We start from the raw sequence: 56,472 nt of genomic DNA, 5'->3' as shown, positions 1-56,472 counted from the left end.
GCATCTGAGCGCTCATCAAAACGAGCATTCCTCTAATCATTTTTCCCTGTGCTACTGACTTTCGCACCATTTGAATTCCTTTTGCTCCTACAGGAAGTGGATAATTTTTATAGGTTTGGTCAAGATTTTCGTAGATATGTTCAATCAGTTTCGGTTGGTGTTGTTTGTAAAAATCCTGCAATGTCATCCTTTTATTAAATAGTTCATAACGGTACTCATCACTCGTAAGGGATGAGGTTTAATTTTTTTCTCAAAAATCATCATAGGGTTTTGAATAATCTGTCTTGCAGTCCAATTATACATAGCAGAGGCCGTCTGTACAGGAATTCTATACCGACGGGGTATGTATGCATATCCGCTCTCAGCTTGTTTTTGCAGGCTTAGGTACCGTTCTGTCTCAAATCGAATAAGAGCTGAAAACTGTTCCGGATCAACGTGTTCATTCAGTTCTGTAATATGAAACTTTTGCAAATCTTCCTGCGGGATATAAACCCTTCCGAATACAAGATCTTCCCGGATGTCTCTTATAAAATTGATAAGCTGCATAGCCTTACCTTGAAGTTGTGCGGCTTGTAACGATTTCTCCGGCAGGTTGAGAATACGTGCCATTGCAAGACCGACAACTTCTGCCGAGCCGTACATATATTTTTCAAGATCCTGATATGTCTCGTATGTTTTCACGGTCAAGTCCTGCTCCATAGCAGAGAGAAAAGCAAGAATCCAGTCACTTTTAATCTGTTCTTTCCGTGCCAAATCAATAAACTCACTGATAATAACATCCGGAACTTTTCTGCCCTCCAAAGCATCCAGCGTCATTTGTTTGAATCGATGAAAACCTGCGGCATCCTGAGGAACTGCATCCACATAATCATCGGCTGTACGGACATACGCGTAGAGCGTAAAGACTTTTTTCTCGGACATCGGGAGGAAAAAAGATGCTTGAAAAGTAATATGTTGTGCTCCCTTGACGAAAAATCTCCTGCTTACTCGGCATTTGTGATGCGTTCAACTGCTAACTCAGCAGATATCAGTGCCATTGGGACACCGACACCGGGCACAGTATCCTGTCCGACATAATACAGATTTTTTACCTTCTTACTGAAATTATTCGGCCTGAAAAAAGCCGTTTGAAAGAAGTTCGGAGCAATTCCGAGGGCTGTTCCCTGATACGCATTGTAGAGAGATTTATAGTCGTTGATTGAGAGAGATTTTTTGACGATCAATCTATCCTGAATGGATTCATCCAACGTCTCTTCCAAGATATCGATTATTTTCGCTTCATATCGTCTGCGAATTTCCGGAGTGTCAGAAAGTCCCGGAGCAATCGGTACCAAAATAAACAGATTCTCATCACCAATCGGTGCAACAGACGGATCTGTTTTTGAAGGACAACAGATATACATCGAAGGTTCATCAGGCCACTCCGGCTTTTTGTACATATCAGCAAAATGTTTTTCCCAATCATAGGTGAAAAAGAGGGTATGGTGTTTCAGGTTTTTAATTTTTCCTTTTACACCTAAGTACAGAATAAAAGCAGAGGGGGCAATTGTCTTTTTCTCCCAATACTTTTTGGGGTAAGTCTGATATTTTTCATCAAGAAGCGCCATTTCCGTATGAGGCATATCTGCATTTGATAGAATAATATCCGCTACATATTCCTTCCCACCTGCTGTGACAGAGACTGCTTTTCCGGCTTTCACGTTGATCTTCTCAACAGGTGTACCGAGCTTTATCGTCACGTTTTGCTCATTACACACATCCTGAAGTGCCTGAACGATACTGTACATTCCACCCATCGGATAAAACACACCCACATTGAAGTCGATGTGAGACATTAACGTGTAAAGAGCTGGAGTATTGTCAGGGACACCGCCGATAAATACGGTCGTATAGAGCAAAATTTTCTTAAGTCTATCATCTGTGACGTACTTGGAAATATATGAATTCATTGTAGAGAACACCGGCATTTTGGCGGCAACACCGGCAAACTTCATATCAAACATATCAAACACGGAATCATAATTTTTATACACAAAATACTTCATCGCAATTTCATACAGTTCTTCACTCTTTTCAAGATATTGTTTTATTTTTCAACGGAACCGGGCTCGATCTTTTCGAATGCTTCAAAGTTTTTGTCTTTATCTGGAAGCATATCGAGGACATCATCTTTGCTAAAAAAGATGCGATAATGAGGATCAAGGTGAACCAGCTTGTAGAATGATGACGGAGTCTTGCCAAAATGTGCAAAATATCGATCAAACACCTCAGGCATCATATACCATGATGGTCCCATATCAAAAGTGAATCCTTTTTCTGAAAACTGCATAGCACGACCGCCAGGAGATTTATTTTTTTCAAGAACGGTGACGTCATATCCGGCTTTCGCAAGAAGCGCAGCACTCGACAAGCCACCAAAACCGGAACCGATAATAATTACTTTTTTGGGCATAACATTAAGAAAATGAATGTAATAACCCATTATAATATAGATATGATTCAGAAAGAGAGAATCAGAAAGCTCAATACCCAAACCACAAGCAGCGGCTCAGCGATCGCATACTGGATGAGTCGCGATCAGCGTGTGTCCGAGAACTGGGCATTGCTGTATGCGCAGGAACTATCAAAGAAAAACAATCTGCCTCTTGTTGTTTTCTTCGTACTTACTCCGAATTTTCCCGGAGCAACATTGAGACATTATGATTTTATGCTCAAAGGACTAAAAGAAATTGATACCTCTCTGAAGAAACTTTATATCCCGTTTATCCTTCAAATCGGTGATCCGATAGAAGAAATTCCTAAACTAACATTCAGATATGATGTAAAAGAATTAGTGACTGATTTTTCACCCCTCAGAATTGGAAGGGAGTGGAGAACAAGCATTGCTCGAAACACGACTATCCCTTTTTATGAAGTTGATGCACATAATATTGTCCCCGTTTGGGAAGCCTCTCCCAGACAGGAGTTTGCCGCACGTACCATACGTCCCAAAATTCAGAAAAAGTTGAAACAATTTCTCACTGCATTTCCGAATGTCGGAAAGAACATACCTCATTCGATATCGCTTCACAATACAGAATGGGAAGGCGTTACAAATAAGCTCTCGTGTAACAGAGAAGTAAAAGCTGTCACATGGCTCAACCCCGGGGAAAAGGCCGCAAAACATATGATGAAAGAATTTATCGAAACGCGTCTTCGTGGATACGGCGAAAAAAGCAATAACCCGAATCTAAATGCACAGTCAAATCTCTCCCCGTATCTTCATTTCGGCCAAATCTCAGCACAGTACATATCCCTGAATATACAACAATCAATTGCACCGAATGAGGACAAGGAAGCATTTTTAGAAGAACTGATAATCAGAAGAGAGCTCGCGGATAATTACTGCAACTATAATTCAGAATACGATTCTTACCGTGGCTTTCCGGATTGGTCGAAAAAAAGTTTGAACGAACATCTCAAGGACAGAAGAGAATACGTCTATACGTTAAAAGAATTTGAACAAGGCAAGACCCATGACGAGATATGGAATAAGGCACAGATAGAAATGGTCGATAAAGGGAAAATGCACGGCTATATGCGGATGTACTGGGCAAAAAAAATTCTAGAATGGACAAAGACCGCACAGGAGGCGATGGAAATAGCAGTATATTTGAATGACAAATACGAGCTTGACGGGAGAGATCCCAACGGCTATGTCGGCTGTGCCTGGTCGATCGGAGGTGTCCATGATCGCCCATGGTTTGAACGCTCTATTTACGGAAAAATCAGATATATGAATGCAAACGGTTTGAAAAGAAAGTTTGACGTCGATCAATATCTTTCGCAGGTCTGAATTATTTCTTGGTATCAAAAATAAACGTATCAAGAACTGTAAGTATTCCGTCTTCTTTAACATCAGGCGCGACATAATCTGCAGCATTTATTAGCTCAGGAACCGCATTCCCCATGGCTACTTTCACACCTGCGGCATCAAACATATGAATATCTGTGGCACCGTCACCGACCGCTATTGTTTCTGCGGGTTTAATACCGAGCTTTTCTTGAATATGGCGCATGCCGTTCCCTTTTGTCGCATCTTTATGAAACACCAGAATGCCTTTCCATTCATCAGGATTGGTCCAGTGTTTACCGATATAGAGTGCGTAATCGTGGGAGAGTTGATGTACGGCTTCTTCAAGAAGCTGCGCCTGCGTTTCGGATGAGCAGGTAAACGAAACACCTGTCACGGTGTTTTCGGGACCGATTGTCAGGATATCATCTTTCCAATATTCGTCGACCAGAAAACCCATTTCCAAATAGTAAGGTTCCGCCGCATTGAGTATTTCTTCGACTTCTTCATGGGGGAGAGAGAGGTCAAATTCCAGATTGCCCTGGGGATCAAGCACTTTTGCACCGTTTTCTACCACATGATACCCTTTAGGAAGATTTAAGGTGTCAAGAAACTCTTGAAATCTATTGATAGCACGAGCTGTGACAAATGTTATAGTCACTTTCTCTGATGCCTTTTGAAGCGCTTTATATACCTCGGGTGAGACTTCCATGCCGGCCTCCGTCACAATAGTATCATCGATATCAAGGGCAAGCATTTTGTATTTCATACCGTATTATAGCCGCTGAGAGAAGAAAGGACAAATTACTGAACCGGGATATAAACTTTGACACGACGTCCGTCATCGAGAGTGACCGTCCGAACCTCAAGTTTTGTACCTGCATCCACTTTGATATAGGAGGCCCCCTCCTGCAGCGACTCGGCAGCATGAACTCCGGGAGCAATAGCTTGAAACTCAGCATCGACCGGAGTACCGGGAATTGATTTTCTTTCAAGTTCCGCGATTTCCCGTTCGGCAGGGCTTGCTCCGATATTCTGAATAAATGCTATGGTGTCGGCCGGAATATCACGAAGCTCAGCGATAAATTGGGTGTTTACCTCGGGAGAATCTGCAATAAAAAACCGGGGAGAGATTGTCGTAGTCAGACCTAATGCAATCGCAATAGCGATAAACATAAATATTCTGTGTTTTAATTTGAGTTTGTTCATACGTTATTCAGCGCACATGAAGCCTTGATTATTGGGGAGCGCAAAGCATCCGTTAAATATTAACTCCTGATCGACGGTAATGACTTCAGGCTTGGTGCATTGGACACCGGAAGAACCGGTTGTACACTCCAGTAATTTAGTCTGAACTTGCGTCACACTTGAGTCATCAAACCCCGCGTATCCGACCCGACACTTTCCTGCAATACATTCATATCCGTTTGTCACACAGGCAGATCCTCCGAAAGCAGTACCGCAGCAGCTTGCTCCTGGCTGGCCGCATGCATCAGGGTTTGCGGTTTGGACAACTGTCGGGGTAGGAGAAAGAGCTGCATTCCTACTTAAGGTATTACAGTCATCACGGGTAATACATTTATTACCAGCAACGGCACAAATAGTGTAAGAAGCATTACCCTGATCGCATGGTGTTTTTGAAGGAGCATTTTTTGAAAGCTGGTTACAATCATCGCGGGTGATACATTTGTTGCCAGCTGCAGGACATACAGTATACGATGGATTGTTTTGTTCGCATGGTGTTTTTGTAGGTTGCGAGCTTCCCGCTCCTGTACAAATGCTGCTTTTATTTGCACTGATACCGGTACAACTCGTACAGCTGGTTTTATTTTGATACGAACCGTTCACACACTGAATCACCTCGGTTCGGCTAAAACAAGCCCAGCTGCCGTTCGGTATTTGGCCGTTGTTACAACTTCCTGTACCTCCCGGCATAATTGTCGGTGTGGCAGTCGGAGTATTATTATCTCCTGTTCCTCCCGAACATTCTCTGAAGTTTGTTCCGAGATTGGTATTTTTCCATTCATTGATTCTGCAGCAACGCGGATCGTTGGGATTTGCCCCGCACAAATTTTGGACGGCTGGATCATTTGCTGTGGCAGTTGGATCAAACGGTACTGTGTTGTCTCCAGTATCATTGCCTCCCCCCGTATCCGGGGCCGTGGTAGGGACGGAATTTCCACACGCTGAACACTCAGCATTGAACCAGTCATTGCACTGTGCCGTTTTGTCACTGCCGTTGTATCGCAAACAATCACTGATCCACACACTTTTATTGTCACAGTTCGCACCGCACGTTCCGGCAGCCTGTGATTGGACGGTATGTGATTCCCGATTACTGGCCGTCGTGAGGTACGTAACTGCAGTCAGGCCCATAATTACCAACACAAAGAAGGCACCGTAAATATTGTAGTTTAGATGAAGTTTCCTCATAGGGATATACATATAGTACAGAAACCTAAACACAAAAACAAGATATGTTGATCCCATATGAACAATTATCCTGTATACTAATGATGTTCCTTCAGGGTAGGGTGAGTCCGATTTCAATCAGACAATTCCCAATCGGTGGTACAGCCCACGAGCCGCGACCCGCCAGACGGCGGATCAACGCAGGATCCGGTGAGTTTATGACAACTCCGGAGCCGACGGTACAGTCCGGATGTCACGAAAGTGACAATCCCGATTACAATCGGGATGAAAGAAGGCAACTATTCATTCTCTATGCCATGGCTGGAGATTATGTAGTATCTTCTTTTGTGGAAAATCTCCTGATCGGACTTCATTATTAAATTTCATTGAACATTCTTATGTCTCAATCCCGAATCGCGCCCGTATTTATCATGATTGCCGCATCACTCTGGGCAATAGATGCGATATTCCGTACTCAGCTTACCTTTACTATCCCTCCTGCAAGCATTGTCATGATCGAACATGCGATTGGTTTCCTATTTTTGAGTCCATTCTTTTTCAAATATCTCAGTAAAATCAAATCGCTGAAGACGAAAGAATGGGGGATACTTCTCATGATGACCGTAGTCAGCAGCGTTGCAGGGACCATTCTTTTCACGGAGGCTCTTGCAAAAAGTTTTGCTGAATTTGACTTTGTAACTCCGATTCTGTTGCAAAAACTTCAGCCGATTTTTGTCATTGTGTTTTCCGCAATTTTTTTAAAAGAGAAAATTTCATCACGCTTTATTGCGCTTGCCGCGTGTGCATTGTTCGGAAGTTACCTGATCAGCTTCGGATTTGAACCCGTAAAACTGCAGTTTATCGGGAAAGAACTCGTTTTCCTTTTGGCAATAGGGGCAGCTGCTGCATGGGGGTCGGGGACAGTCCTCAGCAAACACTCCCTTAATAAACTGCCGTATCCTGCGGTATCTGCACTTCGGTTCCTGCTTGCCGTACCGGTAGCATACATCTTTTCGCTTTTCCTGGGAGAAACATACAATGTTATGAATCTCAATTACGATCAAATCTGGAGATTTATTGTCATCGCAGGGCTGACGGGTGGAGCATTTGCGGTGTATCTGTATTACAAGGGACTTCAGGCGACTGAAGCAAAAATTTCAACGATTGCCGAGCTGATGTTTCCGGTCGTAAGTATCCTGATTGCAGTAACTCCGCTTAACCCGTACGGCGCACCGCAGCAACTGAGTTTGGCAAATATAATCGGGATCATCATTTTGGTGACATCGATTATTCTCATTAGTTTTAAAAAGAAGATACCTACCGAGAAAGAATGATATAACCAACCGCATTATGTCTTTCCAATTTAACTGTACAACCACAGGAGGTTTTGACTTATCAAATGCGTAAAAAAAACGCCTGATCGTTGCTATTTCTTATAATGAACATTATAATGCAGCCAATATGAGTGAATATCTCGCACGACATGCAAATGATTTCGGAAAAACCACTGATCTGGAAGTATTTGACCATTGCCTTCCTTCTGAGTCTCCGGTTGAGTATGGCCAAATGGATCCTGAACAAATGACAGCGTTGTTGTGTGAAGAACTCGGATACCCGGTTGAGCTTCCTGACCTGCAGTTTGACCGCCTCAGCTGGAGAGTAGTACGCTGGCCGCTGAATGAAGTAGCGCTTATGTTCGGCACAGAACCGACAGATAGTGATGATCCTGATATTGCAAGAGCATTGGGTACCGTGATAGCCTGGCATGACGGCCTGCATATTGCCGGCCTCCAAAGACCACAGGGAGGACCTGCCAGGGTAATGGCAGGGAAATATGTCCGCGAGATTGATCTTGACGGAGACACCCATATGCCGCTTTTCCGGGGGGATATTGTCCTTACACAGGACGAGCTGGCACTCACTGATGAAGCATTAAAAAAAGCTGCTAAGAAGAGTTATACCTATCTGGCAGATGGAGACAATATTGTCGAAAGACGATTCGTGAATCCGGCGCCGAGTCATTTTGACGGACAAACGGAACGGCCGTTTGATACTGCAGGACTGATCACACCGGGAATGATCGCCGCTTCATGTGAGGAATCGGGGATTGACCCGAAAATCCGTCCGGTTACTTTTACGTACTATCACCAAGGTTGGCATATTCCCGGATTTGCAAAGTCATGGTCCAGAAGAAATCAGATTCTTGCCGCCACACCTCATGTTTCACCGCTTGAAGGTGATGCACACCGGATTGTCGTAAACGGTATTGCATACGAACTTCCTACTGGTCTTCCCGTCACGCGCTAATCAGGAATGAGCCGATTGGACCTTCCAGACAGAAGGCTGAAGTGACTCTTTTACTTTGCTATAGATCGACGATACAATGTTTCTGGTTTCGATGACACTCATCATAATGATCTTCAGAACGGCAATCAATGCCAACAGACCCAGAATCATGAGCCAAACCGTAGCAGCTATGTATGATACATCCAGCATGAGAGGCAATCCTTTAAAAAATCCGAAATATATCCCGTAAAATAGTGCAAAAAGCAGTAATACGTTGTTTCTCAGGTCTGATTTTATCAGAAGCTCAAAACCTGATTGTATTGAGTTTTTCAGTATATTATTTCTTCTCATGCTTTAAGAATAAGAGAAGGAGTACAAAGCAGTGTTATAGGCCGGTCAAATACTTGTAAGAAGAACTGCATAACCCGTTATTTTATTCCGATACGTTTCGCATATTCATTCCATGAAGTAAGTTCTTTTCCGAGAATGGCAAATAAGAGCTGTGCCGCATACCATCCTGATTCAATTCCTTCCAGGACATGTTTGTAAGTATATTTATCGAGTGACTGGTATCTGCTCCGGGGATGAGAGATCGGACTTCGATATTTTGAGTAAAATTGGAGATACTCTTCAATATGCTCCGTATCTTTAATCTGCAGCGATTCATAGGCCTTCCTCCATTTATTTTTAAAAGACAGCGATTTATAACGCTTATTCAGTTCATATTCTTCCAGTTTGACCTCTTCGAGAAGCGGGTGATTATAAACCTCTTCATTAATAATCGCTTCCATTGCTGTCTGAAAAAGAATCACTGCCTGAATGCTTTGTTCGATTTCGATCTGTTCATGGACTTCTTCTGAAGCTTTTTTTGCGAGAGCAAGATGTTCGCCGGCTTTGTAGGAAAGAAGCCTGGCAATATCGGTTTGTATTGGCATTTCTTGAAAATATTTTACCATGCGCTATTCATGCCCACAACAATGAAACGTATCATATAATTACACCATGCATAACGATCAGGAAAAAAAATATATTTTGATTGATGTGGTCCCGCCAACCGTGAGGAGAGAAGACGCAAAGCAGGATCTTGATGAAATGGTATCTTTGATCGGTACACTCGGAGGAGGAAAGATTGTGGAAATAATTCAAAGACGCGCAAATCCTCATCCGGGGACGTATATCGGATCAGGAAAGGCGGAAGAAGTGGCCGTACTGATTGCAAAATATAAAATTGATATAGTCATCATAAACGGCATCGCAACATCAACTCAACAATACAAACTACTACAGCGATACTGGAAAGTAAACCCGAATATTGAAGTCTGGGATCGTGTAGACCTCATCCTGCATATTTTTGCAAAACATGCACGTACCACTGAAGCAAAGCTGCAGATCCAGCTCGCACAAATGCACCATATGGGACCACGTATGTATGGATTGTCAGAAGAACTCGGCCGACAGGCAGGCGGCATCGGTACAAGAGGAGCCGGAGAAACCAATGTTGAGCTTATGAAACGACACTGGCGTGACGGCATCAAATCAACACGGGATAAACTGGCTGAGCTGGTCAATAATCGCGAAAGGCAACTGGAGCGTCGCAAACAGATAGGATTTAAAACAGTTTCTATCGTCGGTTACACAAATGCAGGAAAAACAACATTATTTAACAGACTTGCTAAAAAGGAAAAACTTGCAAAAGATGTACTGTTTGCAACGCTAGACAGCACTGTCGGCAAGCTGTATCTTCCGTTGCTCCGCCAGGAGATTATGGTGTCCGATACGATCGGTTTTATCCAAAATTTACCGCCTTCGCTTATAGATGCCTTCAAATCAACCCTTATGGAATCAGTTCATGCCGATCTGTTGATGCATGTGATTGATGCTTCTGATCCGAAAATGTATGAAAAAATCAGCGTAGTGAACAACATACTTGAGGAATTGGAGATCGGTGACAAAAAGCAGCTATACGTTTTCAATAAAACAGATAAGATTTCAAATCAGCACAAGCAGGAGATCATTTCCAATATTGAAGGCCAGGAGTATCATTTTCTTTCAGCCGTAACAGGAGAGGGGATTGAGGAACTAAAGGATAAAATCGGTGATATGGTAAGATATTAAGACAAATCGGAAGCATCAACTGTAATACAATCTTCATCGGGAGGCAAGAACGGGCAGCGATCCTTCATACTTTCACGGCACTGGACAGGAATTCCGAAACACCGGGCTTCAAAAAAACCGTATTCTGATGAGTATATTCCTTCTTCTGAAAATCCGATACATTCACATGATACTGCAGGAACAAGCCGCTCTTCTTCGTTACGATACCAGTTCTGATCTTTCGGATAGAAGAATACATAAAGTGCAATAATAATCAAGATATACGTTAACGCATACGATTTTTTCCGGTCATACAGTAGATAAAAAATCTTAACAAAAAAACTACAGACAGTGAGAAAAATAACAATGAATATTGCTACAAATAATAAACCGGATACAAAATTGAATCCGGAAACTGAAGCATAAAGAGAGATAAGTATTAATGCGACAACTCCGTTTGCATAATATAAAGGATTTGTCTTATCGTGGGTTTTATATCGTATTCCTCCTGAAAGGGCAAGCAGTGCTAAGGTTGTTACCGGAATCGCTCTAAAAACCATAAACTCGATGATGTCGTATATCGAAGGTATCATAAATCCCAGATTTCCGGTTTCCATATGTACAGTATGCCATACATCTTATCCCATCACATACGGCACTTTGTGCTTAAAACTGTTCTTCTCAACAACGCTCAAGACAGCGTCCGTATTCTCAAATCCTTGCTCACTGATCTCAACCGCTGACTTTCCTTCCTCAAAATGAAGATACAATATCTGATCGGCTTCTTCATAGGTAAACCCCAGTTCCTTTTCGTCAGTCTGACCTTCCCAAAGCCCGGCTGACGGCTCAGCATCAAGAATCGGTTGAGGAACTTGAAGATATGAAGCAAGCTGCCGTACCTGGGTTTTATACAAATGATTGATAAGTTCAAAATCAGAAGCTGCATCACCGAAACGGGTAAAATATCCCAGGTGATATTCCGAACGGTTTTCAGTACCGCAAACCAAAGCTGTATGTTTTTTTGCCAGATCAAACAGGTGTAGCATGCGAACCCTTGCCATAATATTGCCGGTTCGAACGGGATCATTTTCTGCCGAAACATTTTGCACAATCGCGTCAACGACGTTTTTAATAGAGTAGAGAAGTATGTTTTCCTTCGGCAGTTTCATAGGATCTACCACCGCATGGAATGCCTCAATCGACTTTTTAAAATAATACAGATGAACGACAAATATATTTCTTTTATCAAGAGCCTCATTCAAAAGATATAACGACGTCGCGGAATCAATGCCTCCAGAAACAGCTATGATAACATTTTCACGTTTTGTGTCCTTGAGCGTTGTTTGTATAAAGGCCTTCGCAAGTGCTACTTCGGAAGTGGTTTGGATTGAAGGAATACTATTCATTTATAAAGGTTATGAGTTGTAATATACGAAATGACTTCTTCAGGAACAAGATACTTGACCGACTGTTTTTTTTTGAGCCGGCTTCTCACCAGAGTAGAGGATACATTGGTTATAACGACGTCCTGTCCGGCGATGATCGTGATATGTGACATTCTGTTTGCTCCCATGACATCCTGAACCTTTTTTTCAAGATATTCATAGTCACGACCCCGCGGATAAATCACAAAATTATTTTCCTCAACAAGTGCCTCCCAATCATTCCATTTATGAAAGTCCGCCAGCAAGTCTGACCCCATACAAAAATAAAAAGTATCATCCGGATGCTCTTCGTGGAGATACTTCATCGTGTGATATGTCGAACTTACACCGCCGAGCTTAATTTCATAGTCAGAAGCAAGGATACCGTCATACGAGACAATTTCAGTCATTTTCAACCTGTGTTTGGCAGATGAAAGTTTTTTATCAAAGGCATGGGAAGCTACAGGCATCAGCCACATCTGATCAAACTTCATGCGTTCTTTGATTTGGCTTGCAGCAATCAGATGGCCGACATGCGGAGGATCAAATGTACCTCCCAGAATACCGATTTTCATATCGTTATTATTCTATCACGGAAAAAAAGAACTAATTTACAGAATATTCATCTATTTCCAACGGTAATCTTCACAATCTCTGCCTATTATCACCTCATGACCAGTATCGGAATTACTCCTGAGTATGAAAAAAAAGCCGAAAAGTTTTATCGGGTCTTCCTTGAAACATTATCAGGATTTAAAATTCCTTTTGTAATCGGGGGAACATATGCCGTCAAATACTATACAGATATTGACCGCCCGACCAAAGATATTGATATTTTCTGTAAAGCCGGTGATTATCCGCGCATTTTAAAAAAATTTCAGGATAAGGGATTCAAGGTATCAATTAAGGATGATCGCTGGCTGGCAAAGGTCTATCAGGGACATTATTTTGCCGATATTATCTTCGGCTCAATTCCCAGCATGTGGCCTATTACTGACGGATGGTTCAGCCGGGCACCGACAGGAAACGTGCTGGGGTTGTCTATCCGTATCACACCACCGGAAGAACTAATCGTAAGTAAAGCCTATCGCATGGGCAGAAGTCAGTTTGACGGAGCGGATGTCACGCATTTGATACTTCGGTGCGGGGATACTCTTGATTGGAAGCGCATTCTGACACACATGGAACCGTATTGGGAAGTACTGCTTATACAGCTTCTGCTTTTCAGGTTTACCTATCCTGCGGATCGCCACATAGTTCCCGAATGGATTATGAAAGAACTTCTATCCCGGGTAAAGCATCAGATGGCAATACCGCCTCCTGAAGATAAGGTCTGTCGCGGATCTATCCTTTCCCACAGACAATATGAAATCGCTTACACCGACTGGGGTTATAAAGATATTACTCAGTTTTTTGAACGTAAATCATGAAAATTGCTGCAACCGCAGATCTTCACGTCAGAGAAATACGCGGAGAATACCGGCCACTTTTCCAGGAAATTTCATCCAAAGCAGATGTACTCCTGTTGTGCGGTGACCTTACAGATCGCGGACTCGAAAGTGAACTTTCAATTCTGATTGAAGATCTTGAAGCCTGCACTATTCCGACCGTTGCCGTTTTCGGAAATCATGATGTAGAAAGCGGGCAGGGTAACAAGCTGAAAGAAGCTTTACAGCAAACACACGTGACCGTTCTAGACGGTGATTCCACAATCATACAGGATGTGGGCTTTGCCGGGATCAAGGGATTCTGCGGCGGTTTTGATAATTATATGCTCACTCCCTGGGGAGAAAAAATAATTAAGGATTTTGTCCAGGAGAGCCTGGACGAATCAATACTCCTCGAGAAAGCTCTTTCGAGACTTTCAACGGAAAAAAAAGTCGTACTCATGCACTATGCACCGATTTCAGCGACCGTCAAAGGAGAGCCGCCTGAAATCTTTCCGTATCTGGGCTGTTCACGTTTGGCAAGCCCGATAAACAGATACGGTGCAGCTGTAGTTTTCCATGGCCATGCCCATCACGGAAGTCCGAAAGGTATGCTAAATGAAAAAGTCCCGGTTTTTAATGTTTCCCAACAGGTTCTCCTTCAGAAAAAAAATGCGATGCCGTACTTTTTATATACAATTTGAACGGGATAGTATGCCATAAACTGTCTCAAACCGATCATACCTGATACAATATACACATATGCAAACAGTTCTTGATGCTATCAATAAAGCACTTGGAGAACAGAAGCCGCTTAAAAGTCTGCTGATCGCTTTTGCCGTTTTGGCTTTACTGAGTCTTACCTTTATTCAGATCCTGCCGTTTCTGATCTTTCTCCTCCTTGCAATCATTGTGTATCTGCAGATACCGAAGAAAAAATAGGTACCGGTGAAGCGGGTGACTGTATTGCGTGATCGGCACATACTTCATATACAACTTCGGTCTCGTAATCAGGAGACAACGTTGCGATTACCGCCAGTCCTAGGGAAGTCATGAGAATTCTCCAGTCATGTTCCTGTACGAATGATTTCACCTCATTAATATTCATATACTAAACTCAATTAACAATTAAGAAAGTATACGTATTGAATGTGAGGAACGTGTAAATTATCGAACTAAATACCTTAAACGTAAGCTGTTTGAAACAACTGATATCGAACTGAATGCCATTGCAATACTGGCAATAATCGGGGAGAGAAGCAACCCGAACGGTACAAAAAGAACTCCAGCCGCAACCGGTATTCCGACGACATTGTATCCGAACGCCCAAAACAGATTTTGTTTGATAATGCGCAAGGTCTTTTTTGAAACATCAATTGATTCGACTACTTTTTCAAGCGTGCCTTTTACAAGCACAATATCTCCAGTTGCGATCGCCACATCAGTACCGGTTCCCATCGCGATGCCGACATCAGCCTGCGCAAGAGCCGGAGCATCGTTTATACCGTCTCCCACCATGGCGACGAGCGAGCCGTTTTTTTGTAATTCCTTTATCTTTGCGGCTTTATCGCCCGGAAGCACTTCAGCAAGAACCTCATCTATACCCAGTTCTTTTGCCACAGCCTGAGCTGTCACGGTATTGTCGCCGGTTATCATGACCGTCCTCAAACCCATATCATGCAGACGCGCTACCGCAGCTTTTGCATCTTCTTTGATAGTATCGGCAATTCCGATAACACCGCTAACCGTGCCGTCGACTGAAAAAAACGAAACGGTCTGAGCTTTCGAGCGAAGCGACTCAGCCAGTTTTTTATCGTCAGCAGAAATAGTGACGGACTTTTCCTTCATAAGGCGTTCCGTTCCGACTAGTATTTTTTTGCCTTGTATCTGCGCTTCAATTCCTTTTCCGGATATGTCGTCAAAATGATCCACTTTCATCACGGAAACATTTTTTTTGTCTTCAAAATACCGGACGACTGCCTCTGCAAGAGGATGATGAGACTCTTTTTCAATAGAGTAGAGGAGTGAAGCATATGATTCATCAGTAAGTTCGAGCGTCTGAACTTCTGGAGCTCCCTTAGTCAGAGTTCCGGTTTTATCAAAAACAATGATTTCAAGCTTGTGTGCAATCTCAAGTGCCTGAGCATCCTTGACGAGGATTCCCTGTTGAGCTGCATGTCCCGTACCGACCATGACGGCTGTCGGTGTGGCAAGGCCCAGAGCACAGGGACAGGCAATGATAAGGACTGTTATGGCGATGTATGTTGCAAGCTGAAACGTGTTGGCATCTGCGATCAGTCCGAACTGTGGGGCAATGAAGTACCAGAATACCCATGCCAGTGCTGCTATTACCATGACAATCGGTACGAATACTGAAGCTACTTTGTCGGCAAGTTTTTGGATAGGAGCTTCGGTGGCCTGTGCTTCTTCGACCATCTGGATAATCTGTGAAAGAAGTGTTTCTGAGCCTACTTTTGTCGCTTTATATCTGAATGTTCCCGATTTGTTGATCGTGGCACCGATGACTTCATCATCGATCTTCTTTTCAACCGGGAGAGACTCACCGGTCACCATCGATTCATCTATTGATGAGGAGCCTTCAACAATCACGCCGTCTACCGGCAGTTTCTGTCCCGGTTTGACGATGATGATATCTCCGGTCATGACTTGCTCTACCGGGATTATCAGTTCCCGGCCGTCACGGATGACGGTTGCTTCTTTTGCCTGCAGGTGAAGTAGGGCTTTAATGGCATCAGCTGCCTGTCCTTTCGATCTCATCTCAAGCAGCCGGCCGAGCATGATAAAGAAAATAATAAATACCGCGGCTTCATAGTAGGCCTCCGTCCCTCCTTCAATTCCGGCGAATGCAGCAGGATAAAACGTCACTACCGTCGAATACAACCACGCAGCAAAAGTCCCGATTGCAATAAGAGTATCCATATTGGTAGCTTTTATTTTGGCCGCGCTTATCGCACTTTGGAAAATCTCACGCCCTCCGATAAAAAGAATTGGAGTTGCAAGAAAAAACTGTAACAGATTGAATAACGGAATTGATATTTCGGCATTTTCGAGAGAAATATCTCCGAAAACCATCATCGGATCGGGCAGCCCGAGATCCATTCCGAACAGCATCCAGAACATGATTCCTAAAAACGGAAGTGCTCCCAAACCGATCAGCACGACTCTTTTCTTCAGATTTTGATACATATCATGTCTCATCTGCTCATCAAGCGGCACCCCATGATCATGATGACCGCCCATATCATGTCCCTCGTGCATATTCATATGGTTTTTGTCTTCTTCTATCTTTTTCGCTTCGGGTGGAGAAGCAAGTACCGTTTTCCCTTCGGTATTGTCTACCAGTTGATAGGTTCCGGCGCTGGCAACTGCTTTTTTCAAATCCTCAATGCTTACTTTCGCTTCATCATATGAGACAGTCATTTTTTCTGCAGCATAGTTGACCTTCACATCAGTTACTCCGTCTACATCGCTCACTACATCTTCAATGAGGGCTTTACAGGATGCACAATGCATGCCGACTATCGGAAATATTTTTTTAATCATAAAAAGGGATGAATTAGTAACTTACTCTACACGTACCATGACGGGGGGAACCATGCCCATCGTACAACTGATTTTGTATGTTCCTTTTTCCGGGGTAAACTCAGCTTCGGATCTTGGTTTGTTTAAATAGATCACCTCATCGTACAACCCTCCCAGCCACATTGCCTGGGCGCAACCGACCACATTGTTATTCAGGACTGTCAACTTTGTCGGAACACCCGCCTTGAGTTTGATCGTTTTCGGAAAATACTCGAATTCTTTTGCCATCATGGTCAGTTCCTGATACTGATTTTCGCCTTCACCTTTCATGGTCACCCCGAGCGAAGTACCTGCTGGAGAATCGGATGATGTTCGGGCAAAAACATCACTCATACTCGGCAGTCCGAGCACGTTGAACTGGGCATTGATGTTGTAAAACCCGAAAAGTAGAATAAAAAGACCGGCAATAAGATTGAACGTCCCGCCGAATGATGAACTTTTCTGCAGTTTAAAACTCGAGAAACTGATCCCCGCAAGGACGGGGAGAGTACCGATTGCAAATGCTGACATCATCACCGAACTGGTCAGAAATTGCCGGAGGTAAGCGCAATACTTTGTGCCATCAGGGTAAAACCGCACGGCAAAAGAAGGTTAAGGCTCCGGAGACAAAGGGCATGTATTTCCCTTTGAAATTCCGTTCATCAGATGCATACCCGGAAATAAATCGAGGGAAGCCAAGACGTATTCTCTTCTTCGCCCAGGGAAATCCCCAGCATCTGCAGTCCTACAAGCCCCATTACCAAAGAAACGACAATGATAAGTACGGCAGTAAACTGTAATGACAACTGAAAAATGAGCCGATGACTCCCAGGAGTCCTCCGAGTACCGCAAAAGAAACAAGTCTCCCGACGTTGAAGAGAACAAACGGTGTTAACCGCTTTCCCTCATCAACACCGCCATAGAGCTCATTCCACTGTTTTGACATTGCAAGGAGTACCCGCCCACTAACGCGGCACAACTGGACAGACTGGCAATAACTCCCAAACCGAAAAAGGCGGGAGAGAGGAACTCTCATCCAGAGTAAACCTGGCAAATATTTTTGTATCCTCAACGATAATGTACAAAATACCGAAAAGCACCATAAACACAATTGCCTGAGTCCAGGTGTTTTGTGTCTGTCCGGTACTGTTTCCTGTTTGGAGAAAAGTAACCCAGTTCCGAGAATTCATCATTCAATTCAGAAACCTGCGGTTTGTGACCTTTATGGTAAGAGATCTGTACCGATCCGTCCTGTAAAGAAGCTTTTACATCCGAAACTCCTTTGAGTTTGGAGATCTTTTGCAGGAGTACCTCACAAGATCCGCAATGCATTCCTGAAACAAAATAAGTGCAGGTAGCTGTTTTCATAAGCTTTGGATTCCGGATCTATGTCCGGGATGACAGTGTTCTTTTCAACGCACTGTCATTTATATTTATAAATTTCTACAAGTTCTTTCACGAATTGATCCTTCTGACCTTTTTCACCTGATCAATAGCGCACGTCCCTAAATGTTCTTCCATGATCGTTGAATCAAGAGATTTCAAAGCCTTCTGTACCGCCAGTGATTGGTGAAGAATCTCAATGCAGTAGGTATCTTTCTCAACCATTTCAATAATTTTTCCAGATGTCCCGGACAATCTTCAAACGATGAAGCACCCTGTGTTTATTATTTTTATTTTAACCATATTCAAATGTTATTTTTATTAATCCTAATAGGTTAAAACATAATAACTGCTGCTCTGAAATTTGTCAACATCTGAATAAGTTACGAAAGATATGGCACTCATAGGGAACTAACATCTATGAGTAAATGGGAGAGATCAGCTTGAGTAATTAGGAGTTATGACTGGCAGTACAATAGAGATCTTATGAAAAGATACGATCTCTATCAGACTACAATCAGTCAGATGTAGCACAATCGAAACGATGTTCTGACATTTGCAGAGAAGTACGGGATACAAGCTGCAGTTGATGCATATGGGATATCACGAAGGACATTGTTTCGATGGAGGAAGAGACGGCGAGATTCAGAAGGGCAGTTGGATAGCCTGATACCAGAGACAACCAAGCCAAAGACACCCGACGTATGGAGACTCACCGAAGGTCATATCCTTTATCAAAGAGATTCGAGAACAATACTTTTGTTTGGGAAAGGAGAAGATCAAGCCCTTACTTGATGAGTATTGCCTACAGGAAGGAATTTCAACTATATCTGAGTCAACCATTGGAAAAGTGATCAAAGACACAACCTGCAGCGCAAGACCTACCGGATCTATCACAATCCAGCAAGTGGCTTTGCAAAACGGAAAGTAAAGTACCGACAGAAGGTCAAGCGGTCTCCTGGTGGAAGATACGGATACATTGAGATTGATACCATCACGAAGTTTGTACACGGAATCAAGCTGTATGTCTTCAATGCAGTGGACATCAAACTCAAATTCCGTTCTCCTACGGATACTCAAAACTCAACAGCCGAAACGGTGCTGATTTTATGAGAAGACTGGAACTAGTATACCCAATACAAGATGGTATAAAAACCATACAAACAGATAACGGCCTCGAGTATCTGAAACTTCCATGACTATCTGGAAGAAAACAATATCCACACCTCTTTATCTACCCCAGATGTCCCAAGATCAATGCCTTTATTGAGCGAGCAAACAGAACACTCCAGGAAGAATTTATGAACCCCTACATCTATACCAAGGACCGGTATCGGATCATTCAATCGTCACCTATTGAATACCTCGTCTGGTACAATACAAAGCGAGTTCACAAAAGCCTGAACAATATTTCACCTATGGATTACCTATTATCTATTTTACCTAAAGAGTGCCATATGTATGGAACTCATACAACATTTTTTCCAACCCCGTATCTGCTAGAATGAGTCTATCTGAATGTTGTACAGTTAAAAGGTTTGAAAGACCGATTCTGAGAACGCACCGTCTTCATTAAACTCATCCTTTCGATATTTTTTAACTCTACAACTGTCCGTTAACGGCACTATATATGACTTTTTCTTTTGTTGATATCGAGACAACCGGCACCCGCATGAGACATGACCGAGTGATTGAGATCGGGATCCTTCGCGTTGAAGACGGAAGGCTTGTCAGGACTTACAATCAACTTATCAACCCGCAGACACATGTTTCTCCTTTCATATCTCAAATGACTGGAATTTATCCGGACGAATTGGAGGATGCGCCGACTTTTGACCTGATAAAAGATGATGTGTATGAACTGCTGCAGGGTTCCATTTTTGTTGCACATAATGTCCGTTTTGACCACGGTTTTTTGAAAAATGAATTCAGGCGATATGATCTGGACCTGTCACTGAAGCAGCTTTGTACCGTCAAACTTTCACGAACTCTCTTTCCGGAACATCGGCATCACAATCTGGATGCGATCGTCCAAAGGTTCGGTTTTTCAATCCAACACCGACACCGTGCTTTTGATGATGCTGAGGTGCTGTGGAAGTTTTATCAGGCGGTCGAAATGCTGTATCCGGCAAACAAACTTCAGGAAACTCTGAAGTTTCTCATCCAAAAGCCGTCGCTTCCTACCAAACTTCCGATCAGGGAAGTGGACAATCTGCATGACGGCCCGGGTGTTTATATCTTTTACGGAGAAGAAGAGCTCCCGTTATATATCGGAAAAAGCAAGAACGTCAGAAAACGGGTGCTTTCACATTTTTCGTCAGACCACAGTTCGTCCAAGGAAATGAATATTTCACAGCAAATTAAGCACATTGAAACGATCCCAACAGCCGGTGAACTCGGAGCGTTACTGAAAGAAGCAGAGCTTATTAAGAAAATGAATCCCGTATACAATCAGCAGCTGAGACGGCAGAATGTATTTACCATCCTCACCAAAGAAGAGACGAAAGAAAGATACCAAACGGTTTCATTCGGAAGAACCACCCGTATCACGACAGACATACTTCCGCAAATTCTAGGAATTTTTCGAAGTAAAAAACAGGCAAAAGAGTTTGTAGAAGCAAAAGCACTGGAACATAAACTGTGCGGGAAGCTCCTCGGTCTTGAAAAAACAAAGGGTGCCTGTTTCGGGCACAAACTGGAAAGATGTAAGGGCGCCTGTCTCAATAAAGAAAAACCGATCGCTTACAATATCAGATTTATTGAAGCTTTCGGCGATCGGACGATCAAAGAATGGCCGTTCCCCGGTCCGATCCGTATCCACGAAGAAGACAGCGTTGAACATCTGACAGATGACTTTATTATTGACAAATGGTGTCTTGTCACAGAAGATGAAGAACGCTATTTTGATTACGATATTTACAAGATTCTGGTCCGGTACTTATTTTCTGCAAAAAATCAATTCAACATCAAAATTATCACTCAGCAAAAGGAAATTCCGTTTCAGCTTTCATAAAAAGTAGTTGGCAAAACATAAATAAGGCAGGTATAATGAACACTTATGGAAACGAAAAAAAATCTTCTTATCATCGGATCTGTCCTCGGTCTGTTCATCTTTCTTTTTGCGGCATACGCTATGACCAGCCAACCGAAAGAGACGTTTTTTGAAAGCCTTACAAAAGTGGCATCAACTGATCACGCCAAATGGTCTGCAGATAACAAAATCATCTTCACAGAATACAGTGATTTCCAGTGCCCGGCATGTGCTTCGTACTTTGATATGATTGAGAGTCTGGACGAAACATCGCCTGAAAACAAGGAGATTTTTGATAAAGTGACGTTTGTCTACCGTAATTTCCCTCTGGATCAAATACATCCGAATGCACGTGAAGCTGCCTGGGCGGCAGAAGCGGCTGCAAAACAGAATGCATTTTATCCATATCACGATATATTGTTCAGCAGACAAACCGAATGGGCCGAACTGGGTGACCCGTCAGAACTGTTCATCAAATATGCTGAAGAATTGAAACTGGATACGGAACAATTCAAAAAGGATTTTTCATCGGACGCTGTAAAGGAAAAAGTTCAGAACGATTATTTGTCAGGGATTGAAGTTGATGTCCAGGGGACACCGACATTCTACCTGAACGGTACTAAAATCCGCTCACCGCAATCGGTTGAAGAACTGAAGAATATACTTCTTGATGCTATTGAGAAATCTACAACATCATAAGGAGACTGCATGTATATACGCGTTCTGAACAGAAAAATACACTACAAGCGTATGGGGAAAGGATCTCCGGTGCTTTTCGTACACGGATGGGGAGAAAATATGTATCAGCTCCACGCTTTAGCGCTTCTGGCATCGAAAAAGTATTGTGCATATCTTATCGATTTACCCGGTTTCGGGAAAAGCGATAATCCCGCAGAGCACTGGGGGGTTGAAGGATATGCAGTTATGATGAAAGAGCTTATTGAAAAGTTGAAGATGACAAGAACGCAGTATATCGGGCATGCATTCGGGAGTGACATCGGACTCTATCTTTCCAGCCATTATTCTGATTGTATCGATCATCTGGTCGTTTGTGCCAGTTCATTCCGGCGACAGAACAGGATTTCCAAACCGGTACAGATGATGAAGCAGATCCCGCGGGAGCAGGCATTGATGAGACTGTTTTATAAACCTTTACGATCCCTCTATTACTCGCTGTTTCACAAAGACTCCGATCTTCTTAAGTACCCTCACCTTGAAAAAAATTTTCGGAAAATTATTGCGCAGGATCTCACGAGAGATATTCGTAATGTAAAAAATAAAACTCTAATGCGTCAGCAGAGTTCCCCGTCACGTGAGATTGCGATAGCTTTCGAAATCGGGACGGGGGTGAATGCCCGAGCCCGACGTGCGATACAATAGGATGTATGCAAATGAGACTAAGTGGTCACAGTGTCTATCGAACACAGTATCACATCGTGATCGTCACCAAGTATCGCAGGAGGGCTCTGAATCCTGTGAAGTTTCGACAAGTGGCGGATTATCACATCAGAGAGATTGCACAAGCGATTGAAGGTGTTGAGTTGCAAGAACTTAATATCCAACCGGAGCACGTACACATGATGATTATCATTCCGCCACGGTACTCCGTATCCAAAGTGGTAGAGATAATAAAAAGCTAAAGCACACGAAGAATCAGAAAGGAAGTACCGTGGCTGGACAAGATATACTACGCAACACCAGCACTCTGGACGGTTGGATATTTTGTTTCAACAGTAGGAATCGATGAAGAGATAATCCGCCGATACGTCAAGTATCAAACGGAACAGGATTCAGGTCAAGCGAAGCTTGAATTATGATAAGTACCACGGCACTAAGCGAAGCGTGGGCTGTGGGTATCTATTTTTATGGGGTGAAAACGATACCAGTACTCCGGCGATAATGGGATATGAACTTCAGAAGAAAATTCGCCGTTCGAAGCTGCATGTATTTCCTGATTCTGCCCATAATTTCCCGTCTGATAAAACCGCTCTCGTTTGGAAAGAAATAGAGCCCTTTTTGCTTACCTAATTTTCCTTAACCGCGAGTATAATAATTTTGAGAGTATTGTACTTGTATGATAAAGTTAGTTAATAATTAACAGACACGGGTTCTCATGTTCATCTTTATTCTTCTTTGTGTTTTTTGGGTCCTTTATAAGGGTATCCACTTCCTGCATGTATTTGAAGAAAAAGATTACAGACTGGACAGATTCCAGGCAGGCATTTCAGATAACGGATTTATTTCTCTCTTCTATACATATAAAATATCACTGCCATCCGTAACTCCGCGAAACTTTATGATTCTTTCTTTCCATTTTCTTGTTACAGGTGTGCTTTTTCTGTTTGCTTTTGAAGATGTCTATGTCTACAACCTTCTGAGTTACTTTTTCTGGCTTGCTCCTTTTATGGCGTTTATTATCGTTTTGACAGCCGTCGTGTTGACTCAGATTCCGGTGCAAATATACCGATGGGTTATCATTCAGACTGCAAGACTAAAAATGAAAAACTCAAAAACAGTGTTTATCGGGATTGCCGGAAGTTACGGAAAAACCGCAATCGCAAATTACCTCTACCGAATTTTTTCGAAACGATATGCAGTCGCGATGACTGATCCCCGCTACACAAATGATATAGGTATCGCACGCGCAATACTTCGAAATCTTTCTGACGATACGGAAATCTTCATAGTCGAAATCGGAACATACAAAAAAGGTGAAATAAAAAATGCTACTTATTATATTCCGTTTGACTATGTAATACTTACTGGAATCGGTAATCATCGTTTTGATCTTTTCGGCAGCAAAGAGAACATGTATGAGGAGTTTACGTCTCCGTTGTCAAAACTTTCAGACAATGCGACGGTCTATATGAATGCTGAAATCCCCAGTCCGAAAACCAATGCCCGAATTGTAACGTATGATTTTTCAGAACACGCTGATATTCATCCGTCACAATACACCTTCAGTCAGACATATACAAAAGCCCGAATACATTACAAAAAACACTCTTGGAATATTACAACGGCATTATTAGGGAAACACTCTCTTCAAAATATTCTCCCGGTTTTTGCCCTTTGTATCGATCTCGGCATAAAACCGGCCGATGTAATTCATGAGTTACAGGAGCTTAAGCATGATAAAGGGTCTTTTTCCGTACATCGCGGTTTACATAAATCGGTAATAATTGTAGACACTCAGGAATCGAATCTCAACGGGTTACTTCTCAAACTCGATTTTCTGAAACATTTTCCCCAAAAGCGTAAATGTATTGTGACTCCGGGTATCAGAGAGCTCGGAGGAGAGAAGAGGGGAGCATATGAATCACTTGTGGATAAAATCGCTAAATTCAATATGGAACTATATACAACGGATTTTTTTTAAATCACAGCAAGAAAGAAGAGAGAGTATTTACATTTAACGACGTCTCGCATCTTCAAAAACAGTTACTCTTAAAGGTAGACAAGAGCACCGTAATTCTTTTAGACGGTAAATTGCCGGGTACATTAATAGATTCACTTATTGTGCACAAATGATTTCTTCTGAATTTGCACCGAATGAGGGTAGGGGAGATGCAATTCTTGCATTTGGACTGTTTTTTCAACCTTGGAAGTGGAGGAGAGGTAAGGAAATGAATAATCTTAAACGACGTCTTAAAAGCAGATTCTTCACTTCTGACTGCCATATCAGCTTTTTCTTATCAGCACGCGGAGCATTGTATCAATATATAAAAACTCTTTCCTTCCCTGCTGAGACAGAAGTGTTAGTTTCGGGATTTACACCTGCTAACTGTCTGCTTCCTATTCTGGAACACAAACTCAAGCCGGTATATGTAGATATTCATGAAGATGATTTTAGTATGGATATTCAGGATCTTGAAAAAAAATATTCCCCGAAGGCGAAGTTTCTGATATTAAGGCATCCCTTCGGTATTGTACCCAAAGACCGCAAGAAGATATTAGCCTTTGCAAAAGAAAAAAAATTGAATGTCCTTGAAGATGTCACGCAGGGGTTTGATGCAGCCTTGTTTAAACAGAAGCGTTTTACAACAGCGGTAATTATGTCATTTTCCCGCTCTGCAGCAATCTCTTCAGTTTTCGGCGGCGCTATTATCACGAGGGGAAAAAAGAACGCCGAAATAATGCGGGATGTAGAAAAAAACATACCCAACGCTTCATTCTGGACGATTTTACAGATCATAACCTATAAAATCGCCTCTGTACTAATAAAAAAAACCTACGATATTTACATCGGCAAATTATTGCATTTTATGATGAAGCAGTTCAATCTGATCCCGCCTGCGATGACAAGAAAGGAAATGAAAGGTCAGTTTGACTCTTTATATCTAAAAACCTATCCCAATATTTGCGGAATATTTTTGATGAAGCAGCTCGATGGATTTAACGACGTCTTACTGAAGCGAAAAAGATCGGTTGCTGCATACAATAAAAAAATATCGAACTCTCCTATTCCGGACTCTGCTCTTACTTTGTTTCCGCTTATAACTTCCAATCCACTGCCTCTTATTAAAAAACTCAAACAATACAATATCTCACTCGGAACGGAACTATTCACTTTACAAAACGGACAGATTAATCATCACTTATTCGGATACAAACCGAACAAATGCCCGAAGTGTGAACAACAGATTCCAAAACTGGTAAAACTCCCGACTAACATTTCAAAAAATGACTCACAGAAACTTATAACAACCCTAAAGAAGGTACTTCATGAAAAAAAATAAAACAGTCAATGTGCGTATAGACTGTTATAACAGCCTATTCTATATCGCACCCATAAAAAACGCCCAAATAGGCCTCTCTGGGATTTGAGACGTATAAAGTATCATCTTTTTAAAGTCGATTTAAGTACAATCGGTATAAAACAACAAGTCTTCGATGCATTTCCTAAAAGCGCAGATAAATAATTCTCTCATCATCGTTCCAAAGAAAAACGTTCATTTATAAGTTGCCCATAACGCGGCACAAACATATAGTCGCCCTATCCGGGCCTGACTGTACCATAAAAAACAAACTCACAGCAATAAGGTTGATATAACAATCCTATCAGTAAGAGTTCTCCGAACAGATAAGCACGAAATAGAGGAGAATTGAGTCTATAAATGCCATTTAGACTGTCACAGTAATCTATAATAGGGTAGCGGCACATGCCACAAACCAGGACACAGCCCGGGAGAAGTAAATGAGGTCATTTCCAGAAAGATTAAAAATAAAAAACAAAAATAAACGAAAAAAAACACAAAATACAAATTTGCAAAAAATCGCTTCTCTCTCCTCTCATTTTGACTAAACGTCGTAAAAGATACAATTTACGACGTTTTATATATTCCGTTCTCCGGCTCGGTTTATGTCTAATTTTGCCGATATCCATAACTGCTTAAATCGAAGGAATAGAATTATTATTCCTCTTTTTTATCGGAATAAATTATTTTTTATTTTTTTATTTTTACTCAATATCGCACTTTTTACCTCTCTTTTCGGCAAATAACCTTGAGAGTCGGGCTTACTCCGCTCGAGAGAGGCACTGACCTTTTGTGATACACAAAGATATCACGTAGGGATTGTAGGAAGGCCCTTAAGAGAATAGTAGCAGTTCTGACGGCCTAAGTTATCCACATACTTCTGGCAGACAGCATCGAAGTGTATCAAAATGCATCAATTATGTACGTACGTGAATTTTATTAATTATCTTATAATAATTAAATATTATTATAGGATATAATCGAATATTTCACGAACGTTAATTTTATAAACATTCTTCCCCCTCTCCTCTCTTCTCTACTTCGGCGTGTCGATGTTTTTTTCTGAAATTATATTTTCAGTTATATCACCATTGGAGCGTCAGGACTGTAATAAAAAGCACAAAAACCATAACAAAGGCATATTCGCGAAGCGTGTTCTTGAAAAGTCTGTCAGCAAGGTAGTTGTATACAATGCCTGTTAGGCTGTAATAAAATGAGGTCAAAATGAGGGCAATTACATTGATTCTGATCGGCATAAATGAAACGAGAAGCGATACTTCAAGCAAAAGTAAAGCAAGAACTCCGCTAAAAATAAGAAGTTTTCTGTCAAAAGTTTTTTCCAGTTTTACTGTCCAAAAAAGTTGCAGTGATATAAAAAAAGAAAGAAGAGCAATGATAAATGCATTCAGTATAAAATTGAGACGGAAGGACAGGATAACCAATACAAATAAAAATATAATAAATGTCTGCGTAAGATAATTGATGGAAAAAGCGGCACGATACAGCTGTAAGCTTCTCTCTACTCCGACATTAAAAATATTCATTGTCAACAGCACCGCATAGTATCCTAGAGAGAAAAGAATCAAAAACGGTAAACGCGTAAGCCACCTCACAGGAAGGAGTGAATAAAATAGATACAATGCTATAGCGAGCATAATCGGAACAACAAACAACATATACCACTCTACCCTATCAATCCCTTCAAAGACCGCAAAATATGTCGTGATATACGATACCAGGAATATAATCGGAATAAAAATATACCATGAATCGGTGAATGTAAAAAATGAGCTTATGGTAAGAAGTACCATCATCAGTAACGTTGCAATTACAATCCTGATTCTTTTGGGAATAACATTTATGAAGCTGAATGCTTTTTGCTTTTGCTTGTTTGGCGTCAGCTTTTTAAACGATAAAAACGACAGATTAAATGAGAATTTAGACTTAGTCGCCATGGTACTAGTATAACACTCAAACCGAGCAGAAAATCTGATTATTGAGTACTGATATTCCGGTTTTTTGCACTTGACTTTCGACGTAATTTTCTTATACTCAACTAAATGGAAAATATTGACACCCTTGAACAAAAAGCAATCGACTATGCGGTAGAAGCAAACTGGGAAGGAGCAGCAGAACAAAATAAACTCATTATCGGACAGGACGAAAATAATATGAATGCATATCTCAGATTAGGATATGCCCAACTTCAATTGAATAACCTGACTGAAGCAAAAAAAGCGTTTAAAAAAGTGCTGGAACTTCAGCCGAAAAACAATATTGCCGAAGAACATCTGGAAAAGATTGCCATTCTTTCTAATAAAAAAAAGAAGCGGCACAGTTCCTCAACGAAATTTGATCCTGATCTTTTCATTGATATTCCGGGAAAAACCCGTACAGTACATCTTGTCAATCTCGGACAAAAAGAGGATTTGGCAGGAACCAGTATCGGCGAAGAGGTATTTCTAAAAGAAAAAAGGAGAAAATTAGAAGTGCGGACAGCAGCTGATGAATATCTCGGCTGCCTTCCTGATGATATTTCCAAGCGTCTCGCCTACTTTATCAATGAAGGGAGCGAATACAAAACATATATTAAAGAAATTGATCTTACGGCCGTCGTTGTATTTATCAGAGAACTTTCAAAAGGGAAAAAGGTACGACAGTATCCTTCATTCCCTTCCAACCCTCATGTGATGCTTTCAGATATCAATCAGATTGAACAGGATGAAGAAAAAGACGGTGAGAGTGATGATGAATCAGAAGAAGATGACGATGAAATTGTCGAGGGCGATTTGGAGCTTGATGACGAGGAATGGGAAGAATTTGAAGAAGAAAAGGACTTGAGCTCAATCGTTCAATTGGAAGACGAAGAGGAAGAAGAAGAGTAATGCTCAACTTTATTCTTAAAAAACACAATTGAACCTTTCATTTTTCTCATTGAAATCATTTTCCTGATTTCTTTCGGAATGTGGAAATCTTTCATTGAAATCCACGCCAGTATAAATGAAATCAGAAACAGTACTGCAAGAATAATTAAAATTGTCATAATGATAGTATACCTTATTCTATCTCCCAGTCCTTTTCCCGCATTCCAAGGACAAAAATAATATCATATACATCAGTTTTCCCGTTTACCAGCGGACAGGTAAAATAAGATGATATATCCCGTGCTGTTTGTGAAGGTACTTCTGTGGAAAAAATCACCTCACAGGTATCCGAACGATCAATATCCAGAGATACATCACTCACCCGTATGCCGTTCCCTTCAAGTAATGTGCTGATACGCATAGCCGTCTTATATTCATGAGGATACAGAATCTGGACGCTCGCCTGCTCTTCACGGTAGTTTGCCTGATACAACAGACCGATACTTTTCTTCATGAACGTATCGTTTCTGAAAACCGTATCACCGAGAACATTATCCGTTTCTTTCCGATAACTGATCAGATTAAACTGCGTATCTTTCTTTCCCAGTAGCATAAGCGATAAATACAATCTATCAAGGACTGACGCATTGCCTGACCAGAAAAGGACATGCAGTACTGATGGTTTTTTTGCAGATTCTTCAATATCGCTGCCGTAATATACCTCATCACTGTCCGGGAAGAAATAGTAGTGAATAAATGTCGTAGTAGTTGCAGCAAATGTTTTTTCCAAAAGATGTGCATTGCCGTCAAGTTCAGCCAGTTTACCCAGCGAACCGACCCGATACTGGCCGTACCCTCCCGGAACATCTACCTTCAGATCCGGAGGAAATGAAATTTCATAATGCCGATTCGTTTTTGTATCAAGGGAATAATACCTTGTCTGAGGTCCGTACATAACGAAGTTAATACGGTCCGGACTGGAAACAAAAAGAGAATGAGAAAAAACAGTTACCCCTTTGTACAACAGATAACCAAGAATAAATGAAGAAAGGATAACATAGAAAAAGAGATATTTCGGCTTTCTTTTAGTACCGATCGGAGTTTGCCTCATTCCTCTACTCTAGCATAAATACGCTCAATCCGAAAGGCGTATTTCAGTAAGAATTACTTTGTCAGCTCAGCTTCGCAATTCACGCAGTAAATGGACTCAGGAATTAACTGAAGCCGCTTGGGCGGGATATCTTTATTACATCGTTTACAAACTCCGTACATCCCGTTTTCATTTTGTTCCAAAGCGATTTTAATATTCTCGAGTCTCTTCTCCAGAGTTTCAAGCTCGGCTTCAATACGCTGATGACTTTCCTGTTCCCGGACATCGGTATCAACTGCAGCATTGTCGTCGACATGATCCGGATCACTAAAAGGATCTGCAGCTCTCAAGTCCTCCATTCTCTTGAGAATCGATTCCTTTTCGGCAAGTAATGTTTTTTTTATATCTTCTTTGCGTGACATAGCGGTTAAGAAATATGATAACGGTTATTTTTTCTTCTTTTTGGATGAAAAAATTCTTTTTACAGACATCCAAATCGATTGCCTAAAATAATAGATGAAGTATAGGCTAACTGTCAAGAGCAACAAACTGCCAACAACTAGATCAAAGCTCATATCCCGTACCGATACCCTGAATGCTTTCAGATTATCAAACACTACTGTAACAAGTGCCACATACCAAACAAAAAAGACGAAATTAAAGCCTTCATAGAGACTTCCGCGCCGTATTGACCGAACGATTTTATACGCAAAGAAACTGGCGGCAAAGTATGCAAGTGTCTCATACAACGCCGTCAAATGCCGGGCACCATCAAGATTCTGATATGAAAGCGCAAGAAAAAACTTAGTTTGCGTCCCGATTTCGGATCCGGAAAAAAATGCTCCGAGCTTTGCAATCGCCATCGCAAGGAAAAACGGTGCAATAAAATAGTCGATCGCACGCATAAAATTGATTTTTCTCCAGCTTGCAAAAATCAAAAAGAACAGGAAAAAGCCGGCAAGAAAACCTAAAAGACCGATTCCGGGATAGCCGTTTAACAATAAAAATTTCAGAATGTCGTACCCAAATTCAGAAAAATGCAATGCGACAAACTGGATCCTGCCGACAAAAATCCCGCCGAGAAGTGCAAAAAACACGCCGTCAAAAATTTCATCCTCTTTGTAGGAAGTAAGCGTAATATTTTTCCACAAAAAGAAAGTTCCCCAGAAAAATGCAAGTACAAGAAATATTCCGAATGTGTAGAGTTTGAAAAACCCGAGATCAAGTAAAACAGGCAGCATAAAATGAAAATTTTGATAATCAGCTAACGTTTACGATTACTGTATCTAGTATAATAAAATTTTGCTAACAATCAATTAACAATTACTTGTTCCCTATTATTCATGTCTTCCAAACTAAAAGTCGGATTTGATCTTGACGGCGTACTTCTTTACAACCCCGCCCGAATCTTCCGGCCTATCACGGTAGGTTTGAAGACGATCATAAAGCCAAAAGCTACAAAGAAGACTCATTTTTATTATCCGCGGACATTTTTGGAAAAATGGATGTGGATTGCGGTTCACTGGTCGAGCCTTTTTATATCTCCGGGCTTCGATAAAGTCAAAACTTTGGCCAATAACGGAGATATTGAGGCGTATATCATTACCAGCCGTTATGATTGCCTCAAAAAAGACTTCCAGCGCTGGCTCAAGAAAATGGATTCAAAAAAACATTTTCATGCAACATTTCACAATAAAGACAACCTGCAGCCTCACGTTTTCAAAGAAAAGATGATTAAAGAACTGGGCTTGGAATATTTTATCGAAGACAACTGGGATATCGTCCAGCACATCAATAAGAATACAAATGCTAAAGCTCTGTGGATTTCAAATGCATTTGATAAACATATCGATTATGAACTTAAATTCCTGTCGCTGAAGGATGCCATGGATTACATTGAAACGAAATTGCGAAAATAATGTCTGTATCCTCAATAACAAAGCACAAACTGCTCTTGGTAATTTTACTTCTTGCCGTATTTTTGCGGATATACGGATTGAACTGGGATTCAGGCTACCATTTCCATCCTGATGAACGGATGCTCATCATGGTAACGGAACGCATCACATTTTTCTCACAGTTGAATCCTGACTTCTTCAACTACGGCAGCCTCCCTGTTTATATACTTGCCGCAGTAGCACAATTGAGTCAGTCATTTACACAAATGCCGATTGACACTTATGACGGATTGCTACCTGTCGGAAGACTGCTTTCTACAATCAATGACCTCATTGTTGTCGTTCTGATTTATAGCATTGCTTATAATCTTTTTAAAAATCGCGCTGTCGCCGCTTGGGGATCTTTTTTCTATGCGGTTGCCTTTTTCCCGATACAAAACAGCCACTTTTTTATCGTTGATACATTTCTCAATCTTTTTATAACCCTTCTTCTCTTTCTTCTGCTGCAGTATCAACAGCATCCTTCTTTCAGGAAAGCCGTAATAATCGGTATCGTTTATGCAGCAGCACTTACGACAAAAGTCACTCCCGTCATTTTTGCACCGGTTCTTCTCTTTGTTTTGTTCTTTCCGAAAACAGTACATGAAAATATTTTCGACAGAATTCGGTTTTTATTTCAAAAAGACCGTTTTAAGTCCCTGAACTCAATAATTTTGAAAAATCGAAGTACTGCCGTATTGGCATTTACCCTTACTACGCTTCTGTTCTCGTTTCTTTTTATGCCTTACGGATACATTGAATGGCAGCGATTCCTAAAGGATGTATTGCTGCAGGTCAGGATGAATTCGGATCCGTATGTCTTCCCGTACACTCTGCAATATATAGGTACTCTCCCCTATCTGTACTACCTGGAAAATATCTTTTTGTGGGGGTTGGGGCCGGTGATTTCCGTATTCAGTCTGATCGGAATTGGAGTATGGTTTGCACAAACAATACATTCGTCATCTCACATAAAAAAAATCTCCGTTGCTTTGACGAAAATACTCCATTCACCGTTTACCGTTATTTTCCTCTTTTACCTACTCTATTTTGTCATTATCGGAAAATCAGCTGTCAAATTTATGAGATATATGCTCGTGATGTATCCGTTTTTTGCCGTTATGGCAGGATACGGAGCTTCGGTCGTTATGGATCTCTATAAGCCGCACGGCGGATTTTTCTCCCGCAGCATGCTCATTCCCAGACTGGCAGTCGGCGTCAGTATTATCTGTTTTTCACTTCTTTGGACGCTTCCGTTTTTGAGCATTTATTCGACAAAAAGCACGCGTATCACCGCTACCGAGTGGATAAATAATGCCGTTCCTGCAGGATCAATAATAGCTGTCGAACACTGGGATGACCGTGTTCCGATATATGATCACGGCAAATATCAGTATGAGGAACTTACGCTTTATGATATACCTGACAATGAGTTCAAATGGAATATTCTGAATGAGAAACTGGAACGAAGTGATTATATTGTCATTGCTTCAAACAGACTGTATATCCCCCTTCAGCGGCTGCAGGAGTGCGATGAACACGGGAGATGCTACCCTATGACCGGAGAGTATTACCGCCGCCTGTTTGCGAACGAACGCGGATTTGTAAAAGTAGCTGAGTTTACCTCATATCCCAGATTGACTATCGGAAATTGGCAACTCAAAATCATTGACGATCATGCTGATGAGTCTTTTACCGTATATGATCATCCGAAAATAATGGTGTTTAAAAAAATATGAGTAAACTTACAATTAAAGATATCCTTACTGCATTCATTTTAATGATTGTGGCCGCAATCCCGCGTGTCATTTTGGTCGATAAGATCCCACTGGGTATTCACGGTGATGAGGCCTGGACGGCGCTTGATGCACTCAAAATAATCAACGAAGGCCCGATTCCGGCTTACTCCCTCAGCGCTTTGGGACAACCCTCCGGACCGGCTTATCTGACGGCACTCTTTTTCCGCTTATTCGGAACAAGCGTCACAACCCTTCGTCTTTCAATGGCCTTTTTCGGTATTATTACCGTTCCTCTTTTTTATTTTTTCATAAAAAAACTGTACGGATCGACAGTATCGGTTATCATGACGATCCTCTTTTCAAATTCACTTATCCATCTGCATTATTCCCGTATCGGCTTTATGCTGATCAGTGCGCCGCTTTTCGTCATCGGTACACTTTATTTTTTTTCGACATTTTTATTGGATAAAAAATATCGATCGCTCATGTTGAGTGCGGTTTTTTGCGGTTTGGGAATGTACTCATACAACAGCTATATTCTCTTTCCTCCGTTGCTGTTTCTTGCCTTCCTGTATCTGTGGATTATCAGGCGCATAACCTGGAGACATGTCACTGTTTTTATGCTGACATTTTTCGTTTCCGCATCGCTGCTTCTCGTGCAGCTTGCCACGGACCCGAAAGAATATTTTTCACATCACAAAACGATATCAGTATTGAATCAAGCCGAGTTTAAAAACGGTGATACCGGAGAAAAACTGCAGTTTATGTATGAAAACGGACTCAAAAAGACAAAGGCTTTTTTGATAGGTCACCTGAATGACGGAGCAGACGGTTACGGCGATTATCAAAGCGCAGACTATATCATTCTGGTATTTGCTGTCGGAGGAATTGTCTCCGCTATTTTAAAGCGGAATAAATTCATGTTGTGGCTTCTTATCGGGCTGTTGGTACAGATGATCCCCCTCTTTTCGACTGTTGACGGATACTATCGACGCGTACTGATCGCATACATTTTCCTGTACATCTTTGCTGCATATGCACTTTATATGCTCATTTCACTGTCACATGGAGGGAAAAGAATGGTCCTGTTAACGGTTGTATCACTTCTGGGAGTCGCACAAATAATACTCAATCTGTGGCAGTATTTTACCCTGTTTCCCCGTTCTTCAATTGCGCAGTTTGTATTTGCCCCGGGAGTATATGCCGGACTGCAGCAAATTCCCCAGAATGCAGATATTCTCTTGTATTCCGAACGTTTCGGCTGTGATTATGAGACATTTCGCTTTTTATTAAACGGAAGAAAATGTATCCGTTATTCGGAAAACATGCTTACGGAAGACGAAACAAAGGATTTGGTAAAACTATACGTGGACAGTCATATCCCCAAAGGACTTGAAGAACCATATGCAGCACCGGTATATGACCGGGACAACAGGATTATCGCCGTCATCGTACGTTAAAGAAACCGTTTGAAGAGACTCAGAATTCCCTGTTTCCATGGGACCCGATGAGAAACTCCGCTTTGCCCTTCAAAATCCGACAGATGAGCCAAATACCAACGGTAATTTTTGATAAGTGCTTCTTTATTGGAAAAACGTGGCCGGTATTTCAGCTGCTTCTCCGCTTTCTCAATCGATACGAACGAATCTTTGGAAGCGGTCTCATATACCCAGGCATACAGAGGTGAGATTTTTAAGGCTTCAAGAATTCTCAGTACTCCGATCACAAGTGCTGCCGGTGTACCGATCACCTTTTTACCGAAGCCTGCTTCATCAAGAACAGCCTGATAGTCTTCCCCCATCGTTGTAAACTCTTTAGCTCCGATGTTGAATACATCGTTTACGGCTTTTTTATCCAAGGTCATACAGGCAAAAATCGCATCGCATAGATCTTCGACATCCAAAAGCTGATAGCGGTTTCTGCCGTTCCCGATCATCGGAAAACCGTGCCCGTCCTTCGCCCAGTCGTACAAAAGTGCAAATACCCCCAGACGTTCCGGACCCACAAAAGATTTCGGACGGATAATCGAGACAATAAGCCCTTTTTCCCTTGCCTCTTCACACATTTTTTCAGCCTTGATTTTCGCCTTACCGTAGGGCCCGACACCGATGAGCTGGTCATGCTCGTACAAAGGATGATGATCCGGTACCCCGTAAACCGCTGTGGATGAGATGTGGATAAATCGCTCAGCCTTGTGGATAATCGCACCGTCAATAACGTTCTTTGTCCCGTCAATATCGGTAGAATAGATGTCTTCTTCCGAATAAAGCGGTAACGCCGCTGCACAGTGGATAACTATGTCGGATCCCTTCATCGATTTATGAAGTTTTTCCCTGTCACGGATGTCTCCGACAACTGCGGTGATCTTTTTTTTGCAGTCATTATAATCAAACGGAACAATATCGTATGAAATAATCTTGTAGCCTTTCTTAAGAAGATACCGAATAAGATTTATCCCTAAGAATCCTGACCCTCCTGTAATGAAGACTGTTTTCATGGGTATTATTATGCCCAATACTGACGGTAAATACAAGCTATCAAAAGAGTGAGGAGGATGCATGGGATTTACTACATCTTCCTCAACGCGACTACACGAAAACTGCAAGGAGCTTACCGACTAAGGTCATCAGCCCTCCCGCAATCAGAGCACTCAAAGCGAATGCTCCGAACAGTCGGAAGCACGATCGAGCTGATACGCCTTCCCGTTCGAAGTACTCTTCGATCATTCGCTCAAATGCATAACTGTTGAATATTGCGCCCATTCTTCGTTCCCTTCGGCTTATTTCCCCCCTGATCCGGATCGGGAGGATACGGTGCTTCCGGGTCGAGCCATGAATGAATCATCTTCTGTTCCTTTCACGAACATAGTGTTGGTTGACAATCCGATATCCCATGCATCCTCAAAGTACGGCTTTTGTGGAGCTGACAGAAAAGCTTGGATCCTGTCTGCTCCTCTCGAGCCAAAAAAAACCTTCCCGAAGGAAGGCTCATTAAAGCGGGTGTTTGTTTTACCCACTACAATCAGTCCTCCTTCTTTCGAAGTACCACTTTCGCCAATATATGTAAACTGTTTTGATATTCATATATTTATTAATAGCTGAATTAGGCAACGTTTGAAAATTTTCCTCTTTGAACCTCTTTTGATCCACGCGTCACGGTTGCAACGCCGACACCGAGCTTTTGGGCAATCTCATGCTGCGGGACTCCCCTTTTGAGCATTTTTACAATCTGTATGCGTTTGGGAAGCTCCTCTATCTCCTTCGGAGTCAAAAGACCCAAAAGAAATTCTCTCATTTCCTTTTCGGTTTTGATCGATAACAGAATAGAAATTAATTCATTCATTAATACTAGTATACTAGTAAGATAGTATTTGTCAATAGCAATATTTCTGATGGCATTTGGGCAGAATCACTTCTCCTGTCTCACGAGACCCTTCAGCTCACGGAGCATGCCGGGCAGATCTTTCCCCTCGCGCTCATACACAATCATTTTCCCTTTATCTGGAATCAGATGAATTGCAACCCTGAACAGCACTCCTTCTTTTGCTTCTTCGGCAATAACTTCGGCACTTCTGATATTGTCATCCTTCTGAATGTGTTCAAAGACGTAGTCAACGAGTTCCGTTACAACGGAGATGTGTGCATCATTGAAGTTCTTAGATGTCAGCTGGACGGGCTTTTTCTCCGTATCACTCTGCAGTAATTCCAATATATTTCTTGTTGTCACAATACCTACAGGATGATCAGCCTTATCTGTCACAACGACACTTCCCCGCTCCTGTTGAAGCATCATATCTATGGCGTGTGATACATTTTTATCTTCCTGAAGTGTCAGAACTGTCCTGATTGCGTAGTTTTTAATTTTGAGTTTCTGAAACGGCTCCTGTTCATCACTCCCGCGGCCGCCCTTTTTCCGTTTTCCCGGTGCAATCAGATACGGAATTAATTCATAATAACTCAGTAAACCAGTAACTTTGTTTTGTTTATTCACAACAACTAATTTTGAGATCTTTTCTTCTTTATAAATCACCAAAGCCTTCGAAACTGATTCATTCTCATCGATAGTTACCAAAGGGCGATTCTTTGCAGCTAGTACCTGACCGAGTGTCATGTGGTCAACACTGTTACGCATAAGCCCGAGCAGCCGGCGCGCAGATGTGATTCCTACAAACTCATTTTTATCATTAAATACCGGAAGGTAATGTACCTTCGACTGGGTCATCATACTCGCAATTCTCCCCAGTGTATCGTTTTCGTTAATTTTCGGCGGATGGAACAGACAGTTTTCTACTTTTGTTTCACCGTCGTATGCGGATGACTGTATCAGGGCATGATACGGATTGATTACCCCGAGAAAATTATCCTTTTCATCCATTACAAACGCGGCATCATGGGAACTGGAAAGTTGTCCTAATGCTTGCGACAATGTATCTTCAGGAGATACACGGATGATATCATTCTTCTTCAGCAGTTCTTTTACATTTTTCATAGATGAAATAAATAATTGGTAATGCTCAAAAGAGTGTGGCGCTGCTAAATTCCCACTTGCGGATATGAAGAGCCGGCGCCAGTCCTATCAGCTCTCCCTCAAAACTGGCAAGCTGTGTCAGTTTGTTCTCAATCGCAACCACATTATGCAATGCATCGGGAATACTTTGATTGAATCTCAGGTTCTTGACGGGTTTGACGATGTTGCCGTCTTCAATGAGGAATGTCCCGTCACGCGTCATACCCGTGATATTAAGCACTTTCGGATTCAGTACCCTCACATACCACAGTCTCGTCACCAGAAGTCCTCTCTTGACGTTTTTGATCATGTCATCACGTGTTTTATCTCCGGGGGCGATATACAGATGAAGCGGGATTGGTCCCAAGGTGTTCGGGGCCGGTAAGGCATGTCCTGTATTTTCTGTCTTGTATTTATGGGCATAATATGAATCATATGCAATATTCCTCAAAACTCCGTTTTCCACAAACATAATCTTCTTTTTCGGATACCCTTCAAAGTCAAACGGCATCGGAAACACAAGCTCATGAAACGGATCATCAATCAGAGTAATATTCTCCCCGAATACTTTTTGCCCCATTTTTTCCGAAAGGTAGCTTGATTTTTCATGATAAATCCTCGCATTGGGGCCGTACCACTGGAAAAAAGCCATCATTTCAGAAACTGCCTGCGGCTCCAAAATAACCTCATATTCACCGGGTTCTATATCCTCCGGGTCAGAGCTTTGCAGTGTTTTACTGACAGCAGTCTTTGCAACTCTTTGAGCATCCACGTCCGCTGCATTACGAGCTACATCAGCGGCAAATCCGCTCGATGACTTCCCCATCACAATGGTTGAGAGATTGCAGGAAGAGCCTGCATGATACGCAAAGATCCCGAGGGAATTTGCTACGGCGAGCTCTGAAACATCATTAGCATACGCGCCTGACGCAGTCAGATGCTCACTTAAGGCTTCTCTGATCACGGTATGAGCACCTTCTGCAAGTTCTCCTTCCGTTGCAAAAAAAATATCATTTTCAACATCAGATATGTCTTCGGGCTTAGGCAGAGAGACAAAATCCGGGTCAGGTTCCTGCAGTTTTGCAAGTTCTGTAGCTTTCTCTACGGCTTCTTTTAGAGATCTTTTATCAAATGAATTCGTAGACGCAACTCCGATTTTTTTATCAATAATGACTCTGACTGAAATACCGAGGTCTTTCCAGGCCATGTTCTGATGGATCTCATTGTTTGCAAACCGTGTCAATGAGTTTCCGCTCACCGAAAGAATCACCTCCGTCTGATCGGCTTTAGAAAGCTTCAGTACCGTTTCCGCAATTTGTTTTAGTTTTTCTTTACCGAACATATATTTTTTGTTGCGAAATAATTTAATTTTCGAGTTAGTTTCGTTTTCTCGCCAGCTAACGTACCGTTACTTGTACATGAGACCTCTCCACCGGCGATTAACTAACGAGAAAAGAAAATTATAAGCAACAACTAATAACACTCACTACCACTTCACTACTCCGACTTTCACCTTCCTGAATCTGGCCGGACTTGCTCCATGCCCCGTATACATCACCTGACTCGGCTGGCCTTTACCGCAATTCGGAGTTCCCCAGACAGTCCACTCATCTCTTCCGCATATCGCATCACAGGAATTCCAGAACTGCGGAGTGATTCCCTGATATGTGGGGTTTCTGAGCATTCTGCCTTTTTTACCGTTTTTTATTTCCCATCCGATCTCAGTCCCGAACTGAAAATTGTATCTCTTGTCATCAATACTCCAGGATCTGTTCGTAGACATCAAAATCCCGTATTCCGTGTCTTTGATAAGATCATCCAAGGTCCAGGCTTTTCCAGTTCCTTCCTCACCTCCCGGCTCCAGGTTAATATTGGTCATGCGTATCATCGGCAATCTACTCCATGATGAAGCACGGACTGTGCCGTTTGATCGTTTATTATATTTCGGATTAATTTCATGGAGTTTTGAAACGGTATCACGCGACGTGATATAATCCTGAAAAATGCCGTTTTTTACCAAATACGTGCGCTGTGCGGGTACACCTTCATCGTCGTATCCGAATGTCCCCAATCCTCCGGGTATGGTCGCATCTGCAGTCAGGTTGACAATATCGGAACCGTATCTGAAATCAAATAATTTGTCAGGTGTCAAAAAGCTGGTGCCGGCATATGAGGCCTCATACCCGAGGGCCCGATCAAGTTCTACGGCATGTCCGCAGCTTTCATGAATCTGAAGAGCAAGTTGATTTCCGTCCAGGATGAGATCGAATTCCCCGCTCGGACACAAATCTGCCGTGAGCAAGTCAACTGCTTCCTGACCGACACGCGGTGCATTTTCTACGAGATCTAAATCCCGTACTAATTCGAATCCCCTGGTCTGATTCTGCCCCCGAAAAGAATTTGGGTATGAGCGGTTTTGAAACTCTGTCCCGTCTACGGCTGATGCTTCAATCCCCGCCCCAGTCCAAATGATTTCCTGTTCGATTTTTGATCCGCTTGTTGAAACAAAATATTTCTTTTCCCGATTGGCCTGATAAGATGCCTGTGAAACGACGATTTTATCGCTGACTCTCAGCGCTTTATCAGCCGCAACAAGAAGTTCAAGTTTCTCTTCCGTCGGTACCTGAAACGGGTCTTCCTGAAAAGGAGTTTTGTACGAACCCTGAACCGGTTTCGAATTATCGAGCTTTACGTCAGTTGTCTTGTGCTTTAAAGAAGCATCGGTAATTGCAAGTGCTTTTGCGATTGTTTCGTCTACACCCATAGTCGACATGTCATGAGATGCCGCAAAGCCCCAAACACCGTCTTTCAGAATCCTGACATTGTAACCTTTTGAGGAGGATGAAGAAAGTGCTTCAACGACTCCGTCTTTTGTGGCAATATCTTCTGATTCCTGTTCTACAATCCTTACATCGGCATAATCAACATGTGAAGGTATTTTCGAGAGGATGCCGTCTGCATCATTGAGCATACTTACATTATAATTCATAACCTTATCATTTTCATGTCCACTAATTATCTCCTTTTAAGATTAAAAGTGAGTAAGAATCTGTTACAATTCTGAAATTATGGAACCGTATTTCTATGAAACTAACCAACCCGGACAACCTGATCGTATTGAACTGTTGAGACAAAGGGCTGAGGATTATCTCCGCATGGAAAAGCAATATCAAACCCTCGCTGCTGAGTACCGAGCAACTCCTGCTTCACAACGCTCAGACCTTGCAGCATCAATTCAGGCTTTGAACCTTCAGCTACAGACGCTGAGAAATAACTCAGGATTGATCATTGGCGGACTGCACGGACAGGAAGTCGCAGATCAGATCGTCCCCTATGATCCTGCCATCCATCAGTTTTCAATCGTTCACGGTGACGTCAGACCGGGAGATGCCATACGTTTTATGAATACAGCCCTTTGTGCATCAAACGGTACACTCTTGATAGAGGCACAGGCAATCCGGGTTTATTAAGAAACTGCAAGAAACGCTGAAATGAGCTGAGAGATTCTTTATAATAAAAGAATGGAACTGGCCACATCTCTGAAACTGTTGATTTCCCTTGCAATCGGTGCGGCAATCGGTCTTGAAAGAGAAATTCATCAAAAAAAAGATCATCATAAAAACCGTTCCGGCGCGTTACTCGGCGTACGGACATTTTCTCTCACGACCCTGCTCGGAGCCATAGCAGGGCTTCTGTATCAGGACCATCTTATTCTTACTACCCTTTTTACTGCCTCATTCATACTCATTGTTGTCAGCAATTACATCGTTACCGCATTTGTCACGAAAGAAAGCGGGATTACTACCGAACTGGCGGCCTTGCTGAGTTTTCTTATCGGAGCGTTGATCGCTCTTGAATTGTTTCCCATGACCGTGACATTGTCTCTTGCAATAGTACTCATGCTTGTTTTGGCATACAAAGATCAGGTTAAGAATGTTGTTGAAGATATTCACACCCGAGAGATTAAGGCAATTCTCAGCTACAGTATCATCGCGGTAATCATACTCCCCTTTCTCCCCAATGTCGGTATCACCGTAAAACAGATCCCGTATATCCAACAGATACTCAGTTCATTCGGTCATTCACTGAGCTCCTGGGGTGATCTTGAAATATTTAATCCGTTCAAAACCTGGCTTATCGTGGCGATCATAACAGGTGTAGATCTTGTCGGCTATATTTTAGAGCGGATGTTCGGGAAAGGGAAAGGATTAATTGTCACAAGTCTCGTAGGAGGATTTGTATCATCAACTGCAACAACACAATCACTTGCCGTCCAAAGTACTGAAACCAAGCATATCAATCATCTTGTTGCCGCCGCCATGCTTGCAACCTTTGCCAGTTTCTTTTCATTGTTTATCATAATCCTCCCTCTCAATCCTGTCTTTACCGTAACCATCATTCCGACATTGCTCATTCTTATCATAAGTTTCGGTATTGCAAGCGGCACATTCCTCTTTTTGGGCAGGAAGCAGAAACATGCGGAACTCGGTGAAGAAAGCGCCCAAAGCCGGGAGATTTTTTCGATTAAGCCGGCACTCATATTTGCCGGTCTCTATCTTTCTATCAAACTCCTTTCAAATATCGCGCTTGAGTTTTTCGGAGAAAGCGGATTCCTGGTCACCGCGGGTCTTGCCGGTTTGACAGGACTTGATGCCATGACCATCAACATTGCGGAATTGTCGCGTCAGACAATAGAAATGAAGACGGCCGTACTGGCATTTCTCATTGTGAATGCAGTCAATTTGCTTGCTAAAACCTTCTATATTTTCCTCCAGGGTAAACGGGAGTTTGTGTTGAAGTACGGAGTAACGATGATGATTATCATCGTTCTTTCATTTGCCGGACTCTGGTTTCTGTGATCAGCGAAGCGATAAAATCGGATCCTGTACAAGCTGATATCCTGCTTTTCGCGCTGCTTCCTGATAATCTGCCATACATTGACCGACGAACGCACCTCCGACTTTTATACCTTTCAGTTCAATCGCATAAGGTTCAAATGACGAAGCGTCTTCGATCATTCTGAGATTAATTCCTGCCTCTTCAAGAGCCTGTATATGACGAAGAATCCGCTGAGCATCTTTCACCTGTTCAAGTTCCGCCTGCTTCTGACCGTTTGCAACTCTTTCCAGTGACTGACGGTGCACAATGTCGACACCGAAGCCCCGATACATTTCAGGAGTAAAAAATGTTTCTGTAGCGGTTTCCATATTTATGATTACTGTTTACTTTCTAGATATTTTTTCCCGTGTCCTACTTTGGTATTGATTGGTCTTGATTTGATACGATCGGGAAGCTCATCCTCATTCCAGGCTTCGGCTTTCAAAACTCCCAATGCATCAAACGGGGCTCCGACAGACTCCGCGTTGACTCCGTCAGGATTTCTGTTTACCATGACACAAACGGCTGCCACATTGCCACCGGTCTCTCGAACAAGATCAACAACTTTTTTTACCGATCCTCCTGTTGTGGTTAGGTCTTCAATGACAAGAATATTTTTTCCGCGAATAAGTGAGTCATATCCCCGGGTAAAAGCCATTGATTTATCGGGCATTTTCTCTGCATATACACCAAGTATTTCTTTTCCTTTCAACTGTGTCAGATGATAAGCTGTCCACGTCGAAAGGATAATTCCTCCCAAAGCCGGTGCCGCGACAACATCAATATCGGCATCTTTGTATTTCTCAGCAAACAATTTCCCAACCTCACTCACTTCCTGAGGATGAGGATAAATGGCATCTTTATTTACATACACTTCTCCGTGTTTGCCGGATGTATAGACAAAATGATCATCCGTCATTACTGCGTTCACTTTTTTCAAAATTTCGATGATATCCATATTACATGCGGAAACTGTTAATCGCATCTCTCAATCTCATTGCCTCAGCCACCGGATTTTGAGCATAAATGATACTCCGGCCGGCATTGATGATCAGACCTCTCTTTTGCGAATTAAGACCAAATTTCACGGTTGTTTCCAATTCTCCGCCTTGTGCACCTATTCCCGGAACAAGGAAAGTCATGTCACCCGTAATCTGACGAATAATTCCGACTTCCTGCGGATTTGTGGCACCGACTACCAGCAATACATTATTATTTGCATTCCACTCATGAGCGGCTTTATATGCAATCACTTGATAAAGCGGCATGACCGTATTGTTGTATTGTACCGGTAATCCCTGAATTTCAATGGCACCGGGATTGGTATTTCTGCACTGAACGATTACCCCGATTTCTTTCATTTTGAGAAAATCATCGATTGATTCTTTCCCCAGATATGGGTGGAGTGTTATTGCATCCGCGTGTAAGTAATCAAATGCATAATTTATATACCCTACATTACTGTTCCCGATATCACCTCTTTTTGCATCAAGGATTACAAGAGTATCCGGATAACGTTCTTTGACATAATCACAGGTTAATTGTAATTGAGCTATCCCCGAAGCTCCTACCGCCTCAAAAAAAGCAGAATTCGGTTTGAACGCCATCGCATACTCCTGAGTCAGATCAATAATATATTTTGAAAATTCAAAAAGCGGCTGCTCTTTTAATTGAAAAATGGAAGGAAGTTGTTGACGGACGGGATCAAGTCCTATACAAAGAAGAGAGTTTTTTTTATCAATCGCGTTATTCAGTCTGTCAATGAAAGACATGCTTTATTATACAAATACTGAAGATTCTTTGCAGATCAAAATCCTTCGACAATCTCAATAAGCTCGCCGATATCATCAATGACATAATCCGGCTCAGTATCAACAATCCGGTCACCGTGAAATCCGTATGTCACTCCCACCGTATGGGTTTCGGCATTTTTTCCTGCTGCAACATCTACCGGGCTATCCCCGATCATGATCGCATCACTCGGGTGAACATTGAAAAAATCCAGTGCTTTTTTTATACCTTCCGGATCAGGTTTCGGTGTCGTCACATCCTCAAATCCGACAAAAAAATCTATGAGCGGAAAAAGTTCTGCTTCTTCCAGTGTCTCAATTGCCGTATCCCGTGCACGGGTCGTCACGGCCGCTATTGAGATCCCTTTTTGACGCAGTGCTTCAAGCGTGCTGAGGGAATGAGGAAAAGCCACGGCAAGTCCTGCGTTTTCAAACTGATACTTTCGGTGCGCCTCCATAAATGGGTTTACAGCATCAAGTCCGGTAATTTCACGATACGTATCCTCTAACGATTTCCCCATCAAATGACTGAGTTCTTCACGGGAAAGCAGATTATGGTTATGTCTTCCCAGACTGTGTTCATATGCCTGATAAATGTACTCAGAGGTATCAATAAGTGTCCCGTCGACATCAAAAAGTACTGCTTGAATTTTCATAGGTGTCCTCAATCATATCACATCAACCCGTCCGTCAGCACTTCCTTTTTCGAAATTAGCAAGAAGCCGCATTGTTTCCTCTGCAATTTTTTTCACTGATGCGTCAGAATAAAAAGCTATATGCGGTGTGATGATTACATTTTCAAGTCCAAGAAGCGGATTGTTTTTACTAAATTCCTTTTCTTTTTCCAGAACATCAAGTCCCACCAGTCGGAATTTTGCAATATTTTTAATCAGAGCTTCAGTATCAATAAGTTCTCCGCGTGCAGTATTGATCAGGACAACTCCGTCTTTCATCTTGTTAATAGATTCCTGATGTATCATATGCTTTGTACTGTCAAGAAGCGGCGCATGAAGTGTAATAATATCGGATTCTTTCAGTAGTTTGTCAAGCTCAACATATTCAAACCCGAGTTCTTTTTGTGCCTGATCGTTTTTGTAAACATCATAAGCTAGCACCTTCATCTCAAACGCATTGGCGCGCTTTATCACTTCCAATCCGATTCGCCCTGTTCCGACAACTCCCAATGTTTTTCCTTTGAGTGCTACTCCCATGTGTCCGTTGTAGGAAAATGTACCGGCTTTGATTTCCTTTTGCGTACTCAGAATATTTCTCGTTCCGGAAAGGATTAATGCAAATACATGTTCCGCGATATTGAATGAACCGTAATCAACGATATGGTATACGGCTATCCCCTTTCCCCGGCAGTACTCAATATCGATATGGTCAGTCCCGACGGTTCGGGTGATAAGAAGTTTTAGGTTCGGGAACTGAGACAATGTTTTCGCATCTGCCTGTGAAGCTGTCTTTATACTTACCGCCTCGGTTTCTTTCTGCAATGATTCGTCACAAGCTTGTAATGAAGTTTCTTTTTTTTCACCCGGCAAATATTTGTTCAGTTCCCGGTCAACGTCAAAATGTATGATATTCATGATATTCATTATACCGTTTTAAGTTCAAATTTTGTATAATGCTGCTCTATATGCCGTCAAAAGAACAAAGACTTCAGGTTGCGTTGAGCCATCTCATCGGGAACCTCCCGTACCGGGAGCGGGATGAATTGCCTGATTTTGTCGGAAAGATGCCTCCTGAGGGTGTGGAATGGTGGCTCACCTGGGCACAAGGAGCGATCGAGCGAAGGCGAGCTCAAAACGCACTCATAAATAAGCTGCAGCAGAAAGCCGTACTGCAGAGATTTTCAACCAAGGCGCTGGAAAAATTTCTAGGTCAGTTTTCAGCTGAGGGAATTGATGAATGGTCTCAGGATATTGAAGCGGACCATTTTCCGCTGGCAGTCATTCAACGGCAAAACGAAGACCTGCAGCTTGAATCAGCGCGTACACCCACAGAAGTGTTCCATGACCTTTTTCGGGAAATCCGATGGGTCAATAAACATGTGGCACCGGCACTTCACACAATGGAGGGGATCGGACCTTTGCTGTACAATCTTGCCACAGTCGCTCATGAACAGTGTTTATTGGATGATGTCGGTATATACAAAGGGCAGCTCTACATACCAAAAAACGGTAAGTATGTCCCTCAACAAACCGAATTATTTTGTCCGTTCGATTATACGGGTGTCTATTCCGGCCTTATGCTGACTGATTACCATGAATCATTCGGGGTTGCCGCCTTCCATTCGAGCCCCCGGAGGGAGTCACAATTACCTGCACGTACACAATTTTCAATCGTTACCATGCAGGATCCCGAACTGAGAAATATGCAGCAGCTGAGGATGCTGTTTTATGACGAAAACAACATGCCGGGAACATCTGAAAGCTGTTCCACGATCGTCGGAGATCTAACGACACTCGAAGACGGATTTTTGACGAATGAAGAATCTTTTGTACTCAAGCAGAATATTCAGAAAAATCTATTCTACCGTGAAGCCCGATAAGAGGTTCTCAAGTTCCCGTTCTCCAATAATCTTATCTTCCAGCAGCACCTGTCTGAAACCTTTTCCAGATTGTATCGTTTTCTTTACGACTTCGGCGACTTTGTCATACCCCAGGATCGGCACTAAAAGCGTCGAATAGGCAGTCGAGCTTTCAAGATGGTTCCGACAGGTTTCGGGATCTACTGTGAGCCCCCTGATACACTTTTCCGTGAATTGATCCACGCCTACAATAAGCAATTTGAAAGAAGTTATCACTGAATCAGCAACAGTCGGGAACATGACGGCAAGCTGAAGATCCGAAGTCTCATTGGCCATCTGCACCGCCAGATTTTTGCCTGATATCTGGTAATAAATTTGATTCATAACTTCAGGTATGACAGGATTGACTTTCCCCGGCATAATGGAAGATCCTTTTTGCAGAGGCTGCAATATATATTCCCCTATTCCTCCGCGGGGTCCGCTGGTTAAAAAACGAATATCATGTGCGATTTTTGACAGATCACCGGCCAGAAGTGTAATAAGATTACTGAGATGGACAAAATCAGACGTTGTAGAGGTGAAGGAAAACATATTTTCGGCCGGTTTAAATCGGATGCCCGAATCCTTCACCAATTTATTAAGTTCTTTATACAGTTCTCTCCTGAATTGGCGTGAGGCATTCATACCGCTTCCGATTGCCGTACCGCCTAAATGTATTTCATACAAATAGGGTTGAAACTCGGTAAGCCGGCGGATATCGCGGTCAACAGTCCCCTTCCACGCTCCGATTTCTGAACCGACCGTGGTCGGAATGGCATCCTGCATATGCGTACGTGCAAGCTTTTTGACATGACCGTACAGTTTTATTTTTTTATCATATGCTTTTGAAAGTTTCTTCAGTTTTTCCATCAATGTATGGGAGAGCTCGAGACAGACAATCCGCAAAGCCGTAGGATTGACGTCATTGGTAGATTGACCCATATTGACATGATCATTCGGATGAACGGAAGTTTTAGCTAGTTCCGAAGCTCTTGAGGCAATCACTTCATTCACATTCATGTTGATCGAAGTTCCCGCTCCACCCTGAAGTGAGGATACCGGGAACTGGTCATCGTGTTTCCCGGCCAGTATCTCATCACAGGCTGTGATGATTGCATCTTTACGTTTCGTATCAAGCTCATTCACCTTATGATGAGCACTCGCTGCTGCCTTTTTTATGACTGTGATCGCATACACCAGCTCAAGTGAAACTTTTGGCACATCGAATGGAAAGTTCTCAAGGGCATGGTTCGTTTGTTCACCGTATATTTTCATGAAGTAAGTATAATGCTCTGAAAGCGTATCCCAAATACATCAAAACGCTGTCTATTTCACCCAGGGATATTTCTCTACCTTGCCGGAGGCTGTCCGGTGATATTTACCGAATTCCTCGATCTTCTTCAACTTCTCTCCGTCAATTACCGGTCCCTCGACACACATACGCCAGCCTGTGGGATCGACACTGCATTGTCCGCAAATGCCGAATCCGCATTTCATATATCGTTCAAGTGAGACTTCAAACGGAATATTTTTTTCCCAGCAAATTTGTGCGATCTTCAGTTCCATAATTTCCGGACCGACCGTGTAGACTTTGTCGTAACTTTCTTTCTCAGCATTTGATTTGAAAAGATCGGTATTGAAGCCTTTGTATCCTTCCGATCCGTCATCCGTCGAGGCGTGAACCAGGACTCCGATCTCCTCCATCCACTCTTTAAACAGTAATTCCTGTTTGTTCCGGGCTCCGATGAAAAGATGTACTTTATACTCTTTTTTCCGGGCTTCCTGTGCCAAATACGACAACGGCACCATTCCGTATCCGCCTGCAACCATTGCGATCTGTTTTCCTTTTTCAGGGAGTACAAATACGGATCCGTACGGCCCTCTGAATCCGAGCAAATCTCCCTCTTCCATCATATGCATGGCTTTTGTGCTGTCGCCGACTGCCGCAACAGAGATCCGAAATCCCTTACCCTCTTTTTTGATAATGCCAAACGGCTTCTCATCAAAACCCGGAATCCAGCACATCACAAATTGTCCCGGCTCTCCCGGAAAATCATAATCAAAAACATACGTCTTCACTCTCTCACTTTCCGTGATTATTTTTTGTATCGGCAATGCTAATGGTTTGTCAATTTTTTTCATAGACTTGATTTATTTTCGCGGAACAGGTGGCCGAGCTGGAGGGTTCCCGACAGCGCGCAATGGAATGAGCACTGGCGGGAGGATAAAGCGAGGGCGGAATCTGGAACACAACAACGTGCCCTAACATTTATGTGCAATCCCTCTCATCTCCTCCAACGATTTATAACCGTTCTGATCCATAAAATTCTCCATCTCCTCAGTCACTTTTCCGAAAACATCAATACCCCGGTAATACACTCCCGAACCGATCCCGACGGCCGTTGCTCCGGCCATAATGTACTCTATCGCATCCTCACCAGTATTAATGCCTCCCGTCCCGATAATCGGAATTTTAACGGCTTCATACAGATTGTAAACCGCCCGAACACCTACCGGTCTGATCGCTGGACCCGACAAACCGCCGAATGTATTTTTCAAAATCGGTCGCTTAGTATGGATATCAATAATAAGCCCGGACAGCGTATTAATGGCTGTAATTCCGTCTGCTCCTGCAGCTTCCGCCGCTTTTGCGACAGTAACAATATTCGAAGCATCAGGTGAAAGTTTCACAAAAATTTTCGTCTTGCCGCTGGTTTTTTTCACAAGTGTAACCGCCCGTTCAGTGACACGAGGATCCATTGCAAACATACAACCGAAATCATCCTCAGTATTCGGACAGGATAGATTTAATTCAAGTGCTAACGGCTCTTTTTCTAAAAGTTTTTCAGCCACTTTAGCAATATTATCGACCGTATCGGCAAAACAACTCGCGATAACCGGGATATGAAGAATTTTTTTCATTTCTTCAAGGTGCGCTGCGCCTTCCTCTGCTCCGGGATTGGAAAGCCCTACGGCATTCGTAATCCCCTCTCCCCACGAATACACTGTCGGATTTTTATGGCCCGTTCGGTCAGTCGGCCCGATTGATTTCATCGTCACAGCTCCAGCACCGTGTTCTTCTACAAATTTCAATGACGAAGCGCTTACTCCCATAATTCCTGAGGCTAGTATGGTGGGATTTTGAAGAGAAATTCCGGCGAGACTAACTGAAAGATTTGCCATATTTGGTTACATCATACCACGAAATTAATAGTTTTTGATATCTCTTAGGCTGGATTTCTAACTGACTGAAATGCGCGAGTTCTGCGATTTTTTTGCGACTTGGGAGGTGCGCGGTAAATCTATCGATGTAGCGAAGTATCCAAAATTTGTGAATGAAGTGGATGTTCAAGCTGACAAAAATCGGCGAGTTCACTTCTGAACAAATTTTCGATTACAAGCGTATACAGCTGGATCGCGGTCAAGCCCGGGATGACATCACAAATCTGTATTACAATTGCACACTCTCTTCTCTCACAATCATCTTCCCGTCATCAATAGTCACCACATTAAAATATCCCCTCTTGTGATCTTCAAAAGTCGGCTTCTCTTGTCCGGGCAATAAACCGAACTGCAGACACGTACTGGCCACCGAACTATACCTTACTCCGTCTTTTAGGACAGTTGTTCCCCGATGCACATGCCCGAAAAAAACACCGTTAATCCTGTCTTTGTATTTCGCAAAAAGCTGATGTAACCGGTCCCCTTCAAAAAGGAGCATATCGCGATCGATCCACGGACAATCCATCGGCAGAAGCGGAAAATGAATAAAAACCGTTATCGGCTGATCCTTTGACAATTCCTTTTCAATAATCTCAATCTGTTCATCAGAAATCGTTCCGTGAGGATCGATTTCCCTGGCTCCCCGGCCGTCCAGTACCAGAAAGCTTTGTCCGTTTTTCTCAAAATGATACACGACTCTATTTGCCATCAGATCTGTCTTTTCACCCATGTTCAAAAACGTTCTGACCATCACATTGTCATCATGATTTCCCGCCACATAATAAAAAGGAATCGACATATTCTGAACCGTTGATTGAAACAAGGCATATGATTTTTCATCCGGATCGGCAGCTATATCTCCCGTATGAACGATAAAATCAGGTGTAAAAGGCAAAGAAGAAATCGCCTCAAGTACTTTTTCAAACGGGTGAAAAGTCTGTACTCCCTGTAATGTAAAGTCTTTTGAAGGACCGATATGAGTGTCTGAGATGTGAATAAATCTGATCATGACATGATCCACTTTTTAAACTTTTCATACGGCCATGTATTCACTACTCGGGTAGGTGAAAGCCAACCCCGACGCGCTACATACACACCGTATTTCATCCAATCCATGTTTGATGCAGCATGCGCATCGGTGTCAATAATAAATTTGGCACCCATTTCTTGTGCTTCTCTGACAAGAGTATCGGGCAGATCAAGCCTTGAAGGACCGGCATTGATTTCAAGTGCGATATCATGTTCAACTACATGTCGGAATACCTGATCCCAGTTGACGTCGATCCCTTCTCGAGAACCGAGAAGACGTCCTGTCGGATGACCGAAGATACGTACTTTCGGATACGAAAGTGCCTTAAGCACGCGGGCAGTCATCTCCTCAGTCGGCATCCTAAACGAACTATGTACTGAAACGATCAGGTAGTCCACATATTCAAATGCCTTTTCAGGAAGTGCGATTTCTCCTGAAGGCAGAATATCCACTTCCAGTCCGATAAAATATGGTATTTTTGATGATGAAAGAATTTGATCTATGTGTTCTTTTCGGTCTTTCATAATAGTACTTATTTCTTCGGATGACAAGCCGCTTTGTTTCGGATTGTGGTCGGCAAAACCGATGTACGAATATCCCAGTGAGACACCTTTCTCTACCAGTTCATCGTAACCGTTTATACCCAGATCATGCGAAGGCTTGAGATCATACGAGCCGTGTATATGGAAATCACCTTTAATATCATCCAATTCTATGATTGAAGGAAGTTGCTTCGATTTAGCTTGTTCAATCTCTCCAGTGTCCTCCCGCATCTCAGGCGGAATGTACTGAAGCCCCAGGAATTCATATAACGATTGTTCCGTTTCAAACGTCAAAATTTCTTCTCCGTCCGGATGTTTTGACTTGGTGACTCCTTCGCCTTTTGCTTCCAATTTCGTACCGCGGGCAGCCTTCAAACCGTATTCGGACAAGGAATATCCCTTTTTCAATGCATACTCGCGAAGTCTGATATTGTGAGCTTTACTTCCCGTAAAATACTGAAGCATAGAACCGTAACTTTCCTTTTCCTGCACACGAAGATCCATACGGACATTGCCCGCCGCAAGGATTGAGGCTTTGCGATCACCTGCTCCTTCAATAGATCGTTTACCCGGATACTTAAGAAAATGATCCACTATTTTTTTCGAGTCATCTATCTCCGCCATAACTGAAATATCAATATCGCCGATTGTTGATACCCGTCGGCGCAAAGATCCCAATAAATCTATCTGCTGTACTTCTTTCAGTTCTGCAAGATGTTTTGAGATTTCTTCAGAAACTTCAAATGCATACGGCAACGGCATGCGCTCCTCTCTCCTATCGCGTCTTTCATACACGTCCAGTGCTTCAATAATATCGTCCTGAGATTTTTGACCGAAACCTTCAAGTTCTGCTATCTGTCCGGTTTTTGCAATATTTCGAAGATCACCGATCACGGTTTCTTCATCAGTTATCCCAAACTGCATCATCAAGCGGAATGCTTTCTTGGGGCCAATACCGGGCACATCCATCAGCTTAAAAACGGATGGCGGTATTCCTTTCAGCACCTGATTAAAATGAGATGATTCCCCTTTTTCAAAAAATTCTTCGAGCGCCGATCCGATACCGGGACCGATACCCGGCACTTTGTAGAGCTTCCCTTCCTGCCAGATGTCACGAATCTCACGTGAAAGGTGTTCGATGGCATCTGCCGCTTTTTCGTAAGCAATAATGCGGAAGCGGGAAACTTTCCCGTCTTTTGAAGTGGGGTCTCCTATAAGAGTATATGCTGCTGCAATGTTTCGAAGAAGTCGTGCTACCTGTTTATTTGAATATGTATCTTCAGCCATGGATATAGCTATTATAGCGAAAAAAGCAACAAAGGCGCTGCAGAAAATTACTATTTTTTGAGTTCAGTCTGAGGTATAATAAGAGTGAAAGATGACCCGCATTGAGCAATTACTACAGGCACGTCAGGAATCCGGATACCGTTACGGTGAGCACGATCTTGTCGTTTGTGAGGAGACACTTCTTGAACCGTTTTCAACAAATCCGGGCAAATCGGCAAGTATTTTACTTCAAGGTGAAAACCCCTGTCTTTCACAGCTTCCCCTTTTCAGTGTCCGCAGCCGGTTTGCACAGATCGGTTTAAATATGACCGGACTCCACAACAATGGTGATAATACCTTTATCGGACATGTCATAAATCACGGGCCTCGGCCTGTACATATTGATCAGGACATGCCCTTCACTACTCTCTTTGACCCTTCTCTTGCAGCTCATGGAGATCAGCTTCTTGATGCAGTGAGGCATTGCATTGAAGTATCGGGAAACGGTTTTGTCATTGCTGATTCACGGGGTGCGGTACAATGGAGACCAGGACAAAGACCCTGCTGCACTGACCACTATGATTTACTCGGGATACATATCAATAAAGAAGAATTCTATGAAGTCGATCCCGACGGTCCCGAGATTCATATGCCCCAAAACGGCAGCGTACGGAAAGCCGTATCGCAGTTTTTGCGTCCCGTTCAGGGGGATTCTGCCGAACACCCGTTTGCAGTCACCTCTACTCTACCGGTGAGCCTCGGCGAAATGTATCTCACACTGATCACACATCATTATGATCCGTTGTATCACCTCTCTTCGGTGGTCATCAAGCCGGGATCAAACTGGCAAAGCTCAAACGGTGACAATTCAGGAATTCGCTGTGAATATTTTTCACTTCCCGGTCTTCCCGTACAACGTCAGGACTTGCCTGAGTATGTATTTTTCACTGTACATCCGGACGGGAAATGGTAAGATTACTCTATGATCTTCAAAACTCAATTATCTGAACAAATAGCAAAAAAACAATCCAATATTTGCGTCGGATTGGACTCGGACTATGAGAAACTTCCTGAGTCCGTCAAAAAAGATAGTTCACTCGCTGATGCCGTTTTTCAGTTCAATAAAGAAATCATTGATGCGACGGCGGATATTACGCCTGTTTATAAGCTGAACATGGTCTGCTATGCGGGATATGGGATAGACGGTCTTATAGCTCTTAAAAGAACCAATGAATATATCAAAAAAAACTATCCGGAAATAAAGATTATTGTTGATTCCAAGCGAAGTGAGATGAAGCGGACAGCTGAACTGGCCGCGAAAGAACTGTTTGATGAGTTTCTTTTTGATGCCACAACCGTGACTCCGTGGTTTGGGTTTGATACGATTGAACCCTTTTTGAATTATAAAGATAAAGCGGTATTTGTCCTCTGTCATGACTCCAATCCGTCAGCAGGAGACCTGCAGGATGTCACATTGCAGTCTGGTGAAAAACTGTATGAATATCTCACAAAAATGGTAGTCGGGAGCTGGGACAAAGTTGGCAACATTCTCGTCGAAGGGCCTCTCACCTACCCTGATATATTGAAACGAATCATCGAACTTTCACCTGATGATCAGTTTTTTCTTGCCGCGGGATTGGGTGCGCAAGGAGGAAATATCGAAGATCTAAAGCTTTTTCCGAACAAAGATCGGTTTGTCGTCAACGCTTCACGGAGTGTTATTTTTGCATCACCTGCAGAAGACTTCGCAGAAAAATCACATGAGGTTGTTGAAGAATACCGAAAAACAATCCGATTATTCTTCGAATAAGTGCATAATTCCTTCCTGCTCAATGGAATGAGTTGCTTCGTCTGCGCCTTTCTGAAGTGCTGTTTCAATAGTATCTCCGTTGACACGTGACGCCAGGAATGTCCCGGCAAAAATATCTCCCGCTCCGGTGGAATCCACAGCTTCAGTATTTTTTGTAGTTACGCGGCACTCCTCTTTCCCCTGATGCAGATACACGGCACCGTCTTTATCAAGTTTCACGATCACATGCTCAATATGCTTCATTTCATCTTTCAACAGTTCATATTCCAGTCGATTTACGAAAACCATATCAGGATACTGCATGTTTTTGATTATTTGTTTTTTCATCCGGGGATTCTTTACAAATGAAAGTTCGGTATCTGTAGACAGCAGTGTGTGTTCACCTTTGTTTTCTTTCACATATTCGATGAACACTTTCTGGTACTCAGGCGGCATTGTAGCAACATGAATGATCTCGGCATTTTCAATCCACCCTTCCGGGATATCATTCGGGTTGAGATCCTGAGCGACACCTTTTTTCAAAACCACATCACGATCCGTCGGATCATTCAATGAGAAATACGTCTGAATGGATTTTGCCGTTTCTTTGTCGGGGATGATATGAACGCCGTCTTTTACGACACGGGACAGTAAAAATTCAGGATCAAAATCATAACCGATTCGGGTCACAAGTCCGACATTTGAAGTGAGAATTGACGCGGCACATGCGACAAAATATGCTGCACCGCCGGGCAAGGTACTCTGAGATTTTGGGGTAATATTGATGTCAATGTTGGTGTAGCCAATAATGACTAGTTTTGGGTAAGGTGACATTGTTCTCTTATTCTATCAAATACTTCGGGCATTTCATCCCAATCGGCAGCATAAATCCCGAGTGATTCATCAGGAATGAATTTACCGGATTCAAGTGCAGGGACTGTCAGCGGTCCTTTATATAGAATCTGCATAATATCTAACTTCCCTGCCTCCTGATTGTGCGCTGCAATTGCACGTGCAGT

At 42.6% G+C, this 56,472-nt stretch carries 67 protein-coding genes and 1 pseudogene (2 of these 68 running past the window's edge); 28 read left to right on the top strand and 40 right to left on the bottom strand.

Going from position 1 to position 56,472, the window contains the following annotated elements; genetic code table 11:
* From IPM65_04550 to IPM65_04535, 4 genes and pseudogenes are all read right to left on the bottom strand, one after another.
* Positions 1-187, bottom strand: partial view of a polyprenyl synthetase family protein gene (locus tag IPM65_04550; protein ID QQS43398.1) — the 5' end (the start) only. The gene continues 866 nt to the left of window position 1, outside the view; 187 of the gene's 1,053 nt are visible here — the first part of the coding sequence; its start codon is at positions 185-187; its stop codon lies beyond the left edge, outside the window.
* Positions 184-994 (bottom strand): annotated as a pseudogene (locus IPM65_04545) (phytoene/squalene synthase family protein). Before IPM65_04545 ends, IPM65_04550 begins: the two are co-directional and overlap by 4 nt.
* Entirely contained in the window at positions 984-2,045 is a 1,062-nt protein-coding gene (gene crtI / locus IPM65_04540; GenBank protein QQS44722.1) for a phytoene desaturase, read from the bottom strand. The pseudogene IPM65_04545 and the gene crtI overlap by 11 nt, the downstream one beginning before the upstream one ends.
* A 41-nt stretch (positions 2,046-2,086) precedes the next feature.
* Positions 2,087-2,452 carry an NAD(P)-binding protein gene (locus IPM65_04535; protein QQS43397.1) on the bottom strand — a complete coding sequence of 122 codons (366 nt, stop codon included), beginning with the start codon at positions 2,450-2,452 and terminating at the stop codon, positions 2,087-2,089.
* Between the two features lie 42 nt (positions 2,453-2,494).
* Between IPM65_04535 and IPM65_04530 the strand changes: the two genes are divergently transcribed.
* The gene (locus IPM65_04530) at positions 2,495-3,835 is read left to right on the top strand and encodes a deoxyribodipyrimidine photo-lyase (protein ID QQS43396.1); all 1,341 of its coding nucleotides are present in this window, start codon (positions 2,495-2,497) and stop codon (positions 3,833-3,835) included.
* 1 nt (position 3,836) lies between these two features.
* Here the strand turns inward: IPM65_04530 and IPM65_04525 are convergent, their stop codons facing one another.
* Genes IPM65_04525 through IPM65_04515 form a run of 3 tightly spaced genes read right to left on the bottom strand, consistent with a single transcriptional unit; the run spans position 3,837 to position 6,265 of the window.
* Complete coding sequence (locus tag IPM65_04525; protein ID QQS43395.1) at positions 3,837-4,601, bottom strand: HAD family phosphatase; 765 nt, start codon at positions 4,599-4,601, stop codon at positions 3,837-3,839.
* Positions 4,602-4,636: 35 nt separating this feature from the next.
* Entirely contained in the window at positions 4,637-5,041 is a 405-nt protein-coding gene (locus IPM65_04520; GenBank protein QQS43394.1) for a hypothetical protein, read from the bottom strand.
* A 3-nt stretch (positions 5,042-5,044) separates the two neighbouring features.
* Entirely contained in the window at positions 5,045-6,265 is a 1,221-nt protein-coding gene (locus IPM65_04515) for a hypothetical protein (GenBank protein ID QQS43393.1), read from the bottom strand.
* 80 nt (positions 6,266-6,345) lie between these two features.
* Between IPM65_04515 and IPM65_04510 the strand changes: the two genes are divergently transcribed.
* The 3 genes from IPM65_04510 to IPM65_04500 all read left to right on the top strand — a co-directional run bounded on the left by IPM65_04510 (position 6,346) and on the right by IPM65_04500 (position 8,551).
* A complete protein-coding gene (locus tag IPM65_04510) occupies positions 6,346-6,624 on the top strand; it encodes a hypothetical protein (GenBank protein ID QQS43392.1) in 279 nt (92 codons plus the stop codon).
* A gap of 18 nt (positions 6,625-6,642) precedes the next feature.
* Complete coding sequence (locus IPM65_04505; protein ID QQS43391.1) at positions 6,643-7,578, top strand: DMT family transporter; 936 nt, start codon at positions 6,643-6,645, stop codon at positions 7,576-7,578.
* 127 nt (positions 7,579-7,705) lie between these two features.
* Positions 7,706-8,551 carry a hypothetical protein gene (locus IPM65_04500; protein ID QQS43390.1) on the top strand — a complete coding sequence of 282 codons (846 nt, stop codon included), beginning with the start codon at positions 7,706-7,708 and terminating at the stop codon, positions 8,549-8,551.
* Here IPM65_04500 and IPM65_04495 read toward each other — a convergent pair whose 3' ends face one another.
* The gene (locus IPM65_04495) at positions 8,552-8,881 is read right to left on the bottom strand and encodes a hypothetical protein (GenBank protein ID QQS43389.1); all 330 of its coding nucleotides are present in this window, start codon (positions 8,879-8,881) and stop codon (positions 8,552-8,554) included.
* A gap of 77 nt (positions 8,882-8,958) precedes the next feature.
* A complete protein-coding gene (locus IPM65_04490) occupies positions 8,959-9,465 on the bottom strand; it encodes a hypothetical protein (GenBank protein ID QQS43388.1) in 507 nt (168 codons plus the stop codon).
* Positions 9,466-9,532: 67 nt separating this feature from the next.
* Between IPM65_04490 and hflX the strand changes: the two genes are divergently transcribed.
* A complete protein-coding gene (gene hflX / locus IPM65_04485; protein QQS43387.1) occupies positions 9,533-10,645 on the top strand; it encodes a GTPase HflX in 1,113 nt (370 codons plus the stop codon).
* On the opposite strand, the gene IPM65_04480 is transcribed toward hflX, so the two are convergent.
* From IPM65_04480 to nadD, 3 genes are read right to left on the bottom strand one after another with little or no spacing between them, the layout of a single operon-like run.
* Complete coding sequence (locus IPM65_04480; protein QQS43386.1) at positions 10,642-11,241, bottom strand: hypothetical protein; 600 nt, start codon at positions 11,239-11,241, stop codon at positions 10,642-10,644. The two genes, hflX and IPM65_04480, sit on opposite strands and share 4 nt — an antisense overlap.
* 21 nt (positions 11,242-11,262) lie before the next feature.
* Positions 11,263-12,030, bottom strand: coding sequence for an NAD(+) synthase (gene nadE, locus IPM65_04475; GenBank protein ID QQS43385.1), 768 nt, complete (start codon positions 12,028-12,030; stop codon positions 11,263-11,265).
* Positions 12,027-12,623, bottom strand: a complete 597-nt coding sequence (nadD, locus tag IPM65_04470) for a nicotinate (nicotinamide) nucleotide adenylyltransferase (GenBank protein ID QQS43384.1) — start codon at positions 12,621-12,623, stop codon at positions 12,027-12,029. Before nadD ends, nadE begins: the two co-directional genes overlap by 4 nt.
* Positions 12,624-12,719: 96 nt before the next feature.
* Between nadD and IPM65_04465 the strand changes: the two genes are divergently transcribed.
* The 3 genes from IPM65_04465 to IPM65_04455 are packed head-to-tail and all read left to right on the top strand — an operon-like array spanning position 12,720 to position 14,417.
* Positions 12,720-13,478, top strand: coding sequence for a hypothetical protein (locus IPM65_04465; protein ID QQS43383.1), 759 nt, complete (start codon positions 12,720-12,722; stop codon positions 13,476-13,478).
* On the top strand, positions 13,475-14,179 hold the full coding sequence (locus IPM65_04460; protein ID QQS43382.1) for a metallophosphoesterase: 705 nt from the start codon (positions 13,475-13,477) through the stop codon (positions 14,177-14,179). The genes IPM65_04465 and IPM65_04460 overlap by 4 nt, the downstream gene beginning before the upstream one ends.
* A gap of 58 nt (positions 14,180-14,237) precedes the next feature.
* Positions 14,238-14,417 (top strand): hypothetical protein, encoded by a 180-nt coding sequence (locus IPM65_04455; GenBank protein QQS43381.1) that lies wholly within the window; start codon positions 14,238-14,240, stop codon positions 14,415-14,417.
* On the opposite strand, the gene IPM65_04450 is transcribed toward IPM65_04455, so the two are convergent.
* Genes IPM65_04450 through IPM65_04440 form a run of 3 tightly spaced genes read right to left on the bottom strand, consistent with a single transcriptional unit; the run spans position 14,383 to position 17,588 of the window.
* On the bottom strand, positions 14,383-14,583 hold the full coding sequence (locus IPM65_04450; GenBank protein ID QQS43380.1) for a hypothetical protein: 201 nt from the start codon (positions 14,581-14,583) through the stop codon (positions 14,383-14,385). The two genes, IPM65_04455 and IPM65_04450, sit on opposite strands and share 35 nt — an antisense overlap.
* Positions 14,584-14,642: 59 nt before the next feature.
* Positions 14,643-17,039 (bottom strand): copper-translocating P-type ATPase, encoded by a 2,397-nt coding sequence (locus tag IPM65_04445; GenBank protein ID QQS43379.1) that lies wholly within the window; start codon positions 17,037-17,039, stop codon positions 14,643-14,645.
* A gap of 21 nt (positions 17,040-17,060) precedes the next feature.
* Positions 17,061-17,588: a hypothetical protein gene (locus IPM65_04440; protein QQS43378.1), complete on the bottom strand. Its 528-nt coding sequence runs from the start codon at positions 17,586-17,588 to the stop codon at positions 17,061-17,063.
* On the opposite strand from IPM65_04440, the gene IPM65_04435 reads away from it, so the two are divergent.
* Entirely contained in the window at positions 17,579-17,857 is a 279-nt protein-coding gene (locus tag IPM65_04435) for a hypothetical protein (GenBank protein QQS43377.1), read from the top strand. The two genes, IPM65_04440 and IPM65_04435, sit on opposite strands and share 10 nt — an antisense overlap.
* Positions 17,858-18,125: 268 nt before the next feature.
* On the opposite strand, the gene IPM65_04430 is transcribed toward IPM65_04435, so the two are convergent.
* Together IPM65_04430 and IPM65_04425 are read right to left on the bottom strand one after the other, a co-directional pair.
* The gene (locus IPM65_04430) at positions 18,126-18,425 is read right to left on the bottom strand and encodes a cation transporter (GenBank protein QQS43376.1); all 300 of its coding nucleotides are present in this window, start codon (positions 18,423-18,425) and stop codon (positions 18,126-18,128) included.
* A gap of 87 nt (positions 18,426-18,512) precedes the next feature.
* Positions 18,513-18,665: a metal-sensitive transcriptional regulator gene (locus tag IPM65_04425; protein ID QQS43375.1), complete on the bottom strand. Its 153-nt coding sequence runs from the start codon at positions 18,663-18,665 to the stop codon at positions 18,513-18,515.
* A 324-nt stretch (positions 18,666-18,989) separates the two neighbouring features.
* Between IPM65_04425 and IPM65_04420 the strand changes: the two genes are divergently transcribed.
* The 10 genes from IPM65_04420 to IPM65_04375 all read left to right on the top strand — a co-directional run bounded on the left by IPM65_04420 (position 18,990) and on the right by IPM65_04375 (position 26,210).
* Positions 18,990-19,235, top strand: coding sequence for a helix-turn-helix domain-containing protein (locus IPM65_04420; protein ID QQS44721.1), 246 nt, complete (start codon positions 18,990-18,992; stop codon positions 19,233-19,235).
* A complete protein-coding gene (locus tag IPM65_04415; protein ID QQS43374.1) occupies positions 19,204-19,371 on the top strand; it encodes a hypothetical protein in 168 nt (55 codons plus the stop codon). Before IPM65_04420 ends, IPM65_04415 begins: the two co-directional genes overlap by 32 nt.
* Before the next feature lie 301 nt (positions 19,372-19,672).
* Positions 19,673-19,948, top strand: a complete 276-nt coding sequence (locus IPM65_04410) for a transposase (protein QQS44720.1) — start codon at positions 19,673-19,675, stop codon at positions 19,946-19,948.
* Positions 19,949-20,070: 122 nt separating this feature from the next.
* Positions 20,071-21,453, top strand: coding sequence for a GIY-YIG nuclease family protein (locus tag IPM65_04405; protein QQS43373.1), 1,383 nt, complete (start codon positions 20,071-20,073; stop codon positions 21,451-21,453).
* Positions 21,454-21,498: 45 nt separating this feature from the next.
* A complete protein-coding gene (locus IPM65_04400) occupies positions 21,499-22,170 on the top strand; it encodes a DsbA family protein (protein ID QQS43372.1) in 672 nt (223 codons plus the stop codon).
* A 9-nt stretch (positions 22,171-22,179) separates the two neighbouring features.
* Positions 22,180-22,851 carry an alpha/beta hydrolase gene (locus IPM65_04395; protein ID QQS43371.1) on the top strand — a complete coding sequence of 224 codons (672 nt, stop codon included), beginning with the start codon at positions 22,180-22,182 and terminating at the stop codon, positions 22,849-22,851.
* A gap of 5 nt (positions 22,852-22,856) precedes the next feature.
* A complete protein-coding gene (tnpA, locus tag IPM65_04390; protein ID QQS43370.1) occupies positions 22,857-23,111 on the top strand; it encodes an IS200/IS605 family transposase in 255 nt (84 codons plus the stop codon).
* 12 nt (positions 23,112-23,123) lie between these two features.
* A complete protein-coding gene (locus tag IPM65_04385; GenBank protein ID QQS44719.1) occupies positions 23,124-23,288 on the top strand; it encodes a transposase in 165 nt (54 codons plus the stop codon).
* Between the two features lie 296 nt (positions 23,289-23,584).
* Complete coding sequence (locus IPM65_04380) at positions 23,585-24,850, top strand: hypothetical protein (GenBank protein ID QQS43369.1); 1,266 nt, start codon at positions 23,585-23,587, stop codon at positions 24,848-24,850.
* A gap of 247 nt (positions 24,851-25,097) precedes the next feature.
* Complete coding sequence (locus IPM65_04375) at positions 25,098-26,210, top strand: DegT/DnrJ/EryC1/StrS family aminotransferase (protein ID QQS43368.1); 1,113 nt, start codon at positions 25,098-25,100, stop codon at positions 26,208-26,210.
* Positions 26,211-27,313: 1,103 nt separating this feature from the next.
* Here the strand turns inward: IPM65_04375 and IPM65_04370 are convergent.
* A complete protein-coding gene (locus IPM65_04370; GenBank protein ID QQS43367.1) occupies positions 27,314-28,183 on the bottom strand; it encodes a hypothetical protein in 870 nt (289 codons plus the stop codon).
* 105 nt (positions 28,184-28,288) lie between these two features.
* Between IPM65_04370 and IPM65_04365 the strand changes: the two genes are divergently transcribed.
* Positions 28,289-29,113 (top strand): tetratricopeptide repeat protein, encoded by an 825-nt coding sequence (locus IPM65_04365; GenBank protein QQS43366.1) that lies wholly within the window; start codon positions 28,289-28,291, stop codon positions 29,111-29,113.
* On the opposite strand, the gene IPM65_04360 is transcribed toward IPM65_04365, so the two are convergent.
* Genes IPM65_04360 through IPM65_04345 form a run of 4 tightly spaced genes read right to left on the bottom strand, consistent with a single transcriptional unit; the run spans position 29,080 to position 31,423 of the window.
* Positions 29,080-29,271, bottom strand: a complete 192-nt coding sequence (locus IPM65_04360) for a hypothetical protein (GenBank protein QQS43365.1) — start codon at positions 29,269-29,271, stop codon at positions 29,080-29,082. The two genes, IPM65_04365 and IPM65_04360, sit on opposite strands and share 34 nt — an antisense overlap.
* Positions 29,272-29,285: 14 nt before the next feature.
* Positions 29,286-30,203, bottom strand: a complete 918-nt coding sequence (locus tag IPM65_04355; GenBank protein QQS43364.1) for a hypothetical protein — start codon at positions 30,201-30,203, stop codon at positions 29,286-29,288.
* Between the two features lie 53 nt (positions 30,204-30,256).
* The gene (locus IPM65_04350) at positions 30,257-30,604 is read right to left on the bottom strand and encodes a TraR/DksA C4-type zinc finger protein (protein QQS43363.1); all 348 of its coding nucleotides are present in this window, start codon (positions 30,602-30,604) and stop codon (positions 30,257-30,259) included.
* Between the two features lie 24 nt (positions 30,605-30,628).
* Positions 30,629-31,423, bottom strand: a complete 795-nt coding sequence (locus tag IPM65_04345) for a prolipoprotein diacylglyceryl transferase (GenBank protein ID QQS43362.1) — start codon at positions 31,421-31,423, stop codon at positions 30,629-30,631.
* 102 nt (positions 31,424-31,525) lie between these two features.
* On the opposite strand from IPM65_04345, the gene IPM65_04340 reads away from it, so the two are divergent.
* Genes IPM65_04340 through IPM65_04330 form a run of 3 tightly spaced genes read left to right on the top strand, consistent with a single transcriptional unit; the run spans position 31,526 to position 35,318 of the window.
* Entirely contained in the window at positions 31,526-32,101 is a 576-nt protein-coding gene (locus IPM65_04340) for a hypothetical protein (GenBank protein QQS43361.1), read from the top strand.
* Entirely contained in the window at positions 32,101-33,858 is a 1,758-nt protein-coding gene (locus IPM65_04335) for a glycosyltransferase family 39 protein (protein ID QQS43360.1), read from the top strand. The genes IPM65_04340 and IPM65_04335 overlap by 1 nt, the downstream gene beginning before the upstream one ends.
* Positions 33,855-35,318 (top strand): glycosyltransferase family 39 protein, encoded by a 1,464-nt coding sequence (locus tag IPM65_04330; protein ID QQS43359.1) that lies wholly within the window; start codon positions 33,855-33,857, stop codon positions 35,316-35,318. The genes IPM65_04335 and IPM65_04330 overlap by 4 nt, the downstream gene beginning before the upstream one ends.
* Here IPM65_04330 and IPM65_04325 read toward each other — a convergent pair.
* The 6 genes from IPM65_04325 to IPM65_04300 all read right to left on the bottom strand — a co-directional run bounded on the left by IPM65_04325 (position 35,315) and on the right by IPM65_04300 (position 41,335).
* Positions 35,315-36,355: an NAD-dependent epimerase/dehydratase family protein gene (locus IPM65_04325; protein ID QQS43358.1), complete on the bottom strand. Its 1,041-nt coding sequence runs from the start codon at positions 36,353-36,355 to the stop codon at positions 35,315-35,317. The genes IPM65_04330 and IPM65_04325 overlap by 4 nt on opposite strands.
* 282 nt (positions 36,356-36,637) lie before the next feature.
* Positions 36,638-36,874 carry a hypothetical protein gene (locus IPM65_04320; protein QQS43357.1) on the bottom strand — a complete coding sequence of 79 codons (237 nt, stop codon included), beginning with the start codon at positions 36,872-36,874 and terminating at the stop codon, positions 36,638-36,640.
* An 86-nt stretch (positions 36,875-36,960) separates the two neighbouring features.
* Positions 36,961-37,200 carry a helix-turn-helix domain-containing protein gene (locus IPM65_04315; GenBank protein ID QQS43356.1) on the bottom strand — a complete coding sequence of 80 codons (240 nt, stop codon included), beginning with the start codon at positions 37,198-37,200 and terminating at the stop codon, positions 36,961-36,963.
* Between the two features lie 66 nt (positions 37,201-37,266).
* Entirely contained in the window at positions 37,267-38,346 is a 1,080-nt protein-coding gene (locus IPM65_04310; protein ID QQS43355.1) for a CBS domain-containing protein, read from the bottom strand.
* A gap of 25 nt (positions 38,347-38,371) precedes the next feature.
* Entirely contained in the window at positions 38,372-39,706 is a 1,335-nt protein-coding gene (locus tag IPM65_04305; protein QQS43354.1) for a TldD/PmbA family protein, read from the bottom strand.
* A gap of 144 nt (positions 39,707-39,850) precedes the next feature.
* Entirely contained in the window at positions 39,851-41,335 is a 1,485-nt protein-coding gene (locus tag IPM65_04300) for a TldD/PmbA family protein (GenBank protein QQS43353.1), read from the bottom strand.
* 97 nt (positions 41,336-41,432) lie between these two features.
* Between IPM65_04300 and IPM65_04295 the strand changes: the two genes are divergently transcribed.
* Positions 41,433-41,834 (top strand): hypothetical protein, encoded by a 402-nt coding sequence (locus IPM65_04295; GenBank protein ID QQS43352.1) that lies wholly within the window; start codon positions 41,433-41,435, stop codon positions 41,832-41,834.
* A 51-nt stretch (positions 41,835-41,885) separates the two neighbouring features.
* Complete coding sequence (locus tag IPM65_04290) at positions 41,886-43,223, top strand: MgtC/SapB family protein (GenBank protein QQS43351.1); 1,338 nt, start codon at positions 41,886-41,888, stop codon at positions 43,221-43,223.
* Here the strand turns inward: IPM65_04290 and IPM65_04285 are convergent, their stop codons facing one another.
* From IPM65_04285 to IPM65_04265, 5 genes are read right to left on the bottom strand one after another with little or no spacing between them, the layout of a single operon-like run.
* The gene (locus IPM65_04285; protein QQS43350.1) at positions 43,224-43,571 is read right to left on the bottom strand and encodes a hypothetical protein; all 348 of its coding nucleotides are present in this window, start codon (positions 43,569-43,571) and stop codon (positions 43,224-43,226) included. It lies immediately after the preceding gene.
* An 8-nt stretch (positions 43,572-43,579) separates the two neighbouring features.
* The gene (locus IPM65_04280) at positions 43,580-44,200 is read right to left on the bottom strand and encodes a phosphoribosyltransferase (GenBank protein QQS43349.1); all 621 of its coding nucleotides are present in this window, start codon (positions 44,198-44,200) and stop codon (positions 43,580-43,582) included.
* A gap of 1 nt (position 44,201) precedes the next feature.
* Positions 44,202-45,014 (bottom strand): orotidine-5'-phosphate decarboxylase, encoded by an 813-nt coding sequence (gene pyrF / locus IPM65_04275; protein ID QQS43348.1) that lies wholly within the window; start codon positions 45,012-45,014, stop codon positions 44,202-44,204.
* A gap of 35 nt (positions 45,015-45,049) precedes the next feature.
* A complete protein-coding gene (locus IPM65_04270; protein QQS43347.1) occupies positions 45,050-45,688 on the bottom strand; it encodes an HAD-IA family hydrolase in 639 nt (212 codons plus the stop codon).
* A gap of 12 nt (positions 45,689-45,700) precedes the next feature.
* Complete coding sequence (locus tag IPM65_04265) at positions 45,701-46,621, bottom strand: hypothetical protein (GenBank protein ID QQS43346.1); 921 nt, start codon at positions 46,619-46,621, stop codon at positions 45,701-45,703.
* Positions 46,622-46,671: 50 nt separating this feature from the next.
* Here IPM65_04265 and IPM65_04260 point away from each other — a divergent pair, with 50 nt between their 5' ends.
* Positions 46,672-47,586, top strand: coding sequence for a hypothetical protein (locus IPM65_04260; GenBank protein QQS43345.1), 915 nt, complete (start codon positions 46,672-46,674; stop codon positions 47,584-47,586).
* Here IPM65_04260 and IPM65_04255 read toward each other — a convergent pair.
* The 5 genes from IPM65_04255 to IPM65_04235 form a co-directional block, all read right to left on the bottom strand.
* The gene (locus tag IPM65_04255; protein QQS43344.1) at positions 47,563-48,879 is read right to left on the bottom strand and encodes an aspartate ammonia-lyase; all 1,317 of its coding nucleotides are present in this window, start codon (positions 48,877-48,879) and stop codon (positions 47,563-47,565) included. The two genes, IPM65_04260 and IPM65_04255, sit on opposite strands and share 24 nt — an antisense overlap.
* 51 nt (positions 48,880-48,930) lie before the next feature.
* Entirely contained in the window at positions 48,931-49,737 is an 807-nt protein-coding gene (locus tag IPM65_04250) for a dihydroorotate dehydrogenase electron transfer subunit (protein QQS44718.1), read from the bottom strand.
* 129 nt (positions 49,738-49,866) lie between these two features.
* Positions 49,867-50,787, bottom strand: coding sequence for a dihydroorotate dehydrogenase (locus IPM65_04245; protein ID QQS43343.1), 921 nt, complete (start codon positions 50,785-50,787; stop codon positions 49,867-49,869).
* 268 nt (positions 50,788-51,055) lie between these two features.
* Positions 51,056-51,835: a metallophosphoesterase gene (locus IPM65_04240; GenBank protein ID QQS43342.1), complete on the bottom strand. Its 780-nt coding sequence runs from the start codon at positions 51,833-51,835 to the stop codon at positions 51,056-51,058.
* Entirely contained in the window at positions 51,832-53,685 is a 1,854-nt protein-coding gene (locus IPM65_04235) for a hypothetical protein (protein ID QQS43341.1), read from the bottom strand. The genes IPM65_04240 and IPM65_04235 overlap by 4 nt, the downstream gene beginning before the upstream one ends.
* A 91-nt stretch (positions 53,686-53,776) precedes the next feature.
* On the opposite strand from IPM65_04235, the gene IPM65_04230 reads away from it, so the two are divergent.
* Positions 53,777-54,637 (top strand): hypothetical protein, encoded by an 861-nt coding sequence (locus IPM65_04230; GenBank protein ID QQS43340.1) that lies wholly within the window; start codon positions 53,777-53,779, stop codon positions 54,635-54,637.
* Positions 54,638-54,646: 9 nt separating this feature from the next.
* On the top strand, positions 54,647-55,474 hold the full coding sequence (gene pyrF, locus IPM65_04225; protein QQS43339.1) for an orotidine-5'-phosphate decarboxylase: 828 nt from the start codon (positions 54,647-54,649) through the stop codon (positions 55,472-55,474).
* On the opposite strand, the gene IPM65_04220 is transcribed toward pyrF (IPM65_04225), so the two are convergent.
* Together IPM65_04220 and IPM65_04215 are read right to left on the bottom strand one after the other, a co-directional pair.
* On the bottom strand, positions 55,460-56,287 hold the full coding sequence (locus IPM65_04220) for a carbohydrate kinase family protein (GenBank protein ID QQS43338.1): 828 nt from the start codon (positions 56,285-56,287) through the stop codon (positions 55,460-55,462). The two genes, pyrF (IPM65_04225) and IPM65_04220, sit on opposite strands and share 15 nt — an antisense overlap.
* Positions 56,266-56,472, bottom strand: the final stretch of a protein-coding gene (locus tag IPM65_04215; GenBank protein QQS43337.1) for a hypothetical protein. It continues 585 nt past the right edge of the window; only the last 207 of its 792 coding nucleotides appear in the window; its start codon lies beyond the right edge, outside the window; the stop codon is at positions 56,266-56,268. Before IPM65_04215 ends, IPM65_04220 begins: the two co-directional genes overlap by 22 nt.

Source organism: Candidatus Roizmanbacteria bacterium (assembly GCA_016700135.1).
In the GTDB taxonomy this organism is placed as follows: Bacteria; Patescibacteriota; Microgenomatia; order UBA1406; family GWC2-37-13; genus UBA1450.
Note: the sequence above shows the minus strand (reverse complement) of the source record. Positions and strands in the feature narration are given on the sequence as shown.

Bases quoted from the DNA above. Each gene is read 5' to 3' on its own strand.
- IPM65_04510 (QQS43392.1), top strand. From the start codon at position 6,346: ATGATGTTCCTTCAGGGTAGGGTGAGTCCGATTTCAATCAGACAATTC.
- IPM65_04430 (QQS43376.1), bottom strand. From the start codon at position 18,425: ATGAAAACAGCTACCTGCACTTATTTTGTTTCAGGAATGCATTGCGGA.
- IPM65_04295 (QQS43352.1), top strand. From the start codon at position 41,433: ATGGAACCGTATTTCTATGAAACTAACCAACCCGGACAACCTGATCGT.
- IPM65_04425 (QQS43375.1), bottom strand. From the start codon at position 18,665: ATGGTTGAGAAAGATACCTACTGCATTGAGATTCTTCACCAATCACTG.
- nadE (QQS43385.1), bottom strand. From the start codon at position 12,030: ATGAATAGTATTCCTTCAATCCAAACCACTTCCGAAGTAGCACTTGCG.
- IPM65_04240 (QQS43342.1), bottom strand. From the start codon at position 51,835: ATGATCAGATTTATTCACATCTCAGACACTCATATCGGTCCTTCAAAA.
- IPM65_04530 (QQS43396.1), top strand. From the start codon at position 2,495: ATGATTCAGAAAGAGAGAATCAGAAAGCTCAATACCCAAACCACAAGC.
- IPM65_04460 (QQS43382.1), top strand. From the start codon at position 13,475: ATGAAAATTGCTGCAACCGCAGATCTTCACGTCAGAGAAATACGCGGA.
- IPM65_04465 (QQS43383.1), top strand. From the start codon at position 12,720: ATGACCAGTATCGGAATTACTCCTGAGTATGAAAAAAAAGCCGAAAAG.
- IPM65_04495 (QQS43389.1), bottom strand. From the start codon at position 8,881: ATGAGAAGAAATAATATACTGAAAAACTCAATACAATCAGGTTTTGAG.
- IPM65_04220 (QQS43338.1), bottom strand. From the start codon at position 56,287: ATGTCACCTTACCCAAAACTAGTCATTATTGGCTACACCAACATTGAC.
- IPM65_04440 (QQS43378.1), bottom strand. From the start codon at position 17,588: ATGTCAGCATTTGCAATCGGTACTCTCCCCGTCCTTGCGGGGATCAGT.
- IPM65_04360 (QQS43365.1), bottom strand. From the start codon at position 29,271: ATGACAATTTTAATTATTCTTGCAGTACTGTTTCTGATTTCATTTATA.
- IPM65_04505 (QQS43391.1), top strand. From the start codon at position 6,643: ATGTCTCAATCCCGAATCGCGCCCGTATTTATCATGATTGCCGCATCA.
- pyrF (QQS43339.1), top strand. From the start codon at position 54,647: ATGATCTTCAAAACTCAATTATCTGAACAAATAGCAAAAAAACAATCC.
- IPM65_04280 (QQS43349.1), bottom strand. From the start codon at position 44,200: ATGGATATCATCGAAATTTTGAAAAAAGTGAACGCAGTAATGACGGAT.
- IPM65_04435 (QQS43377.1), top strand. From the start codon at position 17,579: ATGCTGACATCATCACCGAACTGGTCAGAAATTGCCGGAGGTAAGCGC.
- IPM65_04365 (QQS43366.1), top strand. From the start codon at position 28,289: ATGGAAAATATTGACACCCTTGAACAAAAAGCAATCGACTATGCGGTA.
- IPM65_04265 (QQS43346.1), bottom strand. From the start codon at position 46,621: ATGAATATCATACATTTTGACGTTGACCGGGAACTGAACAAATATTTG.
- IPM65_04395 (QQS43371.1), top strand. From the start codon at position 22,180: ATGTATATACGCGTTCTGAACAGAAAAATACACTACAAGCGTATGGGG.
- IPM65_04525 (QQS43395.1), bottom strand. From the start codon at position 4,601: ATGAAATACAAAATGCTTGCCCTTGATATCGATGATACTATTGTGACG.
- IPM65_04335 (QQS43360.1), top strand. From the start codon at position 32,101: ATGTCTGTATCCTCAATAACAAAGCACAAACTGCTCTTGGTAATTTTA.
- IPM65_04490 (QQS43388.1), bottom strand. From the start codon at position 9,465: ATGCCAATACAAACCGATATTGCCAGGCTTCTTTCCTACAAAGCCGGC.
- IPM65_04330 (QQS43359.1), top strand. From the start codon at position 33,855: ATGAGTAAACTTACAATTAAAGATATCCTTACTGCATTCATTTTAATG.
- IPM65_04345 (QQS43362.1), bottom strand. From the start codon at position 31,423: ATGCTGCCTGTTTTACTTGATCTCGGGTTTTTCAAACTCTACACATTC.
- crtI (QQS44722.1), bottom strand. From the start codon at position 2,045: ATGAAGTATTTTGTGTATAAAAATTATGATTCCGTGTTTGATATGTTT.
- IPM65_04325 (QQS43358.1), bottom strand. From the start codon at position 36,355: ATGAAAACAGTCTTCATTACAGGAGGGTCAGGATTCTTAGGGATAAAT.
- IPM65_04450 (QQS43380.1), bottom strand. From the start codon at position 14,583: ATGAATATTAATGAGGTGAAATCATTCGTACAGGAACATGACTGGAGA.
- IPM65_04270 (QQS43347.1), bottom strand. From the start codon at position 45,688: ATGAAAATTCAAGCAGTACTTTTTGATGTCGACGGGACACTTATTGAT.
- IPM65_04520 (QQS43394.1), bottom strand. From the start codon at position 5,041: ATGAACAAACTCAAATTAAAACACAGAATATTTATGTTTATCGCTATT.
- IPM65_04350 (QQS43363.1), bottom strand. From the start codon at position 30,604: ATGTCACGCAAAGAAGATATAAAAAAAACATTACTTGCCGAAAAGGAA.
- IPM65_04515 (QQS43393.1), bottom strand. From the start codon at position 6,265: ATGAGGAAACTTCATCTAAACTACAATATTTACGGTGCCTTCTTTGTG.
- IPM65_04235 (QQS43341.1), bottom strand. From the start codon at position 53,685: ATGGCTGAAGATACATATTCAAATAAACAGGTAGCACGACTTCTTCGA.
- IPM65_04355 (QQS43364.1), bottom strand. From the start codon at position 30,203: ATGAGGCAAACTCCGATCGGTACTAAAAGAAAGCCGAAATATCTCTTT.
- IPM65_04380 (QQS43369.1), top strand. From the start codon at position 23,585: ATGTTCATCTTTATTCTTCTTTGTGTTTTTTGGGTCCTTTATAAGGGT.
- IPM65_04535 (QQS43397.1), bottom strand. From the start codon at position 2,452: ATGCCCAAAAAAGTAATTATTATCGGTTCCGGTTTTGGTGGCTTGTCG.
- IPM65_04300 (QQS43353.1), bottom strand. From the start codon at position 41,335: ATGCTCAATGATGCAGACGGCATCCTCTCGAAAATACCTTCACATGTT.
- hflX (QQS43387.1), top strand. From the start codon at position 9,533: ATGCATAACGATCAGGAAAAAAAATATATTTTGATTGATGTGGTCCCG.
- IPM65_04285 (QQS43350.1), bottom strand. From the start codon at position 43,571: ATGGAAACCGCTACAGAAACATTTTTTACTCCTGAAATGTATCGGGGC.
- IPM65_04370 (QQS43367.1), bottom strand. From the start codon at position 28,183: ATGGCGACTAAGTCTAAATTCTCATTTAATCTGTCGTTTTTATCGTTT.
- IPM65_04305 (QQS43354.1), bottom strand. From the start codon at position 39,706: ATGTTCGGTAAAGAAAAACTAAAACAAATTGCGGAAACGGTACTGAAG.
- IPM65_04255 (QQS43344.1), bottom strand. From the start codon at position 48,879: ATGAAAATATACGGTGAACAAACGAACCATGCCCTTGAGAACTTTCCA.
- IPM65_04290 (QQS43351.1), top strand. From the start codon at position 41,886: ATGGAACTGGCCACATCTCTGAAACTGTTGATTTCCCTTGCAATCGGT.
- IPM65_04230 (QQS43340.1), top strand. From the start codon at position 53,777: ATGACCCGCATTGAGCAATTACTACAGGCACGTCAGGAATCCGGATAC.
- IPM65_04405 (QQS43373.1), top strand. From the start codon at position 20,071: ATGACTTTTTCTTTTGTTGATATCGAGACAACCGGCACCCGCATGAGA.
- IPM65_04400 (QQS43372.1), top strand. From the start codon at position 21,499: ATGGAAACGAAAAAAAATCTTCTTATCATCGGATCTGTCCTCGGTCTG.
- IPM65_04245 (QQS43343.1), bottom strand. From the start codon at position 50,787: ATGGCAAATCTTTCAGTTAGTCTCGCCGGAATTTCTCTTCAAAATCCC.
- IPM65_04315 (QQS43356.1), bottom strand. From the start codon at position 37,200: ATGAATGAATTAATTTCTATTCTGTTATCGATCAAAACCGAAAAGGAA.
- IPM65_04340 (QQS43361.1), top strand. From the start codon at position 31,526: ATGTCTTCCAAACTAAAAGTCGGATTTGATCTTGACGGCGTACTTCTT.
- IPM65_04480 (QQS43386.1), bottom strand. From the start codon at position 11,241: ATGGAAACCGGAAATCTGGGATTTATGATACCTTCGATATACGACATC.
- tnpA (QQS43370.1), top strand. From the start codon at position 22,857: ATGCAAATGAGACTAAGTGGTCACAGTGTCTATCGAACACAGTATCAC.
- pyrF (QQS43348.1), bottom strand. From the start codon at position 45,014: ATGTCTTTCATTGACAGACTGAATAACGCGATTGATAAAAAAAACTCT.
- IPM65_04455 (QQS43381.1), top strand. From the start codon at position 14,238: ATGCAAACAGTTCTTGATGCTATCAATAAAGCACTTGGAGAACAGAAG.
- IPM65_04500 (QQS43390.1), top strand. From the start codon at position 7,706: ATGAGTGAATATCTCGCACGACATGCAAATGATTTCGGAAAAACCACT.
- IPM65_04310 (QQS43355.1), bottom strand. From the start codon at position 38,346: ATGAAAAATGTAAAAGAACTGCTGAAGAAGAATGATATCATCCGTGTA.
- IPM65_04260 (QQS43345.1), top strand. From the start codon at position 46,672: ATGCCGTCAAAAGAACAAAGACTTCAGGTTGCGTTGAGCCATCTCATC.
- IPM65_04445 (QQS43379.1), bottom strand. From the start codon at position 17,039: ATGATTAAAAAAATATTTCCGATAGTCGGCATGCATTGTGCATCCTGT.
- nadD (QQS43384.1), bottom strand. From the start codon at position 12,623: ATGAAAATCGGTATTCTGGGAGGTACATTTGATCCTCCGCATGTCGGC.
- IPM65_04375 (QQS43368.1), top strand. From the start codon at position 25,098: ATGAATAATCTTAAACGACGTCTTAAAAGCAGATTCTTCACTTCTGAC.